At 69.0% G+C, this 55,697-nt stretch carries 50 protein-coding genes; 20 read left to right on the top strand and 30 right to left on the bottom strand.

The genetic code is table 11. The features are described 5' to 3' along the window. Positions 1–14 precede the first annotated feature (14 nt). The 3 genes from J2X21_RS21175 to J2X21_RS21165 all read right to left on the bottom strand — a co-directional run bounded on the left by J2X21_RS21175 (position 15) and on the right by J2X21_RS21165 (position 3,424). Positions 15–410: a barstar family protein gene (locus tag J2X21_RS21175; RefSeq protein WP_293500580.1), complete on the bottom strand. Its 396-nt coding sequence runs from the start codon at positions 408–410 to the stop codon at positions 15–17. A 56-nt stretch (positions 411–466) separates the two neighbouring features. Further along, positions 467–844 (bottom strand): guanyl-specific ribonuclease, encoded by a 378-nt coding sequence (locus J2X21_RS21170; protein ID WP_310331934.1) that lies wholly within the window; start codon positions 842–844, stop codon positions 467–469. A 282-nt stretch (positions 845–1,126) separates the two neighbouring features. Then, positions 1,127–3,424, bottom strand: coding sequence for an NADP-dependent malic enzyme (locus J2X21_RS21165; protein WP_310331932.1), 2,298 nt, complete (start codon positions 3,422–3,424; stop codon positions 1,127–1,129). A 93-nt stretch (positions 3,425–3,517) separates the two neighbouring features. On the opposite strand from J2X21_RS21165, the gene thiL reads away from it, so the two are divergent. From thiL to J2X21_RS21150, 3 genes are read left to right on the top strand one after another with little or no spacing between them, the layout of a single operon-like run. Continuing rightward, a complete protein-coding gene (gene thiL / locus J2X21_RS21160; RefSeq protein ID WP_310331931.1) occupies positions 3,518–4,456 on the top strand; it encodes a thiamine-phosphate kinase in 939 nt (312 codons plus the stop codon). 32 nt (positions 4,457–4,488) lie between these two features. After that, positions 4,489–4,980: a phosphatidylglycerophosphatase A family protein gene (locus tag J2X21_RS21155; RefSeq protein ID WP_310331929.1), complete on the top strand. Its 492-nt coding sequence runs from the start codon at positions 4,489–4,491 to the stop codon at positions 4,978–4,980. A 2-nt stretch (positions 4,981–4,982) separates the two neighbouring features. Then, positions 4,983–5,480, top strand: a complete 498-nt coding sequence (locus J2X21_RS21150; protein WP_310331927.1) for a CinA family protein — start codon at positions 4,983–4,985, stop codon at positions 5,478–5,480. Between the two features lie 6 nt (positions 5,481–5,486). Here J2X21_RS21150 and J2X21_RS21145 read toward each other — a convergent pair whose 3' ends face one another. The 11 genes from J2X21_RS21145 to J2X21_RS21095 form a co-directional block, all read right to left on the bottom strand. Continuing rightward, complete coding sequence (locus J2X21_RS21145) at positions 5,487–7,880, bottom strand: putative bifunctional diguanylate cyclase/phosphodiesterase (protein WP_310331925.1); 2,394 nt, start codon at positions 7,878–7,880, stop codon at positions 5,487–5,489. Between the two features lie 10 nt (positions 7,881–7,890). Beyond that, on the bottom strand, positions 7,891–8,478 hold the full coding sequence (locus tag J2X21_RS21140; RefSeq protein WP_310331922.1) for a methylamine utilization protein: 588 nt from the start codon (positions 8,476–8,478) through the stop codon (positions 7,891–7,893). A gap of 40 nt (positions 8,479–8,518) precedes the next feature. Continuing rightward, positions 8,519–9,589, bottom strand: a complete 1,071-nt coding sequence (holA, locus tag J2X21_RS21135) for a DNA polymerase III subunit delta (RefSeq protein ID WP_310331921.1) — start codon at positions 9,587–9,589, stop codon at positions 8,519–8,521. After that, positions 9,589–10,071, bottom strand: a complete 483-nt coding sequence (locus J2X21_RS21130) for an LPS-assembly lipoprotein LptE (RefSeq protein ID WP_310331920.1) — start codon at positions 10,069–10,071, stop codon at positions 9,589–9,591. Before J2X21_RS21130 ends, holA begins: the two co-directional genes overlap by 1 nt. Beyond that, on the bottom strand, positions 10,071–12,701 hold the full coding sequence (gene leuS, locus J2X21_RS21125; protein WP_310331918.1) for a leucine--tRNA ligase: 2,631 nt from the start codon (positions 12,699–12,701) through the stop codon (positions 10,071–10,073). The genes J2X21_RS21130 and leuS overlap by 1 nt, the downstream gene beginning before the upstream one ends. A 40-nt stretch (positions 12,702–12,741) precedes the next feature. Beyond that, a complete protein-coding gene (locus J2X21_RS21120) occupies positions 12,742–13,824 on the bottom strand; it encodes a hypothetical protein (RefSeq protein ID WP_310331917.1) in 1,083 nt (360 codons plus the stop codon). A 6-nt stretch (positions 13,825–13,830) separates the two neighbouring features. Continuing rightward, a complete protein-coding gene (locus J2X21_RS21115) occupies positions 13,831–15,297 on the bottom strand; it encodes an MBOAT family O-acyltransferase (protein WP_310331916.1) in 1,467 nt (488 codons plus the stop codon). Between the two features lie 12 nt (positions 15,298–15,309). Continuing rightward, positions 15,310–15,735, bottom strand: a complete 426-nt coding sequence (locus J2X21_RS21110) for an ExbD/TolR family protein (protein WP_310331915.1) — start codon at positions 15,733–15,735, stop codon at positions 15,310–15,312. A gap of 2 nt (positions 15,736–15,737) precedes the next feature. Next, a complete protein-coding gene (locus tag J2X21_RS21105; protein WP_310331913.1) occupies positions 15,738–16,376 on the bottom strand; it encodes a MotA/TolQ/ExbB proton channel family protein in 639 nt (212 codons plus the stop codon). Between the two features lie 93 nt (positions 16,377–16,469). Next, the gene (dapB, locus tag J2X21_RS21100; RefSeq protein WP_310331911.1) at positions 16,470–17,210 is read right to left on the bottom strand and encodes a 4-hydroxy-tetrahydrodipicolinate reductase; all 741 of its coding nucleotides are present in this window, start codon (positions 17,208–17,210) and stop codon (positions 16,470–16,472) included. Next, a complete protein-coding gene (locus J2X21_RS21095) occupies positions 17,210–17,782 on the bottom strand; it encodes an outer membrane protein assembly factor BamE (RefSeq protein ID WP_310331910.1) in 573 nt (190 codons plus the stop codon). The genes dapB and J2X21_RS21095 overlap by 1 nt, the downstream gene beginning before the upstream one ends. 102 nt (positions 17,783–17,884) lie before the next feature. On the opposite strand from J2X21_RS21095, the gene fur reads away from it, so the two are divergent. Next, a complete protein-coding gene (gene fur / locus J2X21_RS21090; protein ID WP_310331908.1) occupies positions 17,885–18,325 on the top strand; it encodes a ferric iron uptake transcriptional regulator in 441 nt (146 codons plus the stop codon). A gap of 1 nt (position 18,326) precedes the next feature. Here fur and J2X21_RS21085 read toward each other — a convergent pair whose 3' ends face one another. From J2X21_RS21085 to hpf, 4 genes are all read right to left on the bottom strand, one after another. Beyond that, complete coding sequence (locus J2X21_RS21085) at positions 18,327–19,739, bottom strand: nicotinate phosphoribosyltransferase (RefSeq protein WP_310331906.1); 1,413 nt, start codon at positions 19,737–19,739, stop codon at positions 18,327–18,329. Beyond that, positions 19,739–20,695: an HPr(Ser) kinase/phosphatase gene (gene hprK / locus J2X21_RS21080; protein ID WP_310331905.1), complete on the bottom strand. Its 957-nt coding sequence runs from the start codon at positions 20,693–20,695 to the stop codon at positions 19,739–19,741. The genes J2X21_RS21085 and hprK overlap by 1 nt, the downstream gene beginning before the upstream one ends. Before the next feature lie 69 nt (positions 20,696–20,764). Continuing rightward, positions 20,765–21,235, bottom strand: coding sequence for a PTS sugar transporter subunit IIA (locus J2X21_RS21075; protein ID WP_310331904.1), 471 nt, complete (start codon positions 21,233–21,235; stop codon positions 20,765–20,767). Between the two features lie 253 nt (positions 21,236–21,488). Next, complete coding sequence (hpf, locus tag J2X21_RS21070; RefSeq protein WP_310331903.1) at positions 21,489–21,830, bottom strand: ribosome hibernation-promoting factor, HPF/YfiA family; 342 nt, start codon at positions 21,828–21,830, stop codon at positions 21,489–21,491. 407 nt (positions 21,831–22,237) lie between these two features. On the opposite strand from hpf, the gene corA reads away from it, so the two are divergent. Both corA and J2X21_RS21060 read left to right on the top strand, forming a co-directional pair. Continuing rightward, positions 22,238–23,227, top strand: a complete 990-nt coding sequence (gene corA, locus J2X21_RS21065; protein WP_310331902.1) for a magnesium/cobalt transporter CorA — start codon at positions 22,238–22,240, stop codon at positions 23,225–23,227. A 563-nt stretch (positions 23,228–23,790) separates the two neighbouring features. Continuing rightward, complete coding sequence (locus J2X21_RS21060) at positions 23,791–24,648, top strand: ferritin family protein (protein ID WP_310331900.1); 858 nt, start codon at positions 23,791–23,793, stop codon at positions 24,646–24,648. A 67-nt stretch (positions 24,649–24,715) separates the two neighbouring features. On the opposite strand, the gene J2X21_RS21055 is transcribed toward J2X21_RS21060, so the two are convergent. The 3 genes from J2X21_RS21055 to J2X21_RS21045 are packed head-to-tail and all read right to left on the bottom strand — an operon-like array spanning position 24,716 to position 26,829. Next, entirely contained in the window at positions 24,716–25,591 is an 876-nt protein-coding gene (locus J2X21_RS21055) for a hypothetical protein (RefSeq protein WP_310331899.1), read from the bottom strand. A gap of 18 nt (positions 25,592–25,609) precedes the next feature. Continuing rightward, entirely contained in the window at positions 25,610–26,479 is an 870-nt protein-coding gene (locus J2X21_RS21050; protein WP_310331897.1) for an ABC transporter ATP-binding protein, read from the bottom strand. Next, positions 26,476–26,829 (bottom strand): GntR family transcriptional regulator, encoded by a 354-nt coding sequence (locus J2X21_RS21045; RefSeq protein WP_310331896.1) that lies wholly within the window; start codon positions 26,827–26,829, stop codon positions 26,476–26,478. The genes J2X21_RS21050 and J2X21_RS21045 overlap by 4 nt, the downstream gene beginning before the upstream one ends. A gap of 316 nt (positions 26,830–27,145) precedes the next feature. On the opposite strand from J2X21_RS21045, the gene J2X21_RS21040 reads away from it, so the two are divergent. Further along, a complete protein-coding gene (locus tag J2X21_RS21040) occupies positions 27,146–31,264 on the top strand; it encodes a sulfite reductase subunit alpha (protein ID WP_310331894.1) in 4,119 nt (1,372 codons plus the stop codon). Between the two features lie 195 nt (positions 31,265–31,459). Here the strand turns inward: J2X21_RS21040 and J2X21_RS21035 are convergent, their stop codons facing one another. Continuing rightward, the gene (locus J2X21_RS21035) at positions 31,460–32,668 is read right to left on the bottom strand and encodes a serine hydrolase domain-containing protein (protein ID WP_310331892.1); all 1,209 of its coding nucleotides are present in this window, start codon (positions 32,666–32,668) and stop codon (positions 31,460–31,462) included. Between the two features lie 61 nt (positions 32,669–32,729). Here J2X21_RS21035 and J2X21_RS21030 point away from each other — a divergent pair, with 61 nt between their 5' ends. The 4 genes from J2X21_RS21030 to J2X21_RS21015 all read left to right on the top strand — a co-directional run bounded on the left by J2X21_RS21030 (position 32,730) and on the right by J2X21_RS21015 (position 35,789). Beyond that, on the top strand, positions 32,730–33,695 hold the full coding sequence (locus J2X21_RS21030) for a diacylglycerol/lipid kinase family protein (RefSeq protein WP_310331890.1): 966 nt from the start codon (positions 32,730–32,732) through the stop codon (positions 33,693–33,695). Further along, positions 33,692–34,489: a metallophosphoesterase family protein gene (locus J2X21_RS21025; RefSeq protein ID WP_310331888.1), complete on the top strand. Its 798-nt coding sequence runs from the start codon at positions 33,692–33,694 to the stop codon at positions 34,487–34,489. Before J2X21_RS21030 ends, J2X21_RS21025 begins: the two co-directional genes overlap by 4 nt. A 72-nt stretch (positions 34,490–34,561) precedes the next feature. Next, positions 34,562–34,831 carry a DUF2789 family protein gene (locus J2X21_RS21020; protein ID WP_310331886.1) on the top strand — a complete coding sequence of 90 codons (270 nt, stop codon included), beginning with the start codon at positions 34,562–34,564 and terminating at the stop codon, positions 34,829–34,831. A 4-nt stretch (positions 34,832–34,835) separates the two neighbouring features. After that, positions 34,836–35,789, top strand: coding sequence for an extracellular catalytic domain type 1 short-chain-length polyhydroxyalkanoate depolymerase (locus J2X21_RS21015; RefSeq protein ID WP_310331884.1), 954 nt, complete (start codon positions 34,836–34,838; stop codon positions 35,787–35,789). On the opposite strand, the gene J2X21_RS21010 is transcribed toward J2X21_RS21015, so the two are convergent. Genes J2X21_RS21010 through J2X21_RS21000 form a run of 3 tightly spaced genes read right to left on the bottom strand, consistent with a single transcriptional unit; the run spans position 35,773 to position 38,061 of the window. Continuing rightward, positions 35,773–37,305 (bottom strand): tryptophan halogenase family protein, encoded by a 1,533-nt coding sequence (locus J2X21_RS21010; RefSeq protein WP_310331882.1) that lies wholly within the window; start codon positions 37,303–37,305, stop codon positions 35,773–35,775. The genes J2X21_RS21015 and J2X21_RS21010 overlap by 17 nt on opposite strands. Continuing rightward, complete coding sequence (locus tag J2X21_RS21005) at positions 37,302–37,799, bottom strand: PIN domain-containing protein (protein ID WP_310331880.1); 498 nt, start codon at positions 37,797–37,799, stop codon at positions 37,302–37,304. The genes J2X21_RS21010 and J2X21_RS21005 overlap by 4 nt, the downstream gene beginning before the upstream one ends. A 10-nt stretch (positions 37,800–37,809) precedes the next feature. Beyond that, the gene (locus tag J2X21_RS21000) at positions 37,810–38,061 is read right to left on the bottom strand and encodes a type II toxin-antitoxin system Phd/YefM family antitoxin (RefSeq protein WP_310331878.1); all 252 of its coding nucleotides are present in this window, start codon (positions 38,059–38,061) and stop codon (positions 37,810–37,812) included. 203 nt (positions 38,062–38,264) lie between these two features. On the opposite strand from J2X21_RS21000, the gene J2X21_RS20995 reads away from it, so the two are divergent. From J2X21_RS20995 to sugE, 3 genes are all read left to right on the top strand, one after another. Next, a complete protein-coding gene (locus tag J2X21_RS20995; protein WP_310331876.1) occupies positions 38,265–39,626 on the top strand; it encodes a cation:proton antiporter in 1,362 nt (453 codons plus the stop codon). A gap of 110 nt (positions 39,627–39,736) precedes the next feature. Beyond that, positions 39,737–40,258, top strand: a complete 522-nt coding sequence (locus J2X21_RS20990) for an HPP family protein (RefSeq protein WP_310331874.1) — start codon at positions 39,737–39,739, stop codon at positions 40,256–40,258. Positions 40,259–40,304: 46 nt separating this feature from the next. Then, a complete protein-coding gene (gene sugE / locus J2X21_RS20985) occupies positions 40,305–40,619 on the top strand; it encodes a quaternary ammonium compound efflux SMR transporter SugE (protein ID WP_310331872.1) in 315 nt (104 codons plus the stop codon). 64 nt (positions 40,620–40,683) lie between these two features. Here sugE and gap read toward each other — a convergent pair whose 3' ends face one another. The 5 genes from gap to J2X21_RS20960 form a co-directional block, all read right to left on the bottom strand. Further along, positions 40,684–41,682: a type I glyceraldehyde-3-phosphate dehydrogenase gene (gene gap / locus J2X21_RS20980; protein WP_310331870.1), complete on the bottom strand. Its 999-nt coding sequence runs from the start codon at positions 41,680–41,682 to the stop codon at positions 40,684–40,686. Positions 41,683–41,813: 131 nt separating this feature from the next. After that, positions 41,814–42,473: a hypothetical protein gene (locus tag J2X21_RS20975; protein ID WP_310331868.1), complete on the bottom strand. Its 660-nt coding sequence runs from the start codon at positions 42,471–42,473 to the stop codon at positions 41,814–41,816. Positions 42,474–42,516: 43 nt separating this feature from the next. Beyond that, positions 42,517–44,502, bottom strand: a complete 1,986-nt coding sequence (gene tkt, locus J2X21_RS20970) for a transketolase (RefSeq protein ID WP_310331866.1) — start codon at positions 44,500–44,502, stop codon at positions 42,517–42,519. Positions 44,503–44,622: 120 nt separating this feature from the next. Further along, positions 44,623–47,736 carry a two-component regulator propeller domain-containing protein gene (locus tag J2X21_RS20965; protein WP_310331864.1) on the bottom strand — a complete coding sequence of 1,038 codons (3,114 nt, stop codon included), beginning with the start codon at positions 47,734–47,736 and terminating at the stop codon, positions 44,623–44,625. Positions 47,737–47,850: 114 nt separating this feature from the next. Next, entirely contained in the window at positions 47,851–48,834 is a 984-nt protein-coding gene (locus J2X21_RS20960; RefSeq protein WP_310331863.1) for a potassium channel beta subunit family protein, read from the bottom strand. A gap of 77 nt (positions 48,835–48,911) precedes the next feature. On the opposite strand from J2X21_RS20960, the gene J2X21_RS20955 reads away from it, so the two are divergent. The 6 genes from J2X21_RS20955 (at position 48,912) to J2X21_RS20930 (ending at position 55,508) form a co-directional block, all read left to right on the top strand. Further along, positions 48,912–50,093: an FAD-dependent monooxygenase gene (locus J2X21_RS20955; protein WP_310331862.1), complete on the top strand. Its 1,182-nt coding sequence runs from the start codon at positions 48,912–48,914 to the stop codon at positions 50,091–50,093. Further along, positions 50,094–50,489 (top strand): GNAT family N-acetyltransferase, encoded by a 396-nt coding sequence (locus tag J2X21_RS20950; RefSeq protein WP_310331861.1) that lies wholly within the window; start codon positions 50,094–50,096, stop codon positions 50,487–50,489. Positions 50,490–50,571: 82 nt separating this feature from the next. Next, the gene (locus J2X21_RS20945) at positions 50,572–52,359 is read left to right on the top strand and encodes a tetratricopeptide repeat protein (protein WP_310331859.1); all 1,788 of its coding nucleotides are present in this window, start codon (positions 50,572–50,574) and stop codon (positions 52,357–52,359) included. Between the two features lie 19 nt (positions 52,360–52,378). Continuing rightward, positions 52,379–53,638 carry a glutamate-5-semialdehyde dehydrogenase gene (locus J2X21_RS20940; protein ID WP_310331858.1) on the top strand — a complete coding sequence of 420 codons (1,260 nt, stop codon included), beginning with the start codon at positions 52,379–52,381 and terminating at the stop codon, positions 53,636–53,638. Positions 53,639–53,668: 30 nt separating this feature from the next. After that, positions 53,669–54,154 carry a PEX11 family protein gene (locus tag J2X21_RS20935; RefSeq protein WP_310331856.1) on the top strand — a complete coding sequence of 162 codons (486 nt, stop codon included), beginning with the start codon at positions 53,669–53,671 and terminating at the stop codon, positions 54,152–54,154. Between the two features lie 889 nt (positions 54,155–55,043). Next, the gene (locus J2X21_RS20930; protein WP_310331854.1) at positions 55,044–55,508 is read left to right on the top strand and encodes a YybH family protein; all 465 of its coding nucleotides are present in this window, start codon (positions 55,044–55,046) and stop codon (positions 55,506–55,508) included. The last annotated feature ends 189 nt before the right edge of the window (positions 55,509–55,697 follow it).

The following is a 55,697-nucleotide window of genomic DNA, read 5'->3' as shown; positions in this document are numbered from 1 at the left end:
TTCTTGGGAGCGGGCTACTGAAAAGAATAGAAACAGCGAAAAGCTATCTTTCGGTCGGCCCAGTAGTCGGCCGTGTCGCGAAAGACATCGAGCAGCTGCTCGCGGGCCTCGCGGTCGAAACGCACGTTGTCGGGCAGCTGTTCCAGCACGACGACAAAGCCCGGCTGGCTGCCGGCCTTGTGCACGAGGTCGGTCATGCAGTCATGCAGCGCGTCCAGGTTCTTGCCGAAGTGGGCGGGAAAGAGGAAGGCCTGCGCGATGCCGTCGAGCACGTCCTGCTTGGACTGCGCCTCCGACAGGTTGGCATACAGGAAATGCTGGCCCGCTTCGTGGGCGGCCTGCATCAAGTCCTCGACCCGGTAGGCCCGTATGGCCTGCACGATATTGGGACGGACGGTCTGCAAAAGCATGGTCGCGTTCCTCCTTTCAAGTCACAAAACTGCCAAAACTCGTCTTCGCTCGACCTTCACCGTGCCGCCGTGGCGCGTATGCGCTTGAAGCTGGCATAGTGATCGTCGGTGTAATAACAGACCTCGGGCGCGACAGGCGGCTCGCCGCCACAGACGAGGCGGCGGGCGCCGCGGTTGCGCGCGCCAGGGGTCTTGACCGTGTATTCGCGATAGAAGCCGCGGGCCTTGCGGGGCAGCAAGCGCTCGCGATTGCCGAACACCGTGCCGTCCTTGCTGTACGGAAACGGGCCGCCCGCGTGAACGAGACGGTGCGTTTCCTGGGCCTGGACGGGCAGCTCGCTCAGCCGGATTTCAGCCAGAGCGGGCGTTGCGGTGCCGGGAGCTTCCTTGGCTTGCGCGCCTCCGGCCAGGCCGGAAAGCAGCAGGGCGGACATTGCCGCCGAGGCGCCAGAGCGCGCCAGCCACGAGAGCAAAAACACGGGTTTACCCTGAATTCGAAACCATAATGGTACCGAAGCGACCCCAAAAGCTCAAGCCGCACCCGGGCGCCGGACACTGGATCAGGGGTATGTGAGCCTGCGCTCACACCTCGGTAAGTCGTTGTTCTTGCTGAGGTTGTGATGCGCCTATGACTGGTTTTCTCGAATGAAAACTTCTGTCAATTGGGGGAGTCAGGCCGCTTTTGCCCTGTTCCCCGATGGAACGCGGCGGGGGCCTCAGTTCCGTGCCGCGTTCGCGTCGGCGACGGTCAGTGCCGTCATGTTGACGATGCGCCGCACGGTGGCAGAAGGCGTCAGCACATGCACCGGCTTGGCCGCGCCCAGCAGCACCGGGCCGATGGCGATGCCGCCGCCGGCGGCCGTCTTCAGCAGGTTGTAGGAGATGTTGGCGGCGTCGATGTTGGGCAGCACCAGCAGGTTGGCCTCGCCGGTCAGCGGGCTGTGCGGCATCAGCTGCTTGCGGTAGCCGGCGTCCAGCGCGGTGTCGCCGTGCATCTCGCCGTCGACCTCCAGCCACGGTGCCAGTTGCTGGATCAGCGCCAGCGTGTCGCGCATCTTGATGGCCGACGGCTTGTCGCTGGTGCCGAAGTTGCTGTGCGACAGCAGCGCGGCCTTCGGGGTCAGGCCGAAACGGCACATCTCCTGCGCGGCCATGATGGTGATCTCGGCCAGCTGCTCGGCGGTGGGGTCGTAGTTGACGTGGGTGTCGACCAGCATGACCTGGCGACCCGGCAGGATCAGCCCGTTCATGCAGGCGTACGTCTTCACGCCGGCACGCTTGCCGATGACCTGGTCGATGTAGGCCAGGTGCGTGGCCGTCGTGCCCCAGGTGCCGCACAGCATGCCGTCGACCTCGCCCTTGTGCAGCAGCATGGTGCTGATCAGCGTCAGGCGGCGGCGCATCTCGATCTTGGCGAGCTGCTGGGTCACACCCTTGCGCTCGGTCATGCGCAGATAGGTCTGCCAGTAGTCGCGGTAGCGGTCGTCGTGCTCGACGTTGACGACGTCGTAGTCGCGGCCCTGCTGCAGGCGCAGGCCGAAGCGCTCGCAGCGCTCGGCGATGACGCTGGGGCGGCCGATCAGCGTCGGGCGGGCCAGGTTCTCGTCGACGACCACCTGGGCCGCGCGCAGCACGCGCTCCTCCTCACCCTCGGCATAGGCGATGCGCTTGTTGGGCGCACGCTTGGCAGCGGTGAAGATGGGCTTCATCGTGTTGCCCGACGCGTAGACGAAGCTCTGCAGCTTCTCGCGGTAGGCATCCCAGTCCTGGATGGGGCGAGTGGCGACGCCGGAGTCCATCGCGGCCTTGGCCACGGCCGGTGCGATGCGCATCATCAGCCGTGGGTCGAAGGGCTTGGGGATCAGGTACTCGGCGCCGAAGCTCAGCGTCGCGCCCACGTAGGCGGCGGCCACCACCTCGCTCTGCTCGGCCTGGGCCAGGTCAGCAATGGCGTGAACGGCGGCGATCTCCATCTCGATGTTGATGGTCGTCGCGCCAGAGTCCAGCGCGCCGCGGAAGATGTACGGGAAGCACAGGACGTTGTTGACCTGGTTGGGATAGTCCGTGCGGCCCGTCGCCATGATCGCGTCGCTGCGCACGGCCTGCACCTCTTCGGGCAGGATCTCGGGCGTCGGGTTGGCCAGCGCGAAGATCAGCGGCTTGGCGGCCATCGTGGCCACCATGTCGGCCTTCAGCACGCCGCCGGCGGACAGGCCAAGGAACACGTCGGCGCCTGCGATGACTTCGCGCAGCGAGCGCGCGTCGGTCTTCTGCGCGTACTCGGCCTTGTCCGGGTCCATCAGCTCGGTGCGGCCCTCGTACACGACGCCGGCCAGGTCGGTCACGAAGATGTTCTCGCGCGGCAGGCCCAGCTTGACGAGCAGGCCCAGGCAGGCGAGCGCCGCAGCGCCGGCGCCCGACGTGACCAGCTTGACGTCCTTCACGTCCTTGCCGACGACCTTCAGGCCATTCAGGAAGGCCGCGCCGACGACGATGGCCGTGCCATGCTGGTCGTCGTGGAAGACGGGGATCTTCATGCGCTTGCGCAGCTCGCGCTCGACGTAGAAGCAGTCCGGCGCCTTGATGTCCTCGAGGTTGATGCCGCCGAAGGTGGGCTCCAGCGCGGCGATGCAGTCCACCAGCTTGTCGAGGTCGTTCTGGTCCACCTCGAGGTCGAAGACGTCGATGCCGGCGAACTTCTTGAACAGCACGCCCTTGCCTTCCATGACTGGCTTGGACGCCAGCGGGCCGATGTTGCCCAGGCCCAGCACGGCCGTGCCGTTGGAGACCACGGCCACCAGATTGCCGCGCGACGTGTAGCGGAAGGCGTTGGCCGGATCGGCCACGATTTCCTCGCACGCCGCCGCCACGCCCGGCGAATAGGCCAGCGCCAGATCGCGCTGGTTCACCAGCGACTTGGTCGCCGCGATGGCGACTTTGCCGGGGGTCGGGAACTCGTGGTACTCGAGCGCGGCCTGGCGGAGTTGGGCGCGTTTTTCTTCTGGGCTCTTCATGACGGGGACTAGCTAAGGCCGGCGGGATTGGAATCATGCCACCGCAAGCTGTCACGGCGCGTTGCGGGTGTCCACACGGAGACAATCGCCGCCATGGGTGAATTCGATCTGATCCGGCGCTACTTCCAGCGCCCGGCCGCGGCAGGCGTGGAGGTGGGCGTGGGCGACGACTGCGCCGTGCTGCTGCCCACGCCGGGCGCGTGCTGGCTGGTGTCCAGCGACATGCTGGTGGAAGGCCGGCACTTCCTGTCCACCGTCGACGCGGCCCGGTTGGGCCACAAGGCGCTGGCTGTCAACCTCAGCGACCTGGCCGCCTGTGGTGCGACGCCGCGAGGCTTCACATTGGCGCTGGCGCTGCCGCGCGCTGACGAAGACTGGCTGGCCGGCTTCGCGCGCGGCCTGCTCGCGCTGGCCGATGCCCACGACTGCCCGCTGATCGGCGGCGACACGACGCAGGGGCCGCTCAACATCTGCATCACCGTCTTTGGCGAGGCGCCGCCCGGGCAGGCCTTGCTGCGCAGCGGCGCGCGCGTGGGCGACGACATCTGGGTGTCCGGCCGGCTGGGCGATGCGCGGCTGGCGCTGGAGGTGTTTCGCGGCACGGCGGCGCTGGCGGGCGATGGCTTCGAGGCGGTGCGCGCGGCCATGGAATGCCCCACGCCGCGCGTCGCGCTGGGTCAGGCGTTGCGCGGCATCGCGACGTCGGCGCTCGACGTGTCGGACGGCCTGCTGGGGGACCTGGGCCACATCCTCGCGGCCTCGGGCGTCGGCGCCTGCATCAATGCCGATGCGCTGCCGCGCAGCGCCGTGCTGGCGGCACAGCCGCTGGCGCTGCAGCGCGAATGCGGGCTGGCCGGCGGCGACGACTACGAGCTGGTGTTCACCGCGCCACCCGGTGCCGCGCTGCCCGACGTGGGCATCGCACTGACGCGCATCGGCCGCATCGAAGCCGAGCCGGGACTGCGCGTCGTGGACGGCGGTGGTGAGCCGGTGGTCCACGGCCTGCGCAGCTTCGACCATTTCGCGTCATGAGCGGAGCGCCGGTGCGGCCCACGGCTGCTTTCATGGCGCGCCACCTGGCGCGCTGGATCGCGCTGGGCTTCGGCAGCGGCCTCGCGCCCAGGGCGCCCGGCACGGTCGGCACACTGTGGGCCTGGGCGGCGTTTGCCGTCATGTCGCCGTGGGTGAGCGACCTGGCGTGGGCGCTGCTCATTCTCATCGGCACGCTGGTGGGCTGGTGGGCCTGCACGCGCTGCGCGCAGCATCTGAACACGCCCGACCCGGGGGCTATCGTCTGGGACGAGGTGCTGGCCTTCTGGCTGGTGCTGTGGCTGATCGCGCCGGCCTCGTTCACGGCTCAGGCGGTCGCCTTCGGCCTGTTCCGCTTCTTCGACGCCGCCAAGCCCGGGCCGGTGGGCTGGGCAGACCGGCTGTTCAAGGGCGAGCGGGGCGCGCCCATCGGCTGGCGCCAGGGCCTGGGCATCCTGGTGGACGATTTCGTCGCGGCCGGCTGTACGCTTGCCGTCATCGCGCTGTACCGCTTCCTGATGGGGTGATCATGTTCTCCGAGACCGACGCCTTGATCGACCGCATTGCCGTCGCGCTGATCCGGCGCCGCGAGCGCATCGGCACCGCCGAGAGCTGCACCGGTGGCCTCATCGCCGCGGCCTGCACCAGCCTGTCCGGCTCGAGCGCGTGGTTCGAGCGCGGCGTCGTCAGCTACAGCAACGAGGCCAAGGCCGAACTGCTGGGTGTGCCCAAGGGCCTGATTGCGCTGCACGGCGCCGTCAGCGCCGAGGTGGCCGAGCACATGGCGCGTGGGCTGCTGGCCCATGCGCCCATCGACTGGGCGCTGGCCGTCACCGGCGTGGCCGGGCCCACGGGCGGCAGCGACGCCAAGCCGGTCGGCACGGTGTGGCTGGCGCTGGTGCATGCCGGCCGTCCGGCCCAGGTCTGGCGCGAAAACTTCGGCGGCGACCGCCAGGCGGTGCGCATGCAGACGGTGACGGCCGGGCTGACGGCCTTGTGCGAAGCACTGGAAGACCGCGACCGCTGAGCGCGGTCAGCCCAGCTTGGCCATCATGCTTTCCGCCGTGGCGGCCTCCGGGTCCGGTGGCTGCCAGGAGCTGGCCCACGCGATGAACTGGTCTTGCGGCATGGGTTTGCAGATGTAGTAGCCCTGGCCCTGGTCGCAGCCCAGCTTGCCCAGGATGACCCAGGCCTTCAGCGTCTCCAGGCCTTCGGCCACGACGCTCAGGCCCAGGTTGTGCGCCAGCTCGATGGTGGAGCGCACGATGCGCGCGTCGTCCAGGTCGCGCTCCATCGCCATGACGAAGCTCTTGTCGATCTTCAGCTCGTCCACCGGCAGCCGTTTCAGATACGCCAGCGACGAGTAGCCGGTGCCGAAGTCGTCGATGGACAGCTTGAAGCCCATCGCGTGCAGGTGCTCCAGCGTTGACAGCGCGCGCTCGGGGTCGTCCATGATGGCGCTCTCGGTGATCTCCAGGCACAGCGACGCGGGCGGCACCTGCAGCGGCGTGATCAGGGCTTCGATCTTGGCCGGCAGGTCCTGGTCCATCAGGTCGCGCGTGGACAGGTTGACCGACAGCCGCAGGCTCAGGCCCGCGTCCATCGCCTCGCGCGAGAACTTCGCGGCGCCCGCCAGCACCCAGGCGCTGAGCATGCGAATGAAGCCGGTCTGCTCGGCGAACGGGATGAACTGCATGGGCGGCACCAGGCCGCGCGTGGGGTGCTGCCAGCGCACCAGCGCCTCGGCGCCAACGACGCGGCCCTGGTGCAGGTCCACCTTGGGCTGCAGGTACAGGCGCAGCTCGTCGTTCTCCACCGCGCGGCGCAGCTCGGACAGCAGCGACAGCGACTCCTGGCTGCCCGCGTCCAGCTGCGGGTGGTAAATCAGGCTGCCGCATTGCCGCGTCTTGGCCGCATACATGGCCAGCTCGGCGCGGCCCAGCAGCAGGTTCACGTCCTGGCCATGCTCAGGCAGCAGCACGATGCCGATGCCCGCGCCCAGGTCTATGGTTTCGTTATCGATCTGCAGCGGGCGCTCGAAGTCCTTCAGTATGGCCAGCGCGACCTCGCTGGCGACGCGCGCGTCCGCGTGCGGCACGAGCAGGGCGAACTCGTCACCGGACAGCCGCGCCAGCACCGACTGGATGGGCTCGCACAGCTGCTGCAGCCGCAGCGCCACGGCCTGCAGCAGCCGGTCGCCCACGTCGTGGCCCAGCACGTCGTTGACGTGCTTGAAACGGTCAAGGTCCAGCATAAGCACGGCCGCGGGCGTGTAGGCCTGGTCCATGTGCAACTGCAGGATCTGCGCAAAGCGCGCGCGGTTGGGCAGCTCCGTCAGCTGGTCCACATAAGCCAGCCTGTTGACCAACGCGTCGCGCCCGCGAATGCCTTCACGCATGCTCTCCAGCGCGATGGACAGCTTGTGCACCTCCTCAAGCTCCGGCGCCGCCGGCACGGGGGTCTCGTAGTCGCCGGACTCCAGGCGGCGCGCCGACGCCGACAGCGCCGTGATGGGCCCGCTGATGCCGCGCGCCAGCAGCACGCTGACCAGCGCGAACACGGCCGCGCCCAGCACCGTCAGGCCCAGCAGGATGAGCTGCAGCTGGCGGTAGGGTGCCAGCGCCGCGTCCAGCGAGCGCAGCAGCAGCACGCCCAGGCGCTGATCGCCCACCGGCAGCGCGACGAAGCGGGCGCGCATGCGCTCGCCGGCCAGCTCCAGCACCTGGTCGGGCGTTGGCTTGTCGTGCAGATGCGCCTTCAGCGCGGCGGAGGCCGCGGTGTCCAGGTTGCCCACGATGTCCAGCCACGCGCCGCCGGCAGGCTGCAACAGCACCACGCTGTCCAGGTCGGACAAGGCCTTCAGGTCGTCCAGCACCTCGCGGTCCAGCGCGAAGCCCATGACCACCCAGCCCACCGGCGCCGGCGTGCGCACCTGCACGGCCATCAGTTGGTAGACCTGCCGGCCCTGCACGGCCAGCGCCGCGCCTTCCTTGCTGGTCGACAGCTGGCGCAGCGCCGGCCCGAAGGCGGCCGCGCCGTCTCGCGTGGCGGCCACCAGCTGCAGTTGGTTGTCGAAATAAGCCACGACCGAAGCGCCAATGCGTTCGCCCTGGTTGGTCAACGCGTCGCGGATGGTCTCCACGGTGCCGGCCTCGGCCAGCGACAGGCCCACCGCACCGCGGAAGCCATAGTCCTTGGCCAGCAATTCGGCGGCGTCGTGCAGCTTGCCGGACTGCTGGGCCAGCAGCCGCAGCAGCACGCGCTCGCCGGTCTGCAGCTCGGCGGCCAGTGAACGCTCGGCGTTGTGCGTGATGCTGGCGCGGATGACGCTGAAGCTGACCACCTGCACCACCAGCAGCAGCGCCAAGAACAAGGCCACGATGCGGCCTTGCAGACGGTTCAGGTTCAGCCAGGCTGGCCAGCGCATCGTGTTCGCGTCACTCGGCCAGGTTCAACACGATGGCGCCGCCGGTGGCCGGCACGTCCAGCTTCAGCCGCTGCAGCGTGGGTGTCTTTTGGTTGGCGTGCCAGGCCTTGACCACGTGCTCGCCGGGCGGCAGGTCGAAGGGCGCCTGGCCCTTGTCGTCGGTACGCGCGAAGGTGGGCGTGTCCACCACGACGACGTGTGCACTCATCTTGTCGTGGATGTTGCAACCCAGCGTCGCGACGCCCGGCTTGTCGAACACCACCGGGTCGGTCGGCGTGCCCGAATAGAGCTTGATGTCGATGACCTTGATGGGCGAGAACGAATAGACATGGTGGCGCACCGTGTCGAAATTGGGGAAGTAGACCGACGTGCCGGTCTGCACGACGAGCAGCTGTGGCGTGAACTGGCGTTCGCGCTGGCCCACCTCGGCCTTGGCCGTCGCGGTCTTGGTACCGCGACCGCGCAGCTCGACGGCCACGACCGCGCCGGCCAGCGGCTGGCCGCCAGGCCCGCGCAGCTGCAGGCTCACGGGCACGGCCGGTGCGGCGAGCGGGCTGGAGGCGAGCGCGAGGATGAGGAAGTGACGGGCGGGCGACATGGTGGCGTGCGGCGGCGCCTCGACGATAGCCCAATCGCGCTCAGCGGACCGTGAGAACTGCCCCGGTTTTGCCGCTGGCCGTCTCGGCCAGCATCAGTGCCAGCCGGCGCAGCGCGGCCCAAGGGTCGCTGGGCCAGTCCGGGTGGCGCAGGCCCTTGACGAGGCCGTCGCAGACCTGGGCGGCCTGCACCAGCAGGCCCGCCTGCTGCGCTTCCAGCCGCGGCGCGATGCGCTCGATGAGACGCTCCTTGGCGCCCCACACGCGGGCCTCGCGCATGGCCATGGGCAGTGGCCGGCCGGCGTCCAGTGCGGCGCGCACACGGGCCAGCGCGCGGGCGTCCTCCGCCAGGTTCCAGTGCACCAGCACGGCGGCCTCGCCCTCGGCCTCCAGCCCGTCCAGCATGCGCAGGATGCGCGGCACATTGCCCGACAGCACGGCCTCGCTGAGCTTGAACACGTCGAAGCGCGCCACGTCCAGCACGGCAGCCTCGATCTGCTCCAGCGTCAGTTCCCCCTTGGGGTGCAGCAGCGCCAGCTTCTGCAGTTCCTGGTGGGCGGCCAGCAGGTTGCCCTCCACGCGGTCGGCGAAGAAGGCCAGCGCGCGCTGGCCGTCCTCGCCCTCGGGCACGGACTGGCCTTGCGCCTTCAGGCGCTGGGCCAGCCAGGCCGGCAGGAGGCGGCGCTCGACGGGCTCCACGCGCACGGACACGCCGTTGCCGTCCAGCGCGGTGAACCATGCGCTGGAGAGCTGGGTCTTGTCCAGCCGCGGCAGCGTCACCAGCGTCAGCACGTCGTCGGGCGCGGCCTCGGCATAACGCTGCAGCGCCTCTGAGCCGTCCTTGCCCGGCTTGCCGTTCGGGATGCGGATCTCGATGAACTGGCGCTCAGCGAACAGGCTCATCGCCTGCGCGGCGGCCAGCACCGGCGCCCAGTCGAAGTAGGCGCCGGCCACCGTGAAGATCTGCCGCTCGCCGAAGCCCTGGGCGCGTGCCGCGGCGCGGATCTGGTCGGCGGCCTCCTGCGCCAGCAGCGGCTCGTCGCCGTGCACGGTGTAGATGCGGGCCAGGCCCTTGTTGAGGTGGGCCGACAGGCCCTCCGCGCGCAGTTGCATCAGACCTTGACCGCTGCCAGGCGGCGCATGACCTGCGCGATGGCATCGGAATGCATCGCGCTGTAGAGGTTGGCGGCCTCCTGCTCCTTGGCCAACGCCGCGGTCTCGGTGTAGTTCATGTCGCGGTACAGGCGCAGCTCGACCTTGGGTACCAGCAGGTCGCCGTCGGGGCGGCGCACGAGGTAGTCGAAGTGCAGCCGGAGCTGCCATTCACGCACCTGGCCCACGCTGGTGGACGCGACCACGGTGCGGTCGCGGAACTCGTGCAGCGCCTCCAGCACGACTTGCGCGCGGGCCGGGTCTTCCTGCAGCTGCACCGGCGTGCGCTTGATCTGCCGCTTCAGGCCCAATGCCAGCGGCGAGTCCGGCGGGAAGCCGGTCAGCGCCAGCGACTGGAACGGCAGCTCGGGCTCGCGGCGCAGCTGGAAGCCGCAGCCGGCGAGGGCGGCGGTGCCGATCAGCAGGAGGTGGCGGCGTTGCATCAAACGACGATGTTGACGAGGCGGCCCGGCACGATGACGACCTTCTTCGGCGCCTTGCCTTCGCTGAACTTGGCGAACTCGGGGTTGGCCAGCGCGGCGGCTTCGATGGCGGCCTTGTCGGCACCGGCCGGCACCTTCACCGAGCCACGCAGCTTGCCGTTGACCTGCAGCATCAGCTCGATCTCGTCCTGCACCAGCGCGGCCTCGTCCACCGTGGGCCAGGGCGCGTCCAGCAGGTCGCCCAGCTCGGCGGCGAAGCCCAGGTCCTGCCACAGCGTGTGGCTGATGTGCGGCGTGGCGGGGTAGAGCACGCGCAGCAGCACCGAGAAGCCGTCGCGCACCGCAGCGGCCTGGCCCTCGGCCTTGAATCCCTCCAGCGCATTCAGCAGCTTCATCGCGCCGGAAACGACGGTGTTGTACTGCATGCGCTCGTAGTCGTAGCTGACCTGCTTCAGCACGTTGTGCACCTCGCGGCGCAGCGCCTTGCCGTCACCGTTCAGCGTGGCGTAGTCGGCGCCACCGGTCTTGATCGCGTCGGCATTGCGAGCGCCGAAGTTCCACACGCGCTTCAGGAAGCGGTGCGCGCCTTCGACCGCGGCGTCGTTCCACTCCAGCGTCTGCTCGGGCGGCGACGCGAACATGACGAACAGGCGGGCCGTGTCGGCGCCGTACTGGTCGATCAAGGCCTGCGGGTCCACGCCGTTGTTCTTGGACTTGGACATGGTCGTCATCTCGTAGGTCAACGGCGTGCCGTCGGCCTTCAAGGTGCCGCCAATGATCGCGTCGTTCTCATTGCGAATGACGTCGACCTCATGCTCCCAGTAGTAGTCCTTGCCGCCGCCCTCGGGCTTGTGGAAGAACGCGCCCTTCAGCACCATGCCCTGCGTCAGCAGCTTCTCGAACGGCTCGGACACCGACACCAGCTTCAGGTCGCGCATGACCTTGGTCCAGAAGCGCGCGTACAGCAGGTGCAGGATGGCGTGCTCGATGCCGCCGATGTACTGGTTCATCGGCATCCAGTACTTCGTGCCCTCGGCGACCATGGCCTGGTCGTTGGTCGGGTCGCAGTAGCGCATGAAGTACCAGGACGAATCGACGAAGGTGTCCATCGTGTCCGTCTCGCGGCGCGCGGGCTTGCCGCAGGTGGGGCAGCCGACGTTCAGGAAGCCGGCGTGCTTGTTCAGCGGGTTGCCGCTGCCGTCGGGGATGAGGTCCTCGGGCAACACGACGGGCAGGTCCTTCTCGGGCACCGGCACCACGCCGCAGTCGTCGCAATGGATGATGGGGATGGGCGTGCCCCAGTAGCGCTGGCGGCTGATGCCCCAGTCGCGCAGGCGCCAGGTGGTCTTTTTCTCGCCCAGACCCTTCTCGGCCAGCAGTTCGGCGACCTTGTTGACGGCGTCCACATGGCCCAGGCCATCCAGCATGCCGGAGTTGATGCAGCGACCCTTGGTCTTGTCGCCGTACCACTCGGCCCACTTCTTGTCGTCGTAGGGCTGGCCTTCGACGTCGATGACCTGCTTGATCGGCAGCTGGTACTTCAGCGCGAACGCGAAGTCGCGCTCGTCATGCGCCGGCACGCCCATGACGGCGCCGTCGCCGTAGCTCATCAGCACGTAGTTGCCGACCCAGACCTCGACCTGCGCGCCCGTGATCGGGTGCGTGACGAACAGGCCCGTGGGCACGCCCTTCTTGTCCTGCGTGGCCAGCTCGGCCTCGGTCGTGCCGCCGGCCTTGCATTCCTCGATGAAGGCGGCCACTTCAGGCTTGGTCTTGGCCGCGACGGTGGCCAGCGGATGCTCGGGCGCGACGGCGCAGAAGGTCACGCCCATGATGGTGTCGGCGCGGGTCGTGAACACCCACAGCCGCCCGCCGCCGCCTTCGATGGTGTGCGGGAACGCGAAGCGCACGCCCTGGCTCTTGCCGATCCAGTTCTCCTGCATCAGCCGCACGCGCTCGGGCCAGCCGCTCAGGTAGTTGGGGTCTTCCGGGTTTGCCACCGCCGACAGCAGCTCCTCGGCGTACTGCGTGATCTTCAGGTAGTAGCCGGGGATCTCGCGCTTCTCCACCAGCGCGCCCGAGCGCCAGCCGCGGCCGTCGATGACCTGCTCGTTGGCCAGCACGGTCTGGTCCACTGGGTCCCAGTTGACCACCTGCGTGCGGCGCTCGGCGATGCCGGCCTCCAGCATCTTCAGGAACAGCCACTGGTTCCACTTGTAGTAGCTGGGCTGGCAGGTCGCGACCTCGCGGCTCCAGTCGATGGCCAGGCCCATGGCCTGCATCTGGCCCTTCATGTGGGCGATGTTGGAGTAGGTCCACTGCGCGGGCGGCACCTTGCCCTTCATCGCGGCGTTCTCGGCCGGCAGGCCGAAGGCGTCCCAGCCCATGGGCATCAGGACGTTGTAGCCCTTCATGCGCAGCTGGCGGGCCAGCATGTCGTTGATCGTGTAGTTGCGCACATGGCCCATATGCAGCTTGCCCGAGGGGTAGGGCAGCATGGAGCAGGCGTAGAAGTGCGGCTTGCTGGCGTCCTCGGTGACGCGGTAGGCGTCGCGCTCCGTCCAGTAGGCACGGGCGGCGGCTTCGATCTCGTTCGGGTTGTAGCTGGGCGCTTCGGTCTTGGCGTTCATGCGCCAAATTGTAGGTGGCGCCCTCGCGGCAGCCCTTCGCTCAAGGCTGGGCGACGCTTGCCTGCGCCGGCGCCTGGAGCGCATCGGCCATGGCGCGTGCCAGCAGCTTCACGCCGAGCGCGTTGTGATGCTGGTCTTGCGGGGACACGGCCAGCAGCAGCGGCGAATGCCGGGCGTGGTCGGCATATGTAGGCGCCATGTCCAGCACGGCCGCGCCTTGAGCCCGGGCGATGGCGATGAAGCGGTCCGTATCGCCCTCGAAGTCCGCGCGGCCCAGCGATGGCAGGAAAGGGCGGTCCAGCACCAGCAGCAACCGGCCCTTGACATGGGGCTTGATGCGCTCGAAGAACAACCGGGCCACGGCGTCCGAGCCGGCCTCCAGCGCGTCGTCGGCTTGGCGGCCCGGGGTGCTGGCGGCTTTAAGGGGCGCCTCGGCGCGCAGCTGGCCGGGGATGACCTGGCGGGGCAGGTCGCGCAGCGCACCAGGCGCGGCATTCAGCGAGATCTTGAGCTGGCTGAACAGGTATTGCGCCAGCGCCGAGTGGCGCAGGATGCGCTTCAACGTGCCAGGCGCGGGCTGCAGTTCGCTGCGCGCCACCCCGGTGGTTTTGTCGAGACAGGGCGCCGCGATCTGGCCGGAGCCGCACAGCGACTGGCGGATGTCGCCGGGCCCGATGAGCAGCACGAAGTCCTGCACCTGCCACTGGGCCGCCGCGAAGCGCGCGCGCTCGGCATAGTCCAGCAGCGAGGTGCCGGGGCTGCCGAGGCCATACACCGGGCGTGCGCCGCCCAGCGCCGCCTCCAGCATGGCGTCAGGCCGTTGTGCGGCATCCAGTGCCGCCGCCTCGATGTGGCTGTCGCCGATCAGCGCAACGGCCTTGGGGTTGGGTGTGAAGTCCCGATGCGCCAGGAAGCCTGCATTGTTGGCCTGCATGCGCTGCGCGTGTTGCAGGTCCCAGCCAGCGGAGCTGGTGAAGCGATGCCCCGCGGGGTAGGTCAGGATGGCCGGGTCGAGGTAGTAGCCGGTCTGCGTGGCCGTGGACACCGGCAGCAGGCGCAGCACGAGCTCCAGCAGCACCAGCACCGCCAGTGCGCCCAGGGAGGTTCGCCAGAGCCAGGCCATCGATCGTCAGAAGTTGAAGTAGATGAAGGCGCTGACCGAGTCGCGGGTCGCATTGACCAGCACCAGCGCGGGCACCACCACCGCCAGCGCGCCGGCCAGGTACAGGCGCTTCTGCGGCTGGGCGCGGCACCAGGCCAGCAGGCGCTCGCCCAGCACATTGGTGTTGGGGCCCAACGTGGCCAGGGCGCCCAAGGCCACACACCACAGCGCGCCGGTGCTCACCGAGCGGCCTGCGTTCCAGTAGATCGCGTGGACCGCTTCGCCGCCCGTTGTCACCAGGCCTTGCAGGATGGTGGCCGCCCCGGCAAAGCTGGTGGCACGGAACAGCACCCAGGCCACCATCACCGCCAGCAGCGTCAGCAACCAGGCGCTGAAGCGCCAGGCGCGCCAGCCGGCCAGCCGGGCGAGCACCGGCTCGCCCACCAGGTGCCGGAAGCCGTGGTGCACCATCAGATAGCAACCGTGCAGCGTGCCCCAGGCCACGAAGGTCCAGCTCGCGCCGTGCCACAGGCCGCCGAGGATCATCGTCAGTGCCAGATTGATGTAGCGCCGTGTCGGGCCGTGGCGGTTGCCGCCCAACGCGATGTAGAGGTAGTCGCGCAGGAAGGTGGACAGCGAGATGTGCCAGCGCCGCCAGAACTCGCTGATGTTGGCGGCCCGGTACGGCGAGTTGAAGTTGAACGGCAGCGACACGTTGAACATCCAGGACAGGCCGATGGCCATGTCCGAGTAGCCGCTGAAGTCGAAATAAAGCTGCAGCGTGTAGGCGCACATGGCCAGCCAGCATTCCTGCAGGCTGGGCTGGGCGCCCTGGTCGGCGGCATTGAAGACCAGGTCGGCGTAGGGGCTGATGCCATCGGCCAGCACCACCTTCTTGGCCAGGCCCATCGCGAAGATCGCCAGGCCCGCGCACAGGTGCGCGCCCTGCACACGGCCGATGTCCGGCTTGGCGAACTGCGGCATCATCTGCGAGTGATGCAGCACCGGGCCCGCCACGAGGTGCGGGAAGTAGGTGACGAACAGGCCGTAATGCAGCGGTTGCGCCTCGCGCACCTTGCCCTGGTAGGCATCCACCAGGAACGCGATCTGCGTGAACGTGAAGAACGAGATGCCGATGGGCAGCGTGAGGCCCGGCAGCGGCAGGTCGGCGCCCAGCGCCCGGTTCAGGTTGGCGGTGAAGAAGTCGCCGTACTTGAACAGCGCCAGCAGCGACAGGTTGGCCGTCACGCCTGCAATCATCCAAGCGCGGCTCGCGGACGAACGCCCGGAAATCTGCAGCCCCAGCCAGAAGTTCACGAGGATGGAGCCGCACAGCAGCAGCGTGTCCCGCGGCTCCCAGTGGCTGTAGAACAGCAGCGACGCCGCCAGCAGCCAGGCGATGCCGGCCTTGTTGGACCAGCGGCACAGCAGGAAGAACCCCAGCAGTGCCAGCGGCAGGAAGACGAAGACGAAGGCCGGGGTGGTGAAGAGCATCGGTCGCCGGGCTCAGGGTGCCGAAGCGGCCGCCTGCGCGACGAAGGCGATGCGGTTCAGCCCGGCGGCTTGCACCCAACCGATCAGTTCGGCCACCTGGCCGTAGGGCACGGCGCGGTCGGCGCGCAGCTGCACCTCCAGCTGCGCGTTGGCGCGGCCCAGCTCGGTGATGCGCTTCTGGAAGGCCTCGGGGGACAGGGCCTCGTCACCCAGGTGCAGCTGGCCGTCGGGCGTGATGGCCACCGCGATGGAACTGGGTGCGTCGCTGGGCGTCGCGGCCTCGCTCTTGGGCAGGTCCAGCCGCAGCGAGGCGGTCATCAGCGGCGCGGTGATCATGAAGATGACCAGCAGCACCAGCATGACGTCGATCAGCGGCGTCATGTTGATGTCGCTCATGGGCCGCGAGCCCTCGGGCTTTTCGAGGCGGCCGAATGCCACGATCAATCCTGATCGAGGAGTTCGCGCAGGTCGTGCGCAAAGCCTTCGAGGTCGGCCTCGCAGGCGGCCACCAGCTTGCCGAACACGTTGTAGGCCAGCACAGCGGGAATCGCGACCGCCAGGCCCGCCGCCGTCATGATCAGCGCCTCGCCCACCGGGCCGGAGATCTTCTCGATGGTGATGTTGCCGGCCGCCGAGATGCCGACCAGCGCGTGGTAGATGCCCCAGACGGTGCCGAAAAGACCCACGAACGGTGCCGTGGCGCCGATGGAGGCCAGCAGCACCTGGCCAAACTGCAGCTTGGCCAGCACGAGGTGCAGCGCGTCCCGCAGGCGGCGCGTCAGGCGCGATTCACGCTTGCCGGCCGCTTCCAGCGTTGCCGTGCGGGTCTCGGCCGTGGCGGCGTCCAGCAAGGGCAGCAGCAGCTGTTCAGTGTCGAAGCCCTGCAGCGCGCTGCGGCCTTCAGCCACGCCGGCCGCGGACCAGAACGCCGGCACTGCACGTTGCAGGCCCTTGCGCGCGCGGCGCAGCAGCCAAGTCTTCCACAGGATCAGCGCCCAGGCGCTGACCGACATGGCCAGCAGCAGCAGCGCGACCGCGCGGCCGACCAGGTCGCTTTGGGCCCAGAAGTCCGCGTACATGTCAGCCCCTCGTCCGGCGGGTACGCCGGACGATCCCCCGAGGGGATGCCGGCCGGCTTGGGGCGGCCCGGCGCTCGGCCTGCCCGCGCCCATTCATGCGGTAAATCCCAGCACGTCGTTCATGCCGAACAGGCCGGTCGTCTTGCCGCCCGCCAGGAAGCGTGCGCAGCGCAGGCTGCCCTGGGCGTAGATGCTGCGGTTGGTGGCCTTGTGACTGACCTCGATGCGCTCGCCGACGCCAGCGAACAGCACGGTGTGGTCGCCGATGATGTCGCCGCCGCGCACGGTCGCGAAACCGATGGTCGACGGGTCACGCACACCGGTGACGCCTTCGCGGCCATAGACGGCGCATGCCTTCAGGTCGCGGCCGATCGCGTCGGCGACGACCTGGCCCATCTGCAGCGCGGTGCCGCTGGGCGCGTCCACCTTCATGCGGTGGTGGGCCTCGACGATCTCGATGTCATAGCCTTCGTTCAGCGCACGGGCGGCCATGTCCAGCAGCTTCAGCACGACGTTGACGCCCACGCTCATGTTGGGCGCGAAGACGATGGCCGTGCGCTCGGCCAGTTGGGCGAGCTGCGCCTTCTGCGCCTCGTCGAAGCCGGTGGTGCCGACGACGGCCTTCACGCCCAGGTCGGCGCAGATGGCCAGGTGCTCCAGCGTCGCCTCGGGGCGGGTGAAGTCGATCAGCACGTCGGCGCCGGCCAGGCCAGCTCGCACGTCGTCGCCCTTGTCCAGCGTGACATGCAGCGTGCAGTCGTCGGCGGCCTGAACGGCCTCGATGAGCATCTTGCCCATGCGCCCGGAGGCGCCGGTGATCGCGATCTTCAGCATCAGGAACCCGTCTTGGCCGGCGCGGCGTCCAGCGGCGGATAGGTGCGGCCCGGTGCCGGGCCTTCGGCGGCGGCCGTGGGCGCGGCCTCGGCGCTCTTCTTGGGCGGCGGGAGCGCGCTGCGCTCGGCGTCAGTCAGCGCCAGCTTGGGTTGCTTGCCGTCCGGCTTGAAAGTGTTGATGGAGGCGACGAACTCGTTCTCGGTCGGCAGGTCGTCCGGCACGGTCAGCGTCTTCAGCTTGTCGCCGTCGAACTCGGCGATGACCAGGCGGTGCTGCTCGGGCGCGCCCTGGCGGCGGATCGTGAACGGGTAGTCCCAGCGCGACTCATGGAACACGTCGGTCAGCAGCGGCGAGCCCAGCAGGTCGCGGACCTGGGCCCTGGGCATGCCGGGCTTGACGCGGGCGACCATTTCCTTGGTCAGCACATTGCCCTGCACCACTTCCACGCGGTAGGGCGTGACAAAGCCCAGCACCTTGTCGCCGGTGACGGAGGGCAGCTTGGCCCAGGTGGGCAGATAGGAGCAGCCGCCAAGCAGCGCGAGCAGCGGGAGAGAGGCAAGCAGGGAACGCATGGGCGGCTGACAGAAGGGACGAAAAAGCACCGGCCGGAGGCCCGGCTGGCTATGATCGCGCGGATTCTAGCGGGGCCCCTTCCAGGCTCCGGCCCACCCGCCATGCCCTCTTCTTCCAAGAACCAGACCAGCGACATCAAGAACAGCGGCCTCAAGGCGACGCTGCCGCGCATCAAGATCCTCGAGATCTTCCAGCGCGCCCAGCAGCGCCACATGACGGCCGAGGATGTCTACAAGGCCCTGCTCAACGAGGGGGCCGACATCGGCCTGGCCACGGTCTACCGCGTGTTGCAGCAGTTCGAGCAGGCGGGCCTGCTGAGCCGCAACCATTTCGAGACCGGCAAGGCCGTCTACGAACTGAATGAAGGCCACCACCACGACCATCTGGTGTGCCTGAACTGCGGCAAGGTCGAGGAGTTCTTCGATCCGGGCATCGAGGAGCGCCAGCACAGCATCGCCGGCGAGCGCGGCTTCAAGCTGCAGGAGCATTCGCTGGCGCTGTACGCCACCTGCATCAAGACCGACTGCCCGAACAAGGGCTGAGTCAGCCCTGAGCGGCTCGGGCGCGTATCGCGGCGAAGCTGTCGTCCACCAGCAGGCGGCCGTCCTCGTAGACGGTGCGCATCACCTCGGCGGCACCGCTGGCGCGCGCCTCGTGATAGCCCGGGGCATCCAGGCGCATGGTGGCGTACACGCCGTCGCGCTGCAGCAGCGTCAGGCGCCCGGCCTTGCTGCGCTTGGCGGGGTCGGTGACGGGCGCCTTGAAGACGTCGCGCCAGGCACCGTCGACCTGCGCCGCCGACGCCTTCATCGCGAAGCCCAGCGTGTCGCGGTTCACCTGCTGCAGCAGCGCGCCGCCCTGGCCGAAGGCGACGTTGTCCGCCGAATAGCCGGCGCCGAGCAGCGCCGCCAGGATGTTGGCGATGGACTCGCGCGTGATGCCGTCGCCCTGGATGACGCGCACATGCTTCAAGACCTTGTAGCCCTTGGCGTTGACGTCGCTGCCGAAGCTCGCGTCCAGCGACTGCACGGTGCGCAGAACGATGGCAGTCGGCTCGCCGCTGTCCGGGCGGATGACGACCGTGGCGCCGCTGGCGATGACCTCGTCACGCAGCGCATCGCCCCACAGCCGGCACACGGCGGCGTCCAGGTCGTAGGAGTCGGACACGACGGCCAGCAGTGCGCCCGGCTTGCCGAACTGGCGCAGCATGTTGCGGTAGGCGTCCAACTCGCCGTCGCGGCCCCAGGCGGTGATGGTGCTGTGCTCGGCCGCCGGGATGGAGAAGCCGGCCATGGGCTCGCCGTAGTAGGCCCGCGCGCCCAGTAGCGCGGTCATGGTGTCGGTGCCCTGGAAGTTCACCAGATGGGCCATGCCGCCGAGCATGGCGGACTCCAGCGACGACACGCCGCGGGCGCCGAAGTCGTGCAGTTTGAAGGGCAGGCCTGCGGGGTCGCCGCTGCGCTGCAGCGCGTCACCGATGATGCGGCGCGTCGCGTGGCTCAGCGTGGCCACCGTGGTCGGGTACCAGACGCGCAGCAGCGCGGTCTCGACATAACTGGTCAGCCAGGCGCAGGCCGGATCGGTGTTCTCCACGGTGACCAGCGCGTGGTTGACCGGCACCACCGTGCCCTCGGGCACCGCGCGTATGCGCAGCGGCAGCCGGCCGCCATGGGCCTGGACGATGTGAAGCCAGCCGTCGCGGTTGAACGGCACGCCGTGCCCGGTGCAGACCTCGTCGGCCAGCGCCACGTCGTCGGCCGTGACCGGCTTGCTGAAGTACTCCTTCAGCAGCGCCTGCAGGCCGAAGAACACCGTGTACGGCAGGCTGCCGCCGCGCGCCTCGATGTAGCTGAAGACGTGGCTCGTGCCGGGCGGGTACTGCAGCCAGTGGCTGGCCTTGTAGCTGTCCGTGTTCAGGACCAGCAGGTGGGCGATGTCGACCAGGCCGTTCAGCATCAGTCGATGGCGCCGCTGTCGATGGCGCGCTGGTGGCGCTCGACGAATTCCTTGTACGTGTCGATGCCGCGCAGCTGCAGGATGGTGTTGCGCACGGCGGCCTCCACCAGCACCGCCAGGTTGCGGCCGGCGTCCACGGCGATGACGACCTTGCGCACCGGCATGCCCAGCACGTCCTCGTGCAGCGGCTCGTAGGGCAGGCGCTCGAAGTCGCGCTCCATCGTCTCCTTGCGCACCAGATGCACGATGAGCTTCAGGCGCATCTTGCGGCGCACGGCGGTCTCGCCAAAGATGGCCTTGATGTCCAGCAGGCCGATGCCGCGCACCTCCAGCAGGTTCAGCAGCAGCTCGGGGCAGCGGCCTTCGATGGCGGTCTGGGCGATGCGGAAGAAGTCCACCGCGTCGTCGGCCACCAGGCCGTGGCCGCGCGAGATCAGCTCCAGCCCCAGTTCGCTCTTGCCCAGGCCGGACTCACCGGTCAGCAGCACGCCCAGGCCCAGGATGTCCATGAACACGCCGTGGCGCGTCGTGCGGTTGGCGAACAGCTGCGACAGGTAGCCGCGCACCAGGTCGATGACGTGGCCGGCGGACTCGGCGGTGCGGAACAGCGGGATCTCGGCGCGGTCGCACATGGCCACCAGCCGCGCCGGCGGCTGGCAGTCGTCGGCCACGATGATGACGGGCGGCTCCAGCGTGACGATGCGCGAGATGCGGCGGTCCTGGATCTCCGTCGTTTCCTGGCTCAGGTAGGCCACCTCGCGGCGACCCACGATCTGCACTCGGTATGGGTGGATGTAATTCAGGTAGCCCACCAGGTCGGCGGCGCTCTGCGCGTCGCGCACGGCGGCCTCGTCGAAGCGGCGCTCCGGGTGGGCGTGGCCGGCGATCCACTCCCAGCGCAGCGCCTCGAGGTGTTCTTCGAATAGGCGCTCGGCGCTGATGGAGGTGGGCTTCAAGTCGTGTCCGTCCGGCGCGGCTCAGCGGCCGCTTCTAAGGGTTTGTGCGAAGCGTCGAACAGGGGCGCATCAGGCGACGGACTTCAGCGGTTCCCAGGCCGAGATGAGCTTGTGCAGCGTGGCGGCCTCGGCCTCGGTCTTCAGCTGCTCGCGCAGTTCGCGGTCCGACAGCATCTCGGCGATCTCGGACAGGATTTCCAGATGGCGCTGCGTCGCGGCCTCGGGCACCAGCAGGAAGATCAGCAGGCCCACGGGTTCGTCGTCCGGCGCATCGAAGCCGATGGGCTGCTGCAGTCGCAGCACGGCGGCCAGCGGGTTCTTCAGGCCTTTGACGCGGCCGTGCGGAATGGCGACACCATGCCCCAGGCCGGTGGAGCCCAGGCGCTCGCGCGCGAACAGGTTGTCGGTGACCAGCGCCCGGGCCATCTGGTGGTGGTTCTCGAACAGCAGACCTGCATGCTCGAAGGCGCGTTTCTTGCTGGACGCATCCACATTCACCAACACGTTGTCGGCGGGCAGGATGGCGGCGAGACGATTCATGGTCGGAGGCCTGGCTTCGGGGGCGCCGATCGGGCGCGGCCGCGGCCGGCGGTTTGGGTCATCAAGGCCTCAGATTATGGAACTGCACGCCGATTTGGGGAGATCGGTTGATCCCGCAGGCGTGCAAAACCTGTGTTGCGGCCCCTGAACGAGTGCTTTTGCGGCACTGCAGCAACAGCCACGCGGGCTCGATTGCGCATCGCAAAAAAGAAGGCGGCCCGACGGCCGCCTGACTTTTGCGCGCCGAAGGGCTTCAGCGGGCGGGAACCTCCATGCGCTTGGCGGAGGCGTGGTGGTGATCCTGGACCTTGTCCTTGTGGCGGCAGACCTGGCGGTCCAGCTTGTCCATCAGTTGATCAATGGCGGCGTAAAGGTCTTCGTGGGATTGCTCGACGAAGATGTCGCGTCCCTTCACGTGCAGCGTGACTTCGGCTCGCTGCCGGCGCTCCTTCTCCTTTTGCTTTTCCACGGTCAGCAGGACGTTGATGTCAACGACCTGGTCGAAGTGGCGGGTCACACGGTCCAGCTTGGTGAGTACGTACTCGCGCAGAGCGGGCGTGACTTCGAGGTGATGGCCACTGATCGTCAGATTCATAAAGCCTCCTTTCAGAGGGTTGGGTCGGGAAAACGGAACCAGAAAACTGAGAACGAGAGGGGAGAAGAGGAGGGGGATTTCAGGTAGCGGAGTTGGGTGGGAGTGGGGGAATCGACGAGCCCAGTTTGCGCGCGAAGGGGCGGCGTGACAAGAGGATGACGGTGAGGTTTTGTGCGCTGCGGGGCCTCGTTTTCGCGCCTTCTTTCACACCTTGCAGCGGTGCAATAATCCTCGGCTATCCCCCCCTACGGAGAACTTCTTGGACAGCGATCACCCTCGGTGACCGTCCGCTCCCGTTGCGCGCGCCGCTGGCCGCGCAGCCGCCCGGAGTGAGACGGTTGACCTGAATCCCGCCACCCCGGACGGCGCTCCCGTCGTCCCCGCTACAAGCCGCTGAAAGACGACGGATGCTGAATGTGTTCACGCTGGATAACGGGCGCCTGAAGGGCGGCCTGTTCCAGGAAGAAATCGAGACCGCCGAAGACCTGGCCCAGTCGCGCCCGGTATGGGTCGACCTGGAAAGCCCCAGCACCGAGGAAAAGGGCTGGATACGCGACCGCTTCGGCCTGACCATCCCCGAGGACATCGTCGACGAAGACCTGGAAGAGTCGGCACGCTTCTACGAGGAAGACAACGGCGAGTTGCACATCCGCTCCGACTTTCTCATCGAGGGCGACGACGGGCAGGAAGGCAAGTCGGCGCGCAACGTGCGCGTGGCCTTCATCTTGTTCAACAACGTGCTGTTCTCCATCCACAACGAGGACTTGCCGGTGTTCCGGCTGCTGCGGCTGCGGGCGCGGCGCATTCCGGCGTTGATCGAGGACGCCAAGGACGTGCTGCTGAAGCTGTACGACGCCGACGCCGAGTACTCGGCCGACGTGCTGGAGGGCATCTACGACAAGCTGGAGGCCGTCAGCGCTCGCGTGCTGAAGAGCGACGTGACCGACGCCGAGGCGGGTGAAGTGCTGTCGGCCATCGCCCGCGAGGAAGACTTGAACGGCCGCATCCGCCGCAACGTGATGGACACGCGCCGCGCGGTCAGCTTCATGATGCGCAGCCGCATGCTGAACGCCGAGCAGTTTGAGGAATCGCGCCAGATCCTGCGTGACATCGACTCACTCGATTCCCACACGGCGTTTCTTTTCGACAAGATCAACTTCCTGATGGACGCCACGGTCGGCTTCATCAACATCAACCAGAACAAGATCATCAAGATCTTCTCGGTGGCCAGCGTCGCGCTGCTGCCGCCCACGCTGATCGCGTCCATCTATGGCATGAACTTCCAGCACATGCCGGAACTGGCGTCCGAATGGGGCTATCCCTTCGCGCTGGTGCTGATGCTGCTGTCGGTGGCCGCGCCCTTCATCTACTTCCGCCGCAAAGGCTGGTTGAAATAGACCACCCCCTACGCGCTTCGCGCGCCCCCTCCACGGGGCACTGCCGACGGACCGGCGGAGCTGGATCCGTGGCAGTCGCTTGGCCAGGCACTACTGAAGGCAAAGGGCCTATGTCATCGACATAGGCCCTGCTTGTAAAAGTGGCCGCAGAACGCCTCGAAGCCAACGAGGGAGGGAGGGAGGAGGAGGAGAACGGCTCCGAGATTGCTGCTCTGAACCCAGAGAGGTTGCGCGACCCAAATTCGGTGGTGAAGTCAGAGCGCCTCCTCGCGCCCGGGTTTTACCTGTGTAGCTTGAGAGTGGGGCTGTCGCAGCAAGTTCCAAGGCCCTGTCGCCCGTTCTGGCGACGATTGTTGCGACCGCTTCGCGGTGCTCAGAGTCAGCTCTAACTTCGAGTTCAGATTACAAACAGTCTCACTTTTCGCGTGGGGCGTTCAACGCTCGATTCGGCGGCGTTGAGGGCAGCCGCTAGCACCGCTGGCGGGGAAGTGGCCGGTCAACTTTAGAATCGCGCCTCTAAGGCCGGATTTCTTCCGCATCACCGGCCTGCCAAGGACGTATTCATGCTCTACCCCGAACTTTTCAAGCAACTCGAAGCCGTGCGCTGGAACATGGACACGGACATTCCCTGGGACAAGTTCGATGCGAGCAAGCTCTCCGACGAGCAGGCCCAGACGATCAAGATGAACGCCATCACCGAATGGTCGGCCCTGCCCGCCACGGAGATGTTCCTGCGCGACAACCGCGAGGACAGCGACTTCTCGGCCTTCATGTCGGTCTGGTTCTTCGAGGAGCAGAAGCACAGCCTGGTGCTGATGGAGTACCTGAAGCGCTTCCGCCCCGACCTCGTGCCCACCGAGGCCGAGCTGCATGAGGTGCGCTTCGACTTCGACCCGGCGCCGGCGCTGGAAACGCTGATGCTGCACTTCTGCGGCGAGATCCGCCTGAACCACTGGTACCGCCGTGCCGCCGAATGGCACACCGAGCCGGTCATCAAGGCCATCTACGAAACGCTGTCGCGCGACGAGGCCCGCCACGGTGGCGCCTACCTGCGCTACATGAAGCGCGCCATGGTCAAGTTCGGCGACGAGGCCCGCGCCGCGTTCGCCAAGGTGGGCGTGCTGATGGCCAGCGCCCGCCGCACGGCCCAAGCGCTGCACCCGACCAACCTGCACGTGAACGCCAAGCTGTTCCCGCGCGACACCATCCAGAGCCGCCTGCCCGACCCGCAGTGGCTGGAGCATTGGCTGGACAAGCAGATCCAGTTCGACTCCGTGTGGGAGAACAAGGTCGTCGAGCGTATCCTGCACAACATGAGCCTGCTGATGGACCGCAGCTTCGCCAGCGTTCAGGAGCTGAACCGCTTCCGCAAGGAAATGGCAGCGCGCCTGACGCCGCCGGCCGCCGGGGCACCGGCCTGACGCTTGCTTGATCCGCAATGAAAAACCGGGGCCTTGAGCCCCGGTTTTTTGTTTTGAGCGCTGAGGCTCAGCCGCCGCGCGAGCGCTTCATCACCACCAGCGCGAAGGCGGCGGCGGCGATGGCCATCCAGCCCACGAACTGCAGCGACACCAGTTCCGCCAGCGTGCTGCCCAGATCCTGGGCCGCCCAGGCCCACAGGCTGTGGCCGTCCGTCATCAGCGCATTCTTCAGCGAATCGGGGCTGTGCAGCAGCGTCTGGCCGATGCGGTCATCCAGTGCCTCCAGCGCCTTCAGCGGCCAGTCGATGGCGTAGACCTTGTGCAGCACACCCACCGTGACGCCCGTGCCCACCAGCACCAGCGGCACACCCAGGCGCTTCAGCCACGCTGACGAAGCCATCAGCACGAAGATCAGCGGCGCCAGCCACAGCAGCAGCGGCACGGTGCCCACCAGACCGCGCACCAGCAGCGGCAGCGCGGCGGCCACGACCTCGGCCCAGTCCACCGACAGCGGCAGTGCCATGCCGCCCTTGGCAGCCAGCACGCTCATCGCGATGGGGATGCCGAACGCGGCGCCCACCAGCGCGCCGCCCAGCGGTGCCAGCCAGCCATGGGCCAGCACCGTGGCCGCCACGCTCTCGCTGGGCCGCCCGGGCAGCGACAGCCAGAACTCGATGGAGCGGTCCTGCGTGTCACGCCGCGCCAGGCCGGGCAGCTGGAACAGCGCCACCAGCAGGCAGATGGCGTAGACCACGCCGGTGCTGATCAGCACCATCCCCAACGAGATCAATCCAAGCGGGACTTTCTCCGTCGGCATGCCGTGGATCTGACCGAACGGCAGCAGCGCGAGAAACAGCAGCGGCGGTGCGAATGCGGCAATCAGCCAGCCGCGCTTGTGCTGCATCCACTCGCGCAGCAACAGGGTGGGAATGTGGTTGTTCATGGCGTCGTCTCCTTGTTGTCAGGCTTGCTTGCTGTTCAGCGCCGGGTTGCGGGTCAGCGCCATGAAGAGGTCGACGAGGCTGGGGCGCACGCGCTGGCCCAGGCTGGTGATGTGCTCGGGCGGCGCGCCGTCGAACAGCGACGTCGTGCGGCCCTGCTCGCGGTAGCGCAGCAGCGGGTGGGCGGCGGCCATCGCGTCGGCGGCGGCCGGGTCGTGGTTCAGCGCGACGAAGCGGCGGTCGATGTCCTCCAGGCTGATGGACAGCGCCACGCGGCCCTCGTCCAGCATGATCACGTCGCTCAACAGCGCCTCCACCTCCTCCACCTGGTGCGTCGAGATCAGCACGCTGCGCTCGCCATCGCACCACTCGTCGATCAGCATCTCGTAGAAGCTCTTGCGCGACACGACATCCAGGCCCAGCGTCGGCTCGTCCAGGATCATCAGCTTGGCGTCGATGGCGGCGATCAGTGCCAGGTGGGTCTGCGCCACCATGCCCTTGGACAGGCTCTTCACCTTGTCGGTCTCGCTGACGCTGGTGCGCTTGAGCAGCGTGCGCGCCCGCTCGGCGGAAAACTTGGGCTGCAGCTTGGTCATCAGCGTGATCAGCTCGTGCACGCGGGCCCAGCGCGGCAGCACGGCCACGTCGGGGATGTAGCTCAGCTGCTCCAGCAGCTTCTGGCGGTCGGCGATGGGCTTGAGGCCCAGCACCGTCAGCTCGCCCTGCACCGGCAGCAGGCCCACCATCGCCTTCATCAGCGAGGTCTTGCCGGCGCCGTTGTGGCCCAGCAGGCCCACCACGCGGCCCTTGGGGATGGCCAGCGAGACGTCGTTCAGCGCGGTCTTCTTGCCATAGCTCAGCGACAGGTTCTTGGCTTCGATGAGGTTCATGTCGACTCCCAGTTCAGATCCTTGGCGGTCAGTCCCAGGCGCTTGAGCTTGGCGCGCAGCGAGGGCCAGTCCTTTTGTAGAAATTGTTCGCGCTCGTGGCGCAGCAGCCGCTCCCGGGCACCGGCCATCACGAACATGCCCAGGCCACGCCGGCTCTCGATGAGGCCGTGATCGGACAGCGCCTGCAGCGCCCGCGTGACCGTCAGCGGATTGATGACGTACTGGCTGGCGAGCTGGCGCACCGAGGGCAGGGCCTCGCCTTCCGGGGGGCTGCCGTCTAGCAGCTGCACGGCCAGGCGGTCGGCCAGCTGCTGGTAGATCGGCGCCTGGTCTGTCCAGGTGGGAGTCATGGGAGCTCCGGGGTGTGTTGCTGATGTAGCACACCATATCTCCTGCCCTGGGGCCGACCTAGCGGGTGACGACAGTCTGCAGATTCGGGGGGATGAGCTGCACGTCACTTTTTTGGTGCGCCGCAGCATGCCGAATGCCGGTTCCCGGTGCATGACCGCCGGAATCCGGCCTCCAGGGCATGGCACAGGGTTTGCGATAGATCTGTCAGGACACAGGCGTCCGCACGTTCGTTTTCATCGCAGCTGGCGAAGAGCGGAACGTGCGGTCGCCTTTTTCTTTTTGCGCCCGGCCTCTGCCAGGGCGCGGGAGTGAAGGATGACGGCCCCTGCCTGCAAGACTGTGAACACCGCCTGTCCCTACTGCGGGGTGGGCTGCGGCATGTCGCTGGAGGTGCAGGGCCGGCGCGTCATCAAGGTCACGGGCCTCAAGAGCCACCCCACCAACTTCGGCCGGCTGTGCACCAAGGGGTCGACCAGCGCGCAGGCGCTGACCGGCACGGGCCGCATGGAAAGCGCCTTCGTGCGCGCCGAGCGCCAGCGTGAGCCGGTACGCGTGGAAATGGACGCGGCCATCAAGCAGACCGCGCAGCGCCTCAGCGCCGTCATCGCCACGCATGGCCCCGACGCGGTGTCCTTCTACATCTCCGGCCAGCTGTCCATCGAGGCGCAGTACCTGGCCAACAAGCTGTGCAAGGGCTTCATCGGCACCAACCAGATCGAGTCCAACTCGCGGCTGTGCATGTCCAGCGCGAGCAGTGGCTACAAGCTGTCGCTCGGCTCTGACGGCCCGCCGGGCAGCTATCAGGACTTCGACCAGGCTGACGTGTTCTTCGTCACCGGCGCCAACATGGCGGACTGCCATCCCATCCTGTTCCTGCGCATGATGGACCGCGTGAAGGCGGGCGCGAAGCTCATCGTCGTGGACCCGCGCCGCACCACGACGGCCGAGAAGGCCGACCTGTTCCTGCAGATCAAGCCCGGCACCGACGTCGCGCTGCTGAACGGCCTGCTGCATCTGCTGCACGCCGGCGGCCACACCGACGCCGACTTCATCGCCCGGTACACCGAGGGCTGGGATGCGATGCCCGCCTTCCTGGCCGACTACACGGCCGAGCGCGTCAGCGCCATCACCGGCATCCCGGAGGCCGACCTGCGCCGCACCGCGCAGCTGCTGGGCGATGCGAAGGCGCTGATGAGCTGCTGGACCATGGGCATCAACCAGAGCAGTCACGGCACCTGGAGCACCAACGCGCTGTGCAACCTGCACCTGGCGCTGGGCGCCATCTGCAAGCCGGGCAGCGGCCCGTTCTCGCTGACCGGTCAGCCCAACGCGATGGGCGGCCGCGAGATGGGCTACATGGGCCCCGGTCTGCCCGGCCAGCGCACCGTGCTGGAGGCCGAGGACCGCGCCTTCGTCGAACAGGCATGGGGCCTGCCGGCCGGCACGCTGCACACGCGCGATGGCGGCGGCACGGTGGCCCAGTTCGAGCGCATCGCCGCCGGCGACATCAAGGCCTGCTGGATCATCTGCACCAACCCCGTGGCCACCGTCGGCAACCGCAGCAACGTGGTCGACGCGCTGAAGAAGGCCGAGCTGGTCATCACGCAGGACGCCTTCCTCGATACCGAAACCAACCGCTACGCCGACATCCTGCTGCCCGGCGCGCTGTGGGCCGAAGCCGAGGGCGTGATGGTGAACTCCGAGCGCAACCTGACGCTGATGCAGAAGGCCGTCGAGCCGCCCGGCCAGGCGCTGCCCGACTGGCAGATCATTGCGCGCGTCGCGTGCGAGATGGGCTTTGCCCATGCCTTCAGCTACGCCAGCGCGGCCGAGGTGTTCGAGGAGATCAAGCGCTTCTGGAACCCCAAGACCGGCTACGACCTGCGCGGCGCCAGTCACGCCCGCCTGCGCGAGACGCCGCTGCAATGGCCCTGCCCGCCGGACGACGCCGCCGACCGCCACCCTATCCGCTACCTGAACGATGGTGTCAGCCAACTGTTGAAGCTGGATGGCGACGGCGGCCGTCCGCGGCTGGCCTTCGCGACGCCCAGCGGCAGGGCGCGTTTCTTCGCCCGGCCTTACGCCGACCCGGCCGAGATGCCCGACGGCGACTTCCCCTTCGTGCTGAACACAGGCCGCCTGCAGCACCAGTGGCACACGATGACCAAGACCGGCAAGATCCCCACGCTGGTCAAGCTCAACCCCGGCCCCTTCGTCGAGATCCACCCGGAAGACGCGGCGGCGCTGGGCGTGAAGGACAAGGACCGCGTCGAGGTCCGCTCGCGCCGCGGCCGCGCCGTGCTGCCGGCCGTCGTCACCACGCGCGTGCAGCCGGGCGGTTGCTTCGCGCCCATGCATTGGAACGACGAGTTCGGCGAAGACCTTGCCATCAACGCCGTCACCAACGACGCCATCGACCCCATCTCGCTGACGCCCGAGCTGAAGTTCTGCGCCGTCGCGCTGTGCCGCGTGGACACGCCGGTCGCAGCGCCGGCCGCAGAGCCCGCCGGCGCCCGGGAGCACCATCTCATGCAAACCACCGCCTTCGCCCGCCTGCTGGGCCTGGACACGACCCCGCCGCCCGCGCTGGAGCCGCTGGAGCAGCGCTACCTGCAAGGCTTCATCACCGGCCTGCAAGCCGACGGCGCCAGCGAGGCCGGCGTGCCCACGCTGCCCGCCAGCGCACCGCTGGAGCCGGCCAAGCGCGCGCTGATCGACGGCATGCTGGCCGGCCTGTTCTCGCGCTGCGCCCTGCCGCTCGCGGCCGCCGTGCCCGCGGTGGCACGTCCCGTCGTCAACCTGCTGTGGGCCTCGCAGACCGGCACCGCCGAAGGCTTTGCCGCGCGCTGCGCCGAGCAGTTGCGCAAGGAAGGCTTCGAGGTCGTCTGCGCCGCGATGGACGCCTGGCGGCTGGAGGACCTCGCGCCCGATGCCCGCATGCTGTTCATCACCAGCACCTTCGGCGACGGTGACCCGCCCGACAACGCCGCCGGCTTCTGGCATGCGCTGCAGGGCGAGGCCGCCGCGCGGCTGAAGGACGCGTCCTTCTCCGTGCTGGCCTTCGGCGATTCCAGCTACGACCAGTTCTGCGGTTTCGGCCGCAAGCTGGACGAGCGCCTGGCCGCCCTCGGCGCCGGCCGCCTGGCGCCGCGCGTGGACTGCGAGCCCGACTACCAGGACACCGCCCAGGCCTGGCTGCGCTCCGTCTCGCTGGCGCTGGCCGCCACCACCGCGGCCGCAACGGTCGCCCAGCCCGCGCTGGCGCTGGCCGCCGGCGACGACGCGCCCGTGCTGGATGCCCAGCCCGCGCCGGCCGCCGTCAGCAAGCAGAACCCGCTGCGCGCCCGCCTGCTCGCCAACCGCGTGCTGAACGCACCGGGGGCGGCGAAGGAGACGCGCCAGATCGTCTTCGACCTGAAGGGCACGGGCCTGAGCTACGAGGCCGGCGATGCGCTGGGCGTGTGGCCCACCAACTGCCCCGGACTGGTGGGCGACATGCTGGCGGCGCTGAAGCTGCCGGCGAGCGCGCCCGTGGCGGTGAAGGGCGTGGGCGACATGGCCATCTCCGAGGCGCTGCTGCGCCATCACGACATCGCCAAGGTCACGCCCGACGTGCTGCACTTCGTGCGCGAACGCTCCGGCAGCGCGGCCTTGGCCGAACTGCTGATGCCCGAGCGCGCCGCCGACCTCAAGCAATGGCTGTGGGGCCGCCAGATCGTGGACCTGCTGCAGGAGTTCCCCATCCAGGCCACCGCGCAGGAATGGCTGGCGGTGCTGAAGCGCCTGCAGCCGCGGCTGTACTCCATCGCGTCCAGCCCGCGCACCCATGTCGGCGAGGTGCACCTGACCGTGTCCACCGTGCGCTACGACCACCAGGGCAAGCCGCGCCGCGGCGTGTGCTCCACCTTCCTGGCCGACCGCGCCGCCACGCAGGGCGTGGCCATCTTCGTGCAGAAGAGCGCCCACTTCCGCCCGCCGCAGGGGCGCGACGTGCCCATGATCATGGTGGGCCCCGGCACCGGCGTGGCGCCCTTCCGCGGCTTTCTGCACGAGCGCCGCGCGCGCGGCGACACCGGCCGCAACTGGCTGTTCTTCGGCGAGCAGCACGCCGCGACGGACTTCTACTACCGCGACGAGCTGCTGGCCCTGCAGGCCGAGGGCCTGCTCAGCGAACTGAGCCTGGCCTTCTCGCGCGACCAGGCCGACAAGGTCTATGTGCAGGACCGCATGCGCGAGCAGGGCGCCCGGCTTTGGGCCTGGCTGCAGGACGGCGCGCACTTCTACGTCTGCGGCGACGCCACCCGCATGGCCAAGGATGTGGACCAGGCGCTGCGCGACGTCGTGCAGCAGCACGGCGGGATGAGCGCCGACGCGGCCCAGGCCTATGTGCAGCGCCTGGCCGCCGACAAGCGCTACGTCAGGGACGTCTACTAGCCTGGAAACGGCAGTTGGCCGCTTGCCATGCATCGAAAGTCTGGTGCCTTCAACACCTTGGCGGTGGCGCGAGGATCACCACTTCGGTGAGCAGCGCTGCACGCCCGCTGGCCTGGCGCTTCGGGCCGCTGGCGGCGTTACTCCTCCTGGCGGGCAATAGCCCGCTGCGTCGTCGCGCCTTGCCAGCGCCCCGCTTCACCAGGCCCTCGGGCTTGCCCCACTGCCGTTTCCAGGCACGCCCGCCGCCTGCGCCGCCAGCGTGCCCAGCTCGCCGTACAGCGGCAGCACGTTGGTGCCCAGCGCCGGATGCACGCGGTTGGACAGCAGCACGAAGAAGCTGCGGCTGCCCGGGTCCAGCCAGAACGCACAGCCGGTGAAGCCGGTGTGGCCAAAGCTGGTGAGCGGGTACAGGGTGCCGCGCGGGCGGGCGTAGGGCGAGGCCATGTCCCAGCCCAGGCTGCGCGTCTCGGCCAGCGCGGGCGGCGACTGTGCGGTGGTCAGCAGCGCGACGCTGTCGGCCGACAGCAGGCGCCGGCCGTCCTCCGCGACGCCGCCGGACAGCAGCATGCGCGCGAAGCGGGCCAGGTCGGCCGTCGTCGTGAACAGGCCCGCATGGCCGGCCACGCCGCCCATCTTGCGCGCGGTCGGGTCGTGCACCTCGCCGCGCAGCAGCGTGCCGTCCTTCAGCCGCTCGGTGGGCGCGATGCGGGTGGCGTCCATGCGGCGCAGCGGCAGGTAGCCGCTGTCACGCATGCCCAGCGGCCTGAACAGCGCGTCTTCGGCGAAGCGATCCAGCGTCAGGCCGCTGACCTGCTCGACGATGCGGCCGAGCAGGATGAAGTTCACGTCCGAGTAGCGGAACAGCGTGCCCGGCGGGGCGGTCAGCGGCAGGCCGCAGGCGATGCGCTGCGCGTCCAGCGAGCCGGCCCAGTCGCCCGCGCCCGCGCCCGCGCCCACTCCTGCTGGTTTCGCCGGCAGGCCCGCGGGCAGGCCGGAGCTGTGCGTCAGCAGCTGGCGCAGCGTGATGCCGGCCTTGTCGTCGCCGCCGCAGCCGGGCAGGTAGCGCTGCAGCGGCGCCTCGATGTCCAGCCGGCCCTGCTCGCGCAGCAGCTGCACCAGCGTGGCGGTGACGACCGGCTTGGTCAGCGACGCGGCATCGAACACGGTGGCCTCGTCCAGCGGTTCGGGCGCCGGGTCCACGGCGCGTTGGCCGTAGGCGCGGTGGTGGCTGCCGTGGCCCAGCCGCTCCATCCACAGCGCGGCGCCGGGTATCTGGCGCGCGGCGATGACTCGCTCGACGGCCGCATCGGCCTGAGCCAGCGGCTCGGGCGGCAGCGTGGGACGATGGGCGCAGCCGGCCAGCAGCGCTGCGGCGGCCAGGCCGGCCAACAGAGGCGTTTTCATGGGGAGATTCTGGGAGATGTCCGACACACGAAGCCATGAAATGCTGCGAGGCTCGTATGCCATGACCTCACCTCCCGCTTCCCGCGATGCGCCGCTGTTCGTCGTCTTCAACCGCGCGTCCGGTCGCGGCAACCGCGACGAGCTGGGGCCGGCCGTCGAGGCCGCCTGTGCAGCGGCCGGCCGGCGCTGCGAGCTGCTGCCGGTGACGCGGCCGGGCCAGCTGCCCGAGACGGCGCGTGAGGCGGTGCGGCGCGCGCGCGAGGTCGACGGCATCGTCGTCGCGGCCGGTGGCGACGGCACGATCAACGGCGTCGCCCAGGCGGTACTGGGCAGCGGCTGCCGCTTTGGCGTGCTGCCGCGCGGCACCTTCAACTACTTTGCGCGCACGCACGGCATTCCGGCAGAGCTGGACGCCGCGCTGCAGGTGCTGCTGACGCAGGAAGCGATGCCCGTGCACGTGGGCCGCGTCAATGGCCGCGCGTTCCTCGTCAATGCCAGCCTGGGCCTGTATGCACGTCTGCTGGAGGAGCGCGAAGGCTGGAAGCGCCAGTTCGGGCGCAGCCGGTTCATCGCCTTTCTGGCGGGCGTTCGCACCCTCCTGCGCGGCCACCGCAGCCTGCATCTGGAGGTGGAGCTGCAGGGCCGGAGCTGGCAGGCGCGCACGCCCACGCTGTTCGTCGGCAACAACGCGCTGCAGATGGAGCAGGTGGGATTGCCCGAGGCGCAGGCCATCGACGAGGGCTGTCTGGCCGGCGTGACGCTGAAGCCGGTCGGCCGCCTGTCCCTGCTGGCGCTGCTGGCGCGTGGCCTGTTCGGCCGCATGGGTGATGCGGACGAGGTGCGCAGCTTTGCCTTCCAGGCGCTGACGGTGAAGGCGCGGCGCTTCGGCGCGAAGCGCATTAAGGTGGCCACCGACGGCGAGGTGCTGAAGATGGCATTGCCGCTGCGCTTCGAGGTGGCTGCGCAGCCGCTGCTGCTGATCCGGCCACCCGGCCTGGCACCAGAGCGCCGCGAGGTGCGGTCGTGACCGTCGCGCTGCAGGTCTCGGACACGCACTTCGGCACCGAGCGGCCGGTGGCGATGGCCGCACTGCGGCAGCTGTGCGCCGAGCTGCGTCCCGACCTGCTGCTGGTTACGGGCGACATCACGCAGCGCGCACGCGCCCACGAGTTCGACAGTGCACGTGCGTTCTTCGACGGGCTGCAGGTGCCTGCGCGCCTCATCGTGCCGGGCAACCACGACATCCCGCTGTTCGATCTGTTCACGCGCGCCGTGCGGCCCTATCGGGGCTTCGAGCGCGTGTTCGGCGCCGCGCTGGAGGGCGAGTTCGAGCGCGACGACCTGCTGGTCATCGCGCTGAACACGACGCGGCGCTGGCGGCATTCCAATGGCGAGGTGTCGGCCGCGCAGGTCGAGCGGGTGGCGGCGCGGCTGGCGCGCGCTTCGCCGGCGCAGCTGAAGCTGGTGGCGGTGCACCAGCCGGTGGCGGCCATCACGCATGAAGACGTCGCCAACCTGCTGCGCGGCCGCCACCACGCGGTGCGGCGCTGGGCGGCGGCCGGTGCCGATGCGGTGGTGGGCGGCCACATCCATCTGCCCTATGTGCTGCCGCTGCGCGAGCGCTGGCCCGAGCTGGCGCGCAACCTCTGGTGCGTGCAGGCCGGCACCGCGGTCAGCCACCGGCTGCGCGGCGGCATCAGCAATTCCGTCAACGTGATCCGTACGCGCCCCGCCGCGGTGCAGCGCTGGGACCTGGACGAAGCAGCGGGCGAGTTCCGCTGCGTGGCGACCACGCCGCTGCATCCAGCACCCCTCGGATGAGGCGTCCGCTGACAAGCGCCGCGGCGGCCGGCCTCTAAGGTGGCAGCACGCATGACTTTGAGGAAATGCCTCATGGACACCACCACGCACCACGACCTGTCCGCGCTGTTCGCCCAGCTGGGCCTGCCCGACGGGGCGGCCGAGGTCCGAGCCTTCATCCGCCAGCACCGGCCGCTGCCGCAGACGCTGAACCTGTCGGAAGCGCCGTTCTGGAACGACAGCCAGCGCGCTTTCCTGCGCGAGGAATGGCATGCCGATGACGGCGACTGGACGCTGCAGATCGACCAGCTCAACGCCTGCCTGCGCGAGCATCCGGCGCCCGAGGAATTGCAGCAGGCCTGAGCGCATGAAGCGCCAGCCGTCATGGGCCGCGCTGCTGGGCCGCCAGGCGCGGCTGTTGAAGCAGGCGGCGCGGCCGCTGCGCGAACGCGCCCAGGCGCCGCCGGGCGAGGGCAGCTGGTTGATGGGCAGCGTGCTGTCGGCGCGCGGACCGCGGCGCTACTGGCTGTTCAGACCGGCGGGCGTGCGCTTCGGCGAGAAGCTGCCGCTGATGGTCATGCTGCATGGCTGCCACCAGGACCCCAAGAGCTTTGCCGCCAGCACGCGCATGAACGCGCTGGCCGCGCGCGAGCGCTTCCTGGTGCTGTACCCGGAGCAGCCGCGGCTGGCCAATGCCCAGGGCTGCTGGAACTGGTTCGACACGCGCTCGGGCCGGGCCGGCGCCGAGGCCGACTGGATCCTGCATGCGGTCGAGCAGGTCAGCGTGTTCTATGCGGCCGACCGCGAGCGCACGGCCGTGGCGGGGCTGTCGGCCGGCGCCAGCATGGCGGCGCTGCTGGCCACGCGGCATCCGCAACGCTTCAAGGCCGTGGCCATGCACTCGGGCGTGCCGCCGGGCGTGGCGCAGTCGGTCGCTTCGGCGGTGGGCGCCATGCAGGGCCGGCGTGTGCCGGTGGACGCTGAGCAGACACAGGACTGGCCACCCCTGCTGGTCATCCACGGCGACGCGGATGGCGTGGTCTCGGCACGCAACGCGGATGCTGCCGCTCAGTTGTGGAGCCGGGCGACGGGGGCGCAGGCCGGCGAGGTGCGCGAGCAGCGCCGCGGAAGCCGCTACCCGATGCGGGTCACGCAGTTCAAGCGTGCCCGCCAGGTCGTGGCGACGCTGGTGCAGGTGGACGGCCTGGGCCACGCCTGGAGCGGCGGCGCGGCGCGCCAGCGCTTCAGCGATGCGGGCGGGCCGGATGCGTCACGCCTGGTGTGGCGCTTCGCCGAGAAGCAGTTCAGCGCACCGCGTTGATCTGCCGGATCAGCGACGCGTGGCTGGGCAGGTCCACGAGCGCCCGGTCGGCGAAGCGCTGGATCTTCGCGAACAGCTTGGTGGCTTCCGCTTCCTGCGTGAAGTCGGCGCGGCCGGCGCTGAGGTCGGTTGCGAAGCCCATGCCGTACAGGATGTACTGGTAGTTGAAGAACGCGAAGGTCTCGGTGTCCAGCACGAAGTCGAATCGGCCGGGCGGGCGCAGCTTCCATTGCTCCAGCAGCTCGGCCAGGCGCTCGGGAATGGTGGCGGGGTTGGCGTTGTCCCGCCAGAAGGGCTCGGGGCGCTGGCTGAGGCAGTAGTGCAGCTTCAGGAAGTTGACGATGTTGTCGAAGCGCGTCGTCATCAGCTCGTTGAAGCGCCGCGCGGGCGCGTCCATCGGGCCACTGTGCGGCAGCATCTCCGCGATCATGCCGACGGCGGCTTCGATGAGCACCAGGCCGGTCGACTCCAGCGGCTCCAGGAAGCCGGCGGACAGGCCCACGGCGACGCAGTTCTTCACCCACTGCTTCTCGCGGTAGCCGGGCGCGAACGGGATGCTGCGCATGGGCAGCTCCTCGTGGCCGGCGCCGCAGTAGGCGCGCAGGATCTCGGCGGCGCGCTCGTCGCTGATGTGCTGGCTGGAGTAGACGCAGCCGATGCCGCGGGAGCCGTTCAGGCCGATCTCCCACAGCCAGCCGGCCTCGTGCGCGGTGGCGATGGTGCAGCTCTCCATCGGCGTGTCGGCGCCATCGAACGGCAGCTTGCACGCCAGCGCGCGGTCGACGAACAGCAGGTCGCGCACCGACTTGAACTCGCTGCCCAGCGCGCCGCCGATCAGCTCGGCGCGGAAGCCCGTGCAGTCGACGTAGAGATCGGCCTGGAAGCGGCCGTGCTCGGCGGTGTCGACGTGGCGGATCGCGCCGCCGGCGTCCAGCTCGACATGGTTCACCGTGCCCTGCACATGCGCCACGCCCAGCTGGCGCGCGCGGTCGGCCAGCAGGCGGGCGAGCTTGGCGGCGTCGAAGTGGTAGGCGTAGTTCAGCGGCGCGGCATAGGGGGCCTCGCCGGCGCGCTTGGGCGCGCGCTGCGCCTCGGCGACGCGCTGCTGCAGCGTCATGGCCTGCGCGAACGGCGGGCGCGTGGCTTCGTCTTGCAGCAGCCAGTAGGGCACCAGGTTGATGTCCTCGGCGTAGAACGGCGCCTCGAACGGATGGAAGAACTGGTGTACGCCACCGCTGTCCGGTGCCTGCGCCCAGTCGACGAAACGGATGCCCTGCTTCAGCGTGGCCGAGGTCTCGCGGATGAATCGGCCCTCGTCGATGCCCAGGAACTGCAGCGTGCTGCGGATGGTGGGGAAGGTGCCTTCGCCGACGCCCACGGTGCTGATGTCGGGCGATTCCAGCACGGTCACTTCGAGGTGAGGGCGTTCGGCCAGGCGCAGCGCCTTGGCCAGGTAGGCGGCCGTCAGCCAGCCGGCCGTGCCGCCACCGACGATGAGGATGCGACGCTTGTTCATGCTCTTACATAGAGGTTCTTCAGCCACTGCTGGCCGGACTGGGCGCCATGGGCCCAGTCTTCGTCCTCTTCGGTGGGCTGGGCAACGTAGCCGGACGGGTTCAGCAGCTTGACGCGGCCGGCACGGAAGGCCGACACGCGGTGGGTGACGAAGGTGAGCCCGTGCTCCAGCGCGGTCGCGGCCAGCAGGCCGTCGCGCGTGTTGGCGTAGGGCAGCTGGGCGCGGCGGCGCACGACGGCGGCATCCACCGGCAGCACGCGGCCTTCGAAGGCCGGCATCACGCGGTTGTCTATCCAGTCGCGCACGACCAGGCCGGCGGCGCGGTCCTTGCGGCCCAGGCGGGCGGCGGCGCTCTCCAGCTCCAGCAGGTTCAGCGCCGAGATGAACAGCTTCTGCCGCGGCAGCGCGGCGGCCCAGGCGGCCAGGCCGGCGTCCGAGTCTGCCGTCTTGGCCTTGCGCAGTTCGAGAACGATGCCGGTGTCGAGCAGGAACATGGCGACGCGCTCAGCCCAGGTTCTCGCGGTGGTCCCAGGCGCCGTCGGTTGCCAGGTCGGCGGCGTCGATGGCGATGGTCTCGGGCATGGCCAGCAGTTCCAGGATGCTCTCGCCCTCGCCGGTCAGGCGCCGGTACTCGCCGATGCTGAGCAGCACATGCGTGGGCTGGCCACGGTCGGTGATCAGCACCGGCTCCTGCAGCGCGGCGCGCTTGGCGACGCTGACGTCGCGGTTGAACTCGCGGCTGGTGAGCAGCTTCATGGCCGCGGATCGTACCTACGTACCTGCTTGTTCGCAAACGCGATGTAGGTACGTAGGCTCGGAAGTGTGAGTTCCAATGGACTTCACAAACTCAACTGGCACAGTGCGTTGCGAGATTGGCAGCGCTTTCAACAATCTCAGGAGACAACGTTGTACAGGACTGTCGCTGCGGCCTGGAATGACGACGAATAACCAGGAACGCAATGGAAAACCTTGACCTGTTGGCCATGTTGGCCGACGTGTTCGCCAAGCACGGTGGCCCGGCCCCCGCGGTGGCGGCCACGTATTCCCCCACCGACTTCAGCGTGCACTTCTTCCTGCAGTTGGGGCTAATCATCCTGGCCTGCCGCGTGGTGGGCTGGCTGGGTTCCAAGTTCCTGGCGCAGCCGCAGGTGGTGGGCGAGATGATCGCGGGCGTCATCCTGGGCCCGTCGCTGTTCGGCATGCTGGCCGCCGACGTCCAGACCGCCATCTTCCCCAAGGAGATGAAGAACGTCCTGTACTGCGGCGCGCAGCTGGGCGTGGGCCTGTACATGTTCCTCGTCGGCACCACACTGCGGCTGGACCACTTCGCCACCAAGGCCAAGAGCGCCATCGGCGTGTCCATCTCCGGCATCGCGGCGCCCTTCTTCATCGCGTTCCTCATCACGCCGCTGCTGCTGCAGGTGCCGGGGCTGTTCGCCGACGGCATCTCGGTGGCCAACGCCACGCTGTTCATGGGCGCCTGCATCGCGCTGACGGCCTTCCCCATGCTGGCCCGCATCATCAATGAGCGCGGCCTGGCCCACACCTCGCTGGGCACGCTGTCGCTGACGGCCGGCGCCTTCGATGACGCCGTGTCCTGGTGCGTGCTGGCGCTGGTGCTGGCGGCCTTCGGTGGCGGCGCCGGCGTGGCCGTGCTGGCCATCGGTGGCGGCGCCATCTGGGCGGCCTCCGTCATGCTGTTCGGCCGCAAGCTGCTGGCGCCGCTGGGCCGCATGGTCGAGCGCGACGGCCACATGAGCAACGCGGTGCTGGGCATCACGCTGATCGCCTTCTGCACGTCGGCCTTCATCATGGACGCCGTCGGCATCCACGCCATCTTCGGCGGCTTCATCCTGGGCGCCGTCATGCCGCGCGGCCTGTTCGCCACCGAGCTGAAGAAGAAGCTCGAACCGATGACGGTCATCCTGCTGCTGCCGATGTTCTTCACCTACTCGGGCCTGAACACGCGGCTGGACATGATCAATTCCGTGCAGCTGCTGCTGATCGCGCTGGGCGTGCTGGCGGCCTCGGTGCTGGCCAAGTTCGGCGCCTGCTACCTGGCGGCACGCATGGCCGGCGAGGACAACCGCACGGCGCTGGGCATCGGCGCGCTGATGAACTCGCGCGGCCTGATGGAGCTGATCATCATCAACATCGGCCTGCAGAAGGGCATCATCGGCCCGGCGCTGTTCTCCATGCTGGTGCTGATGGCGGTCGTGACGACCATGATGGCCAGCCCGGTGTTCGAGTGGGTCTACGGCAAGAAGGCACGCGAATCGGGCGAGCTGGGCGCCGTGCCCGGCGGTGCCGGCGCCGCCTGAGCGGGAACCGAGTCTCTTGGGGCCGCCGCTGAGAGGTGTCGGCGGCTCGGGTTGGGGCGGAGTCCGTGGCTCCCGCCCCCCTTTCTTGGATGGTCGCCAAGGACTTTTCCATGACTGAACTCGTGACCGGTGCCGTGGTGGATGTGGCACCGCCCTCGGCCAGCCGTGCGCCCGGCTTCCCGCTGACGCAAGGCGCCATCGCCTGCGCGGGCGTCTTCACCATCATCGGCGTGCTGGCCTTCAGCTCCTTCAATCTCGGCGTGCTGCTGGCGCTGGGCTCATTCGGCTCGACGGCGGTGATGGTGTTCACCTTTCCCGAGATCCATTTCGCGCAGCCGCGCAGCGTCATCGGGGGGCATTTCATCTGCACGGCCGTGGGGCTGGCGGCACTGGCGCTGCTGGGCCCCAGTTGGTGGTCGCTCGCCACGGCCGCGGCCGTGGCGACGGCGCTGATGATGCTGACGCGCACGCTGCATCCGCCGGCCGGCTCCAACCCCATCATCGTGTTCCTGGCCGCGCCCAAGTGGAGCTTCCTGTTTTTCCCGACGCTGGCCGGCGCGCTGGTCATGGTGGGCGTGGCGGTGCTCTACCACCGCGCCTGCCGGCGGCCCTACCCGAGCTACTGGTACTGACCGACGTCGAGAATCCGGCCCTCGTCATTGCCAAGGAGGGCCACCGATGGCCTGGATCGCGCTCGTCATCGCCGGACTGCTGGAGGTCGGCTGGGCCATAGGCCTGAAGTACACCGAGGGCTTCACGCGGCCGCTGCCCACCACGCTGACGCTGCTGAGCATGGGCGCCAGCGTGGCCCTGCTGGGCTGGGCGATGAAGTCGCTGCCGGTTGGCACCGCCTATGCGGTCTGGGTGGGCATAGGCGCAGTGGGCACGGTGATCCTGGGCATCGTGCTGTTCAAGGAGCCGGCGGGCGTCGCGCGGCTGGTCAGCGTCGGCCTGATCGTGGCCGGCATCGTGGGCTTGAAGCTGTCCCACTGAGCCGGCAAACAAAAAGGCCGTGGCCCGCTTGCGCGGCCACGGCCCTTGATCAGGCTGATGGAGATCAGGCGGCGACGACGCGCACCATCTCCAGCACCTTGTTCGAGTAGCCCCACTCGTTGTCGTACCAGGACACCAGCTTCACGAAGGTGCCGTCCAGCGCGATGCCGGCTTCGGCGTCGAAGATGGAGGTGCGGGCGTCACCGCGGAAGTCGGTCGCGACGACCTTGTCTTCCGTGTAGCCCAGCACGCCCTTCAGCGCGCCCTGGCTCTGCGCCTTGAACTCGGCGCAGATGTCGGCGTAGCTGGCTTCGTTGTTCAGCTCGACGGTCAGGTCGACGACCGACACGTCGCTGGTGGGCACGCGGAAGGCCATGCCCGTCAGCTTCTTGTTGAGCTCGGGGATGACCTTGCCGACCGCCTTGGCGGCGCCGGTGCTGCTGGGGATGATGTTCTCCAGGATGCCGCGGCCGCCGCGCCAGTCCTTGTTGCTCGGGCCGTCCACGGTCTTCTGCGTCGCGGTGGCGGCGTGCACGGTGGTCATCAGGCCGCGCTTGATGCCCCACTTGTCGTTCAGCACCTTGGCCAGCGGAGCCAGGCAGTTGGTCGTGCACGAGGCGTTGGAAATGATCTTCTCGCCGGCGTACTTGGTGTGGTTCACGCCGAACACGAACATCGGCGTCTCGTCCTTGGACGGTGCCGAGAAGATGACCTTCTTCGCGCCCGCGGCCAGGTGCTTCTCGCCGCCGGCCTGGTCCAGGAAGATGCCGGTGGATTCGATGACGATGTCGGCGCCGGCCTCGGCCCACTTCAGCTCGGACGGATCCTTGATGGCGGTCAGGCGGATGGGCTTGCCGTTGACGACCAGCGTGTTGCCCTCGACGGCCACATCACCCTCGAACTTGCCGTGCACGCTGTCGTACTTCAGCATGTAGGCCAGGTAGTCGGGCTCCAGCAGGTCGTTGATCGCGACGACCTCGATGTCCTTGAAGTTCGCGACTGCGGCACGGAACACCATGCGTCCGATGCGGCCGAAGCCGTTGATGCCGATCTTGATTGCCATGGGAGAGTCTCCAGAGAAAGGGAATGTGGTTCGCGCGGGGCCGCTGATTCTCGGGCATACGCGGGAAGGGGTGGTTTCAGGGCGATTTCAGACCAGCTTGACCAAACGAGAAGCGTCCATGCGGCTGCCGATCAGGGAGGCGAACTCGCCGCCGCGTCGGGCGGTGCGAGGTTGTTGCGCTCGCAGGGCACGCTGATCTCAAGCTCCTCTCCGATCAATTCGAGCTGCCTGGATTTCGGGCCATCGATCTCCACGTTCTCCAGCCATTGGCGAAACGGCTTGTGCTTGGGGCCCGAGAAGCTGATGCTGACTCGATTAGGCGCTACCGGACGGAAAGTCTGCCACTTCACGACGAAGGGGCAGCCCAGTTCTTCGACATTGAAGTTCAACGGCGCATCCGGGGCGGGTTTCACCATTTCAACAAAGCGGGCCAGCGTCACCTTGGATTCGCTGAACTTCGGACGAGGTTCGCTCACGAACGTCCATCGGCTGTTGAACCGGTGCTTCGCGTCTGGCTTGTCCTCGCAGACCCATCGGCCAGACTCAAGGTGACGCACGACGTGTTCCCGCAGGCGAGTCGGGAAATTGGTGTAGATCACGCTCACCTTGAGCGGGCCCGTCGGGTCTTCGGCCAGCTCCATGTCGGCGAAGAACTTCGGCACCTTTGGCCAGCTGACGACGGCAGGAAACTGGAGCGGCGGATGCTTCAGACAGCCCGAGAACCGCTGCGCCTGAACATCGCTCGCACACAACAACAAAAGGGCCGCAAGCGCGGCCCGTTGATTCCACATCACGTGCTCCCTGGCCGCATGCGGCCGGGAGCAGGCAGCGGCATCACTTCTTCTTCAACACCGCCTTCACGGTGGCGGCCACGTTCTCCGGCGTGAAGCCGAAGTGCTTGAACAGCACGCCGGCCGGTGCCGATTCGCCGAATGTATCGATGCCCACCACGGCGTCCACGCCGTACTTCCACCAGTAGTCGCTGACGCCCATCTCGACGGCCACGCGCGGCAGGCCCTTGGGCAGCACGGACTTCTTGTAGTCCTTGTCCTGGCGGTCGAACACGCTGGTGCTGGGCATGGAGACCACGCGCACCTTCACGCCCTGCTCGGCCAGCAGCGCCTTGGCGGCCATGGCCAGCTGCACCTCGGAGCCGGTCGCGATGATGACGGCCTGGGCCTTGCCCTTGGCCGGCTCGGCCAGCACGTAGGCGCCCTTGGCGATCTCGTCGACGTTGGTCTTGGGCGAGTAGGTCAGGTTCTGGCGGCTCAGCGCCAGCAGGCTGGGGCGCTGCGCGTTGCCGATGGCCATGGTCCAGGCGACGACGGTCTCGGTCGTGTCGGCCGGGCGCCAGACGTCCAGGCCGGGGATCAGGCGCAGCGACGCGACATGCTCGATGGACTGGTGGGTCGGGCCGTCTTCACCCAGGCCGATGGAGTCGTGCGTCATCACATGGATGACGCGGGTCTTCATCAGCGCGGCCATGCGGATGGCGTTGCGGCTGTAGTCGCTGAAGGTCAGGAAGGTGCCGCCGTAGGGGATGAAGCCGCCGTGCAGGGCCACGCCGTTCATGATGGCCGCCATGCCGAACTCGCGCACGCCGTAGTTGATGTGGCGACCGTTGTTGGGCGTGCCGTCCTTCTCGAAGCGCAGGTTGGGCGTGTGGCTGGTGTTGGTCAGGTTGGAGCCGGTCAGGTCGGCGCTGCCACCCAGCATTTCCGGCAGCGCGCCGGTGAAGGCTTCCAGCGCCAGCTGGCTGGCCTTGCGGCTGGCGACGGTCTGCGCTTCGGCGTGGGCCTTGACGACGGCGTCCACGGCGACCTGCGCGAAGTTGGCGGGCAGCACGCCGGCCATGCGGCGCTGGAACTCGGCGGCCAGCTCGGGGTGGGCTTCGGCATAGGCGTCGAAGCGCACGTCCCACTCGCTCTCGGCGCGGTCGCCGGCGGACTTGGCGTCCCAGGCCGTGTAGGCCTCGGGCGGCACGACGAAGGGCTCGTGCACCCAGCCCAGGGCCTCGCGGGTCAGCTTGATTTCTTCCCCGCCCAGCGCTTCGCCGTGGGCCTTGGCCGTGCCGGCACGGTTGGGCGAGCCCTTGCCGATGGTGGTCTTGGCGATGATCAGCGTGGGCTTGTCGGCGCTGGTCTTGGCCTTGGCGATGGCCTTGTCGACGGCGTCCACGTCATGGCCGTCCACCGGGCCGACGACGTTCCAGCCGTAGGCCTGGAAGCGCTTGGCCGTGTCGTCACCGAACCAGGGCGCGACCTGGCCGTCGATGGAGATGCCGTTGTCGTCGTAGATGGCGATCAGCTTGTTCAGCTTCCACGAGGCGGCCAGTGCGGCGGCTTCATGGCTGATGCCTTCCATCAGGCAGCCGTCGCCCAGGAAGACATAGGTGTGGTGGTTGACGATCTCGTGGCCGTCGCGGTTGAAGTCGCGCGCCAGCAGCTTCTCGGCCAGGGCCAGGCCCACGCCGTTGGTGATGCCCTGGCCCAGCGGGCCGGTGGTGGTCTCCACGCCCGGGGTGATGCCCACTTCGGGGTGGCCCGGCGTTTTGCTGTGCATCTGGCGGAAGGCCTTCAACTCCTCGATGGGCAGCTCGTAGCCCGTCAGGTGCAGCAGCGCGTAGATCAGCATGGAGCCGTGGCCGTTGGACAGCACGAAGCGGTCGCGGTCGGCCCAGTGCGGGTTGGCCGGGTTGTGCTTCAGATGACGCGCCCACAGCGCGACGCCGATCTCGGCCATGCCCATGGGGGCGCCAGGGTGGCCGGAGTTGGCCGCCTGCACGGCGTCCATCGCCAGCGCGCGGATCGCGTTGGCCATGAGAGTGGGGGAGGCGGTCGATGCGTCAGTCATGGCCGGGGCTTTCCTGGGAGGGGCAAAGCGCGGGATTTTACGGGGGTGGTCTGCGACCACCGCCTTCGCGGCCGCTGAACGTCCGATTCAGCGCCCGCTGCGCACCAGCTTCAACCGGCCGCGCGCGGCCCAGCTTTCCAGCGGCCGGCGCACGTCGCGCTGCAGTTCGTCGTCGCTGCCGGCCTGCGCGCTGACCAGGCCCACCCAGGCGTTGCGGCCGGACTCCTTGGCGTCGTACAGCGCGGCATCGGCCAGGTCGATGGCCGAGCGCCAGTCCAGCGCGCGTGGCAGCTGCGGACATAGCGGGAAGGCCGAGAAGCCCACCGAGCAGGTCTGCGCCAGCTTCAGGCCGTTCTCCAGGATGAAGGGCTCGCCCGACACCGCCTGGCGGGCGCGCTCGGCCAGCTCGGCGGCGCGCGAGCGCGGCGTGCCGCGGGCCACGATGAGGAACTCCTCGCCGCCCCAGCGCACCAGGTAGTCGGTGGCGCGGAACACCTGCTCCAGCCGGCCGCGCATCTGCTCCAGCACCGCATCGCCGGCAATGTGGCCGTGGGCGTCGTTGATGCGCTTGAAGTGGTCGATGTCGATCAGGAAGAACAGCAGGTCCTGCTCGCTCTCGCCCTCTACCGGCGCGTCGTTGATGGGCTCGTAGTGGCGCAGCGCCAGCGCCGCGTCGGCGGGCATCTGGCGGTCCAGGAAGCGGCGGTTGCGCAGGCCGGTCAGCGGGTCGGTCAGGCTGGCTTCCTCCAGTTCGAGCGACTTGGCCGTCAGCGCGGCCTTGGCGGCCTCCAGCGCCTCGGTGCGTTCGCGCACGCGCTCCTCCAGCACGCGGCGATGGCGCAGCAGCAGCCGCGTGCGCATGGCCACGATCAAGGCCACCAGCCCGGCGGCGGCCACGACGGCCAGCGCCAGCGCCCAGCGCGTCTGCCACCAGGCGGCGCGCACGTGCACGGGGATCTGCAGCTCGTCCGGCCCCCAGGCGCCGTCGCGGTTGCTGCCCTGCAGGTGCAGCGTGTACTGGCCCGGCGCGAGGTTGGTGTAGGTGGCCGTGCGGCTCATGCCGCCGGCCTGCACCCAGTTCGGGTCCAGCCCCTGCAGCCGGTAGCGGTAGCGGTTGCGGGCCGGCTGGCTGTAGTCCAGCGACGCGAAGGCCAGGCTGAACGCCCGCTCGCCGGGCTCCAGCACCAGCGGCTCGCCGGCGGCCGGCACGGCGCGCTCGGCGCCCTCCACGCGCAACTCCGACGCCACCAGCGGCGGCTTGTAATCCCAGGCCGCGAAGCGCTCGGGGTCGATGACCAGCAGGCCGCGCGCGCCGCCGAACAGCATGCGGCCGTCGTCCAGCCGCAGGTAGGCGCGGAACCAGCCGGTGCCCAGGTCGGCGCCGTCGGCCGGCCCCAGCTCGCGGTGTTCGCCGGTCTTGGGGTCGTACATGTTGCGCTGCGACCAGATGCGGCCGCGCTGGTCGAACAGCAGGTTGGCGCCGAAGGCGCCGCCCAGTTCGCCGGCCGGCACGGCCTCGAAACGCGCCCGCTTGCCATCACCCTCGACGAGCCGGTGCAGGCCGTTGCCGGTGTCCACCCACAGCCGGCCGTCGGGCGCCACGGCCATGCCCAGCACGGTCTGGCCGGTCAGGCCCTTGGGCTCCACCCATTCGGCCACGGGTTCGTCGTCACCGGGCTTGGCGACGCGGAACAGCCCCGCGGCGCCGCCGGCCCACAGGCTGCCGTCGGGCAGCGTGGCAAAGGCATTGACCTCGCCCGTGCCGCCCACCAGGCCCGCGGTCGGGATCGCCCGCATCTGCGGCCGCTGCGGGGTCCAGCGCATCAGGCCGTCCAGCGTCGCGATCCACAGCGCGCCGTCCGCGTCGGCATGCAGGCGCCGCGGCACGGCGTTGCCGCCGCGCAGCGTCTCCTTGTGGCGACCCTGGCTGTCGAAGCGCAGCAGCTGCGTGTCCACGGCCACCCAGACCGAACCGTCCTTGGTCTGGCTCAGCGCGTTGATGCGGCCGGATGGCAGGCCGTTGCTGCCGGGCGCGATGCTGGCAATGGGCTGCAGCTGGCGGTCGCGTCGCTCGATGCCGCTGGACAGCGTGCCCAGCCAGACCTCGCCGTTGTCCAGCTGCAGGATGCTGCGCACGTCCAGCGCTGTCGTCGCGCTCGGCCCGGCCAGCGGGTCGCGCACCATGCCCAGGCCGGGCAGCGACGGCACATGGCGCATCAGTCCGCCGCCATAGCTGCCGGCCCAGACGGTGCCGGATGGGTCGCGCATCAGCGCCCGCAGGTCGTTGCGCGGCGCGGCGGCCGGCGTGCGTTCGATGAGCGCGCCGTCGCTGGCGCGCCGGCGCGTCAGGCCCGAGGCGTCGCCGAACCACAGCTCGCCGACATCCGGCTGCACCATGGCCATCACCGGCGACACGCCGGTCGCCGCGCCGGGCTCGGCGCCGTTGCTGAAAGCCAGAGGCTGGCCCGCGGCCGACAGCGCGCGCAGCCGGCCCTGCGCCGTGCCGATGATGATGCGGCCGTCCTGCGTCTCGCTGATCAGCGTGACGAGCTGGTCACCCAGGCCCACGTCCAGCGTCTCGATGGGGCCGTCGACCGCCTTGCGCGCGAGGCCGCGCCAGGTGCCTATCCACAGCGTGCCGTGGCGGTCCACCAGCAGCGTCTGCACGCGGCCATCGGGCAGGCCGTCGGCCGGGCCGCGGTGGTGGGTGAAGCGCTGGGTCTTGGCGTCGAAGCGGTCCAGGCCGCCGCTGCCACCCAGCCACAGCGTGCCGTCCTTCTCCAATGCGAAGCTGCGCACCGTGTTCGCGGCGGGCGCGGCGTCGTCGGCCGAATTGCCGTCGCGCGTCCAGCGGTCCCAGCGGCCGGTGGCCACATCCAGCCGCACCAGGCCGCTGTTGCCGGCCGCCACCCAGATCCAGCCGCGCGGGTCGGGCAGCATCGCGCGGACGAACTGCTCGGGCAGCAGCTTGCCGTCCGGCGACATCAGCGGCAGGCGCCGGAAGCTGTAGCCGTCGTAGCGCAGCAGGCCTTCGGGCGAGCCGATCCACAGCAGGCCGCGGGCGTCGATGGCCAGTGCCGAGACGACGTTGTCGCGCACGCCGCCGGGGTCGCCGATGGGCTCAAAGCGCGGCACGACGGCCCACGCCGACGACGTGAGCAGCCCCGCAACGACCAATGCTTTTCTTATCCAGGCCCGCATGGCGCGCATTCTGGCGCGCGATGCGGACGGAACTGGCCGGGTCTTGCCCTCAGAGAACGTGAATCGTGCCCACGACGCGGCGATTGCCGCGCGTCGCGGGCCGAGCGAGGGGCTTCAGGCAGCGAGGGGCTTCGTGATCTCGTCGATGCGGGCCACCACCTCGGGCGTCAGCTTCGGCGTCACGGCCAGCGCACCCAGGTTGTCGCGCAGCTGCTCGATTCGGCTGGCGCCCAGGATGACGGTGGACACGCGCGGGTTGCGGTTGATCCACGCAATGGCCAGCTGGGCGGTGTTGCAGCCCAACTCGGCCGCGACCTCGGCCAGCTTGCCGACGGCGTCGTTCTTGGCCTTGTCCTGCAGCTGCTCGCGCATCCAGCCCATGGTCTCCAGCGCGCCACGGCTGCCGGCCGGGATGCCGCTGCGGTACTTGCCGGTCAGCAGGCCCGAGGCCAGCGGGCTCCAGGTGGTCAGGCCCAGGCCGATGTCGTCGTACAGGCGGGCGAACTCCTGCTCCACCTTGCGGCGGTGGAACAGGTGGTACTGCGGCTGCTCCACGACCGGCTTGTGCAGGTGGTGGCGCTCGGCGATCTCCCAGGCGGCGCGGATGTCGGCGGCGCTCCACTCGCTGGTGCCCCAGTACAGCGCCTTGCCCTGGCGGATGATGTCGCTCATGGCCCAGACCGTCTCCTCGATGGGCGTGTGCGGGTCGGGGCGGTGGCAGTAGATCAGGTCCAGGTGTTCCAGCTGCAGCCGCTTCAGCGAGCCGTCCACGGCCTGCATCAGGTATTTGCGGTTCAGCGTGTCCTTGCGGTTGGTGGTGGTCACGCCGTCGCGCGCCAGACCCCAGAAGAACTTGCTGGAGACGATGTAGTCCAGCCGGTTCCAGCCCAGCGCCTTGAAGGCCTGGCCCATGACGACCTCGCTCTCGCCCTGGGCATAGACCTCGGCGTTGTCGAAGAAGTTGATGCCGGCATCGAAGGCGGCCGCCAGCATCTCGGTGGCGGCCTTGGTGTCGACCTGGTTGTGATACGTGACCCAGGAGCCGAGCGACAGTTCGGAGACCTGGAGGCCGGCGCGGCCGAGGCGGCGGTATTGCATGGGGTGATCCTTGGCAGGGGGCTTGGGAAAGGGCGGCAGCTTAAGCGCCGCCCCTTGCCCCAGGTATCGTTAGGGCCATGAACCTCGCCGTCATCGGCGCGGGCCCCGCCGGCCTCGCGCTCGCCCTGCTGGCCGCTGAGCGGCTGCCGCAGGCGCAGATCCATCTCTTCGACACCCGCCCGCTGGACCGCGACATCAGCGGCGACGCACGCACGCTGGCGCTGAACCTGGGCAGCGTGCGGCTGCTGCAGCGTCTGCAGGCCTGGCGGCCCGAGGTCGCCCAGGCCATCAAGACCGTGCATGTCAGCCAGGCACCGCCCGCACCCATCGCGGGGGAGGTGTGGATACGCGCCGCCGAGCAGGGCCTGCCGCAGCTGGGCGCCGTGCTGCCCTATGGCGCGCTGGTGGCGCCGCTGCAGCAGCGCTGGCTGGACCTGGCCGCCACGCAGCCCGCGCGGCTGTTCACGCGCTTCGGCACGGCGGTGCATGCGATCCGCTCGCGCGCCGTCGGCGTCGACCTGGACAGCGGCGAAGGCCCGCTGGTGGACGGCTTCGACCTCGCCGTCGTCGCCGAGGGCGGCGTGTTTGCCGAGCAGGATCACAAGTCCATCACCAGCGACTACCACCAGAACGCCTGGGTGGGCAGCGTGCGCCTGGCCGCGCCGGGGCTGCAGGGCCTGGCCATCGAGCGCTTCACGCGCAACGGGCCGCTGGCGCTGCTGCCGCTGCCGGACGATGCGCAAGGCCATCGCGCCGCGCTGGTCTGGTGCCTGCCGCAGGCCGAGGACGACATCGCGTCGCTGAACGACGCGCAGCGCCTGACCGTCATCCAGCAGCAGCTGCCCGCCGTGGCCGGCCAGCTGACGGGCATCTCGCCGCTGAAGTGCTTCCCGCTGGGCCTGAACGCCGAGACGCGGCTGCTGCAAGGCCGCGCGCTGCGCATCGGCAATGCGGCGCAGACGCTGCACCCGGTGGCCGGGCAGGGCTTGAACCTGGGTTTGCGCGACGCGCAGGCACTGGTCGATGCGCTGCGCGAAGCCGCCGAAACCGGACAGAACCTGGACGCCACGCTGGCCCGTGTGGATTGGCAGCGTGCGCCGGACCGCTGGCCCATGATCGCGGCGACCGACTTCCTGGCGCGCAGCTTCGCCTGGCGACTGCCGGGCCTGCCCGCACTGCGTGGCCTGGCGCTTGCGGGGCTTGAGGTGGCCAGCCCGCTGAAGACCGCCATCGCCCGGCGCATGATGTTCGGGGGGTGAGTGGAAATCCGCCCCATCCAGCCCGACGAGGTCGAAGCCGCACGTCAGCTGCTCATGGACAACGCCTGGGGCCCCCGGGTGCAGGACGCGGAGGTCTTCCGCTTGCTGCTGGAGCGTTCTCAGACGACCTTGGTCGCGGTGGAGGGCACGCAGGTGGTGGGCTTTCTGCGTGCCATCACCGACGGGCTTTTCAATGGCTACATCTCCATGGTGGTCGTCGCGGCGTCGCACCGCGGCCGCGGCATTGGCAGCGCCCTCGTGCGGACGGCCATGGGCGACAACGACCGCATGACCTGGGTGTTGCGTGCAGGGCGCGACGGCGTCAGCGCCTTCTACGAGAAGCTGGGCTTCGGCGTCTCGGAAGTGGCGATGGAGCGTCCGGGTCTGCGGCGCTGAGGTCGCATCCACAGGCTTGAGCTTGTGAGCCGCAGACGCCGGTGGGACGATGGCGCCGCCCTGAACGCCTGGAGGCTCCGCCATGAAGACGCCCCGCCTGCTTCACGCCCTGTCCGCCGCCGGCCTCGCCGCGCTGACAACCGCCTCCGGCCCCGCCGGCAGCGGCCCGGCCTTCGACCCGCTACTGGATGGCGGCGGCCTGTGCCGCCCCGGCGCGGCGGGCCAGCCCGTGCTGCTGCAGGCGCTGCTGGCCGCGGCCACCACCAAGTCCGAGACCCAGCCCTTCCAGCCCGCCGCGATGAAGGCGGCCGGTGGCGACGTGCCGCTGTACGGCGACCTCGGCGCCATGACCTTCAAGCTGGGCAAGGCCGCGCCCCGGGTGCAGGCCTATTTCGACCAGGGCCTGCGCCTGGCCTTTGCGTTCAACCATGCCGAGGCGCAGCGCTCCTTCCAGGCCGCGCAGAAGCTGGACCCGAACTGCGCGATGTGCTTCTGGGGCGAGGCGCTGATCCTGGGCCCCAACATCAACGTGCCCATGCAGCCCGAGGCCGTCGCGCCTGCCTGGGCCGCTTTGCAGCGCGCCGCCGCGTTGAAGCGGCAACTGCCGCCGCGCGAGAAGGCGCTGATCGAGGCGCTGCAGGTGCGTTACCTGCCCGAGCAGCCCGCCGACCGCGCCCCGCTGGACGCCGCCTATGCCGACGCGATGAAGCGCGTGGCCGTGCAGTTCCCCGGCGATGACCTGATCCAGACGCTGCACGCCGAAGCGTCCATGGACACCCAGCCCTGGGACTACTGGGAGGCCGGTGGCGCGAAACCCAAGGGCCGCACGGCCGATGTCGTCACCGCGCTGGAGACGGTGCTGAAGCGCAGCCCCAACCATGCGGGCGCCATCCACCTCTACATCCATGCGGTCGAGGCCTCCACGACGCCTGAGCGCGCGTTGGCCCCCGCGCGCCGCCTGGCCGCGCTGATGCCAGGCGCCGGCCACATCGTGCACATGCCCTCGCACATCTACTACCGCGTGGGCCTGTACCGCGAGTCGCTGGAGCTGAACCGCAAGGCCACGGAAGTCGACGAGGCCTACTTCAACAGGTCGCCGTCGGACCCGCTGTACCGCTCGGCCTACTACCCGCACAACATCCACTTCCTGATGGTGTCGGCGCAGATGGGCGGCGACGGGCGCACGGCCGTGACCTCGGCCGCGAAACTGGACGCGTCCATGCCGGTGGATGTCGTGAAGGCCTATCCCATCATGCAGCCCGTCAAGGCCGCGCCGTACACGACGCATGCGCAGTTCAGCGCGCCCGAGGCCATCCTGGCGCTACCGGCGCCGGCCGACGATCTGCTGCTGGTCAAGGTCATGTACCACTACGCCCGCGCCGTGGCCCAGGCCCAGCGCAAGGACGCGACCGCCGCCGGGCATGAGATCGCCGCGCTGACGAAGCTGGAGGCCGCCGACTTCAGCGCCTTCGACGCCTGGGGCATCCCGGCCAAGGCCATCGCGCAGACGGCCCGGCTGGTGGCCGCCGGCCGGCTGGCCGACGCCCAGGGCGACCTGGCCGGCGCGGCGGCCGCGTTCGAGCAGGCCGTGGCCATCGAGGACGGCCTGGCCTACACCGAGCCGCCCTACTGGTACTACCCGGTGCGCCAGTCGCTGGGCGCCGTGAAGCTGAGGCAGGGCAAGCTGGACGAGGCCGAGACGGCGCTGCGCGACTCGCTGGCCCGCGTGCGCAACAACGGCTGGGCGCTGGCCGCGCTGGCCGAGGTCTACAAGCGCAAGGGCGACGCTGCCGCCGAGAAGAGCGCTCGCCAGGCGTTGAGCAAGGCTTGGTTCGGTGCGGAGGGCGGGCCCGACCTTACGAAGCTCTAGGCCGAGGCTTCTTGGGACAATGGCGGCCATGAGCCTGACCGCCTACATGGACGACCTCGGCCGCGCCGCCCGCGCCGCCTCTACCGCCATGGCCGCCGCCCCGACGGCCGCCAAGAACACCGCGCTGCTGGCCCTGGCCCGCCGCCTGCGCGAGGCCGGCCCAGCGCTGGCCGACGCCAATGCCCGCGACCTGGCCGGTTCCGGCGAACTCAGCGGCCCGCTGCGCGACCGCCTCAAGCTCGACGCCAAGACACTGGCCACCGTGGCCGAGGGCTGTGAGCAGATCGCCGCCATGCCCGACCCGGTGGGCGAGATCACCGGCGTGAAGCGCCGCCCCACCGGCATCAGCGTGGGCCAGATGCGCGTGCCGCTGGGCGTGTTCGGCATGATCTACGAGAGCCGCCCGAACGTGACCATCGAGGCGGCGTCCCTGGCCATCAAGAGCGGCAACGCCTGCATCCTGCGCGGCGGCTCGGAGGCGATCCATTCCAACCTCGCGCTGGCAGAAATCGTGGCGGCGTCGCTTGAAGAGGCGGGTTTGCCGCGAACTGCGGTTCAGCTCGTCAACACGACCGACCGCGCTGCCGTCGGCCTGCTGATCAGCCAGCCGCAGTGGGTGGACGTCATCATCCCGCGCGGCGGCAAGGGGCTGATCGAGCGCATCAGCGCGGAAGCCAAGGTGCCCGTCATCAAGCACCTGGACGGCAACTGCCACAGCTATGTGGACGCCGAGGTGGACCTGGACCTCGCCGTGAAGGTCGTCGACAACGCCAAGACGCAGAAGTACAGCCCCTGCAATGCGACCGAATCGCTGCTGGTGCATGCGGCCCAGGCCAGGGCCTTCCTGCCGCGCATCGCCGAGGTCTTCCACGCCAAGGGCGTGGAGATGCGCGGCTGCGGCCGCACCCGCGCGCTGCTGCCGGCGGCCGTGCCGGCGACCGAGGAAGATTGGTCTACCGAGTACCTGGCACCCATCATCAGCATCAAGGTGGTGGACTCGCTGGACGAGGCCATCGCGCACATCAACCGCTACGGCTCGCACCACACGGACGCGATCCTGACCACCAACCACCCGAACGCGATGCGCTTCCTGCGCGAGGTCGACTCGGCCAGCGTGATGGTCAACGCCAGCACGCGCTTCGCCGACGGCTTCGAGTACGGGCTGGGCGCCGAGATCGGCATCTCCACCGACAAGTTCCACGCCCGCGGGCCCGTGGGCCTGGAGGGGCTGACGTCGATGAAGTGGGTGGTGTTGGGGCAGGGTGAGGTGAGGGGTTGAGGGACGCGTGATGGCGCTGAGAGTTTGCCGTTGACCGACAAAGCCATGGAGCGACCGGCGTCACGAAGGGAGTGGGTACTCTTAGCCTTCGCGGTGGTCGTCATTGGGTATGCGACCTACTTACTTCTCGATGCGATCAATCAAGCGCGCTTGACCGGGTTGGTCGAGATCGTTGCTGGCATGAAGGGGATCAAGGCACCGAAAGTGCCATGGCCCAACGCTTGGGCCTATCTGTCTGGGCTCCTGCTATTTGTCATCGCTGGAGCGATGTTGATTGCCAGGGAGTTTTGGCAGCTCCGCGTCGGCTTTCTTGCGCTGCTGATCTTTGTTGCGGCGGTGTTCTTGTTTATGACGTCTCACCTCTTGTCGAGCATGGCAGGTGCAACGTTTCTGGTCGGGATGTTCGCCGCCATCTTGGTTGGCGGCATGGTGGACACCCGCTTTGGGCGAACTGCAGGACTTTGGTTTATGGCGCTTATGGTGTTGGTTGGGATGCTCCAGCCTTGGAGTTGGTAGGCGGCGATTCCGCCATGCGGCCGCAGGAGCGTCAAGCGCATTCGCGGATGCCGGGAAACGGGGCGCGAGCTTGAATACAAATGTGCAAATGCTTCCCGCCTCATTGCGCCGACGAACGCTATTGGGTGGCTTGTTGGCAGTTGGCGCGAAGTCAGGTGCGTCGGCGGTCAGTTTTCAACCCCACCCCAACCTTATCGTTGCCAAAGACGGTTCAGGCCACTTCACCTCCGTCCACGCCGCGCTGCAGTCCTCCCCAAGACCGAGGCCGCGTTCCGGCATGACGGCGCCAACATCGCCGACAAGAAGTTCGTCATCCACCGCACACGCATCGACGGGCCGCCCGACTTCTTCCTGGCCCGTGCGCACCGCGACGCGCAGTTCTTCTTCATAGCCTGCACGTATTCGGAGCGCCTGCGCGACAAGCGGCCCTACCTCGTCAGCTACCCGCTGGACAGCGGCGCACCCAGCGAGAAGGACATCGCCGCCAACGAGCGCATCGCGCGCGAGACCCGGGTGGGCGTGCGCAGCTATTTCCACACCAGCCGCCGTGCCGCCGGCGGCTTCTCCTGGCTGGCCGACAACCTGGCCGACGCGGCCGGCGCGCCGCGCGCCGAGGACATCACGGCGCGCTGGACCTTCGGCGGCAGCTGGGATCCGGAGAGCACCCGCGGGCCGCGCGCCACCGCGACTCGTGTGCGCCGCGCCCGTGGCGCTCGCCTTCGAGCGTGGCGCCATCATCGGCAGCGAGGCGACGGCGGACCTGCGCTGGGCCGACGCGTCGCTGGCCTCCGCCGTTTGAGCCTGAGCCTGCGGGATGACGGGCGGCACATGTGCCGCCGGCCGGCCCCCCGTGATGATGCGGGCCTCGTCCACTGCGATGCGCCCGAACATGAAACATCGAGTCCTTGCCGCTGCCGTTCTGGCCGTTCTGTGCACCGCCAGCGCCTGGGCGCAACGCCTGCCCACCGTGTCGCTGCCGCCCGACGTCGACCGCGTGCTGCAGGACTACGCCCGTGCCTGGCAGGCCAACGACACGGCGGCGCTGGCGCAGCTGTTCACGGCCGACGGCATGGCGCTGCCCAGCGGCCAGCCGCCCGCGCAGGGCGCCGACAGCATCCGCAAGGCCTACTCGCAAGGCGCGGGGTCGCCGCTGCACCTGCGGCCCATCGCCTACGGCGTCTCGGGTGACCTGGCCTATGTCATCGGCGGCTGGGGTGGCGCCGCCGACAAGCCGGACTTCGGCAAGTTCACGCTGGTGCTGCGCCGCCAGGCCGACGGGCGCTGGCTCATCGTCTCCGACATGGACAACGCCAACGCGCCGCAGCGACCGGCGCCACGCCCGCCGGGCAGCTGATCCATCAGCGCAACCCGCTGACGTTGGCGTCCTTGGGCGCGCTGACGAGGTAGTCCGCCGTGAAGCGCTGGCTCTGGCCGGCCGCCAGTGGCAGCGTAAGCAGCCAGCGAACACATGTTGACCGCTGCAGAGCGTTCGGTCAGATGGCTGGCACCCAGTGATGAGGCAGCAACTCGTCGATTGCGCAGG

This window comes from Roseateles asaccharophilus, from assembly GCF_031458115.1.
In the GTDB taxonomy this organism is placed as follows: domain Bacteria; phylum Pseudomonadota; class Gammaproteobacteria; order Burkholderiales; family Burkholderiaceae_C; genus Pelomonas; species Pelomonas asaccharophilus_A.
Note: the sequence above shows the minus strand (reverse complement) of the source record. Positions and strands in the feature narration are given on the sequence as shown.

What these genes read in the sequence shown, in the direction of transcription:
- J2X21_RS21175 (WP_293500580.1), bottom strand. Translation starts at nt 410, where the DNA reads ATGCTTTTGCAGACCGTCCGTCCCAATATCGTGCAGGCCATACGGGCC.
- J2X21_RS21060 (WP_310331900.1), top strand. Translation starts at nt 23,791, where the DNA reads ATGCTCTACCCCGAACTTTTCAAGCAACTCGAAGCCGTGCGCTGGAAC.
- J2X21_RS20945 (WP_310331859.1), top strand. Translation starts at nt 50,572, where the DNA reads ATGAAGACGCCCCGCCTGCTTCACGCCCTGTCCGCCGCCGGCCTCGCC.
- J2X21_RS21005 (WP_310331880.1), bottom strand. Translation starts at nt 37,799, where the DNA reads ATGTTCCTGCTCGACACCGGCATCGTTCTCGAACTGCGCAAGGCCAAG.
- J2X21_RS21145 (WP_310331925.1), bottom strand. Translation starts at nt 7,880, where the DNA reads ATGCGCTGGCCAGCCTGGCTGAACCTGAACCGTCTGCAAGGCCGCATC.
- J2X21_RS21155 (WP_310331929.1), top strand. Translation starts at nt 4,489, where the DNA reads ATGGCGCGCCACCTGGCGCGCTGGATCGCGCTGGGCTTCGGCAGCGGC.
- J2X21_RS21120 (WP_310331917.1), bottom strand. Translation starts at nt 13,824, where the DNA reads ATGGCCTGGCTCTGGCGAACCTCCCTGGGCGCACTGGCGGTGCTGGTG.
- corA (WP_310331902.1), top strand. Translation starts at nt 22,238, where the DNA reads ATGCTGAATGTGTTCACGCTGGATAACGGGCGCCTGAAGGGCGGCCTG.
- fur (WP_310331908.1), top strand. Translation starts at nt 17,885, where the DNA reads ATGCCCTCTTCTTCCAAGAACCAGACCAGCGACATCAAGAACAGCGGC.
- J2X21_RS20975 (WP_310331868.1), bottom strand. Translation starts at nt 42,473, where the DNA reads ATGTGGAATCAACGGGCCGCGCTTGCGGCCCTTTTGTTGTTGTGTGCG.
- J2X21_RS20995 (WP_310331876.1), top strand. Translation starts at nt 38,265, where the DNA reads ATGGAAAACCTTGACCTGTTGGCCATGTTGGCCGACGTGTTCGCCAAG.
- J2X21_RS21165 (WP_310331932.1), bottom strand. Translation starts at nt 3,424, where the DNA reads ATGAAGAGCCCAGAAGAAAAACGCGCCCAACTCCGCCAGGCCGCGCTC.
- gap (WP_310331870.1), bottom strand. Translation starts at nt 41,682, where the DNA reads ATGGCAATCAAGATCGGCATCAACGGCTTCGGCCGCATCGGACGCATG.
- J2X21_RS20990 (WP_310331874.1), top strand. Translation starts at nt 39,737, where the DNA reads ATGACTGAACTCGTGACCGGTGCCGTGGTGGATGTGGCACCGCCCTCG.
- J2X21_RS21075 (WP_310331904.1), bottom strand. Translation starts at nt 21,235, where the DNA reads ATGAATCGTCTCGCCGCCATCCTGCCCGCCGACAACGTGTTGGTGAAT.
- J2X21_RS21105 (WP_310331913.1), bottom strand. Translation starts at nt 16,376, where the DNA reads ATGTACGCGGACTTCTGGGCCCAAAGCGACCTGGTCGGCCGCGCGGTC.
- J2X21_RS21015 (WP_310331884.1), top strand. Translation starts at nt 34,836, where the DNA reads ATGAAGCGCCAGCCGTCATGGGCCGCGCTGCTGGGCCGCCAGGCGCGG.
- J2X21_RS21040 (WP_310331894.1), top strand. Translation starts at nt 27,146, where the DNA reads ATGACGGCCCCTGCCTGCAAGACTGTGAACACCGCCTGTCCCTACTGC.
- J2X21_RS20965 (WP_310331864.1), bottom strand. Translation starts at nt 47,736, where the DNA reads ATGCGGGCCTGGATAAGAAAAGCATTGGTCGTTGCGGGGCTGCTCACG.
- J2X21_RS21030 (WP_310331890.1), top strand. Translation starts at nt 32,730, where the DNA reads ATGACCTCACCTCCCGCTTCCCGCGATGCGCCGCTGTTCGTCGTCTTC.
- leuS (WP_310331918.1), bottom strand. Translation starts at nt 12,701, where the DNA reads ATGAACGCCAAGACCGAAGCGCCCAGCTACAACCCGAACGAGATCGAA.
- J2X21_RS21170 (WP_310331934.1), bottom strand. Translation starts at nt 844, where the DNA reads ATGTCCGCCCTGCTGCTTTCCGGCCTGGCCGGAGGCGCGCAAGCCAAG.
- J2X21_RS20960 (WP_310331863.1), bottom strand. Translation starts at nt 48,834, where the DNA reads ATGCAATACCGCCGCCTCGGCCGCGCCGGCCTCCAGGTCTCCGAACTG.
- J2X21_RS21035 (WP_310331892.1), bottom strand. Translation starts at nt 32,668, where the DNA reads ATGAAAACGCCTCTGTTGGCCGGCCTGGCCGCCGCAGCGCTGCTGGCC.
- holA (WP_310331921.1), bottom strand. Translation starts at nt 9,589, where the DNA reads ATGCAACTGCGCGCGGAGGGCCTGTCGGCCCACCTCAACAAGGGCCTG.
- J2X21_RS21050 (WP_310331897.1), bottom strand. Translation starts at nt 26,479, where the DNA reads ATGAACCTCATCGAAGCCAAGAACCTGTCGCTGAGCTATGGCAAGAAG.
- J2X21_RS21150 (WP_310331927.1), top strand. Translation starts at nt 4,983, where the DNA reads ATGTTCTCCGAGACCGACGCCTTGATCGACCGCATTGCCGTCGCGCTG.
- J2X21_RS21115 (WP_310331916.1), bottom strand. Translation starts at nt 15,297, where the DNA reads ATGCTCTTCACCACCCCGGCCTTCGTCTTCGTCTTCCTGCCGCTGGCA.
- J2X21_RS21020 (WP_310331886.1), top strand. Translation starts at nt 34,562, where the DNA reads ATGGACACCACCACGCACCACGACCTGTCCGCGCTGTTCGCCCAGCTG.
- J2X21_RS21055 (WP_310331899.1), bottom strand. Translation starts at nt 25,591, where the DNA reads ATGAACAACCACATTCCCACCCTGTTGCTGCGCGAGTGGATGCAGCAC.
- J2X21_RS21045 (WP_310331896.1), bottom strand. Translation starts at nt 26,829, where the DNA reads ATGACTCCCACCTGGACAGACCAGGCGCCGATCTACCAGCAGCTGGCC.
- thiL (WP_310331931.1), top strand. Translation starts at nt 3,518, where the DNA reads ATGGGTGAATTCGATCTGATCCGGCGCTACTTCCAGCGCCCGGCCGCG.
- dapB (WP_310331911.1), bottom strand. Translation starts at nt 17,210, where the DNA reads ATGCTGAAGATCGCGATCACCGGCGCCTCCGGGCGCATGGGCAAGATG.
- J2X21_RS21130 (WP_310331920.1), bottom strand. Translation starts at nt 10,071, where the DNA reads ATGCAACGCCGCCACCTCCTGCTGATCGGCACCGCCGCCCTCGCCGGC.
- J2X21_RS21095 (WP_310331910.1), bottom strand. Translation starts at nt 17,782, where the DNA reads ATGCGTTCCCTGCTTGCCTCTCTCCCGCTGCTCGCGCTGCTTGGCGGC.
- J2X21_RS20930 (WP_310331854.1), top strand. Translation starts at nt 55,044, where the DNA reads ATGAAACATCGAGTCCTTGCCGCTGCCGTTCTGGCCGTTCTGTGCACC.
- sugE (WP_310331872.1), top strand. Translation starts at nt 40,305, where the DNA reads ATGGCCTGGATCGCGCTCGTCATCGCCGGACTGCTGGAGGTCGGCTGG.
- J2X21_RS21140 (WP_310331922.1), bottom strand. Translation starts at nt 8,478, where the DNA reads ATGTCGCCCGCCCGTCACTTCCTCATCCTCGCGCTCGCCTCCAGCCCG.
- J2X21_RS20955 (WP_310331862.1), top strand. Translation starts at nt 48,912, where the DNA reads ATGAACCTCGCCGTCATCGGCGCGGGCCCCGCCGGCCTCGCGCTCGCC.
- J2X21_RS21000 (WP_310331878.1), bottom strand. Translation starts at nt 38,061, where the DNA reads ATGAAGCTGCTCACCAGCCGCGAGTTCAACCGCGACGTCAGCGTCGCC.
- tkt (WP_310331866.1), bottom strand. Translation starts at nt 44,502, where the DNA reads ATGGCCAACGCGATCCGCGCGCTGGCGATGGACGCCGTGCAGGCGGCC.
- J2X21_RS21085 (WP_310331906.1), bottom strand. Translation starts at nt 19,739, where the DNA reads ATGCTGAACGGCCTGGTCGACATCGCCCACCTGCTGGTCCTGAACACG.
- J2X21_RS20940 (WP_310331858.1), top strand. Translation starts at nt 52,379, where the DNA reads ATGGCGGCCATGAGCCTGACCGCCTACATGGACGACCTCGGCCGCGCC.
- hpf (WP_310331903.1), bottom strand. Translation starts at nt 21,830, where the DNA reads ATGAATCTGACGATCAGTGGCCATCACCTCGAAGTCACGCCCGCTCTG.
- J2X21_RS21010 (WP_310331882.1), bottom strand. Translation starts at nt 37,305, where the DNA reads ATGAACAAGCGTCGCATCCTCATCGTCGGTGGCGGCACGGCCGGCTGG.